The following is a 57,671-nucleotide window of genomic DNA, read 5'->3' on the forward strand; positions in this document are numbered from 1 at the left end:
GGCGTCTACGACGCCAAGCCGCAGGGCTTCGTGCCGGGTGGCATGAGCCTGCACAACTGCATGCTGCCGCACGGGCCGGATCGCGAGGCGTTCGATCACGCCAGCAATGGCGAGTTGAAGCCGGTCAAGCTCACGGGCACCATGGCCTTCATGTTCGAGACGCGCTTTCCCCAGCGCATCACGAAGCATGCGGCGGAGTCCGGCACCTTGCAGCCGGACTATGCCGATTGCTGGAACGGGCTCGAAAAGCGCTTCGATCCGAACCGGCCGTAGCCACGACCTCCGCCGTCATTCCGGGGCGCCGCGCAGCGGCGAGCCCGGAATCCATAACCACGATCGGCCGTGGGGATGCAAAGCTCGGCCACAACCACTGTGCCCCACACATCTGCCCGTTGCTATGGATTCCGGGCTCGCGCTGCGCGCGCCCCGGAATGACGAGCGGAGACATGGTCCGAACTCAGGAAGACAACTGTGCCCCACCCCAACGATCCCTCGCTCCGCTCCTTCATCCCGGTCGATCCGTCTTCCGACTTCCCGATCCAGAACCTGCCTTATGGCGTGTTCTCGGCGCAGGACTCGCCGAAGCCGCGCGTCGGCGTGGCGATCGGCGACGTCGTCCTCGACCTCGCCGTGCTCGAGGACGAAGGCCTGCTCGATCTGGCGCCGGCCTATGAGGTGTTCGCGCAATCCTCGCTGAATGCCTTCATGGCGCTCGGCCCCGTCGTGTGGTCGAAGACGCGGGCTGCGATCAGCGCCCTCTTGCGTCAGGACAATCCGCGGCTGCGCGACGACAAGCCGTTGCGTAGCCGGGCGCTGCTGCCGCGCTCCGACGTTACGCTGCATCTGCCGTTCCATGTCGCCGGCTACACGGATTTCTATTCGTCGAAGGAGCACGCCACCAATGTCGGCGTCATGTTCCGCGGCAAGGACAATGCGCTGCAGCCGAACTGGCTGCACATGCCGATCGGCTATAACGGCCGCGCGTCGACCGTGGTCGTGTCGGGCACCCGAGTGCGTCGGCCGCGCGGACAGCTGAAGCCGCCGGGCGCCGACGTGCCGAGCTTCGGTCCATGCAAGCGGCTCGATTTCGAGCTGGAGATGGGCGTCGTCATCGGCCAGTCCTCGCCGCTCGGCGAGATGCTGACCGAGGCGCAGGCGGAGGCGATGATCTTCGGCTTCGTGCTGCTCAACGACTGGAGCGCGCGCGATATCCAGCAATGGGAATATGTGCCCCTCGGCCCGTTCCAGGCCAAGGCGTTTGCGACGTCGATCAGCCCGTGGGTGGTGACGCGGGAGGCGCTGGAGCCGTTCCGCGTGTCGGGGCCAACGCAGGATCCAACGCCGCTGCCCTACCTGCAGCAGAAGGAGGCGCAGAACTACGATCTCTCCCTCGACGTGGCCTTGCGCGCCTCCGGCAGCAACGCCGCGCAGACCATCGCGCAGACCAATTTCAAGTACATGTACTGGTCGAGCGTGCAGCAGCTGATGCACCATGCCTCGTCCGGCTGTGCCATGAGTGTCGGCGATCTCCTGGGGAGCGGCACCATCTCCGGTCCGGAGAAGCACCAGCGCGGCAGCCTGCTGGAGATCAGTTGGAACGGCACCGAGCCGGTCGAGCTCGCCGGTGGCGTGAAGCGCTCGTTCTTGGAGGACGGTGACTCCCTCATCATGCACGGCTGGTGCCAGGGGCAGGGCTATCGCGTCGGCTTCGGCGAGGTCGAAGGCACGATCGTGGCGGCGGAGCAGGCGTCATTGCGAGCGTAGCGAAGCAATCCAGAGTCGTGTGCGCAGCCCTGGATTGCTTCGCTGCGCTCGCAATGACGAAGATCTAGCGGTCCTCTGGCATAACGTCCTTCACACCAGCCACGAATGCCGCAACATCCTCCGCCGCATATTTCAGATGCACGCGCGTGTCGGACGGCCGTTGCTGCGTCACGCAAGCTCCCGACCGCCACTCGCGGCTGGGCCGGATCGGCCTGGGCGCAAAGCCGCCGCCGCAGTTCGGGCAGACATTGAACAGCTTGGTCTCGACGCAGTCGGCGCAGAACGTGCATTCGTAGGAGCAGATGCGTGCCTCTGTTGCCGAGGGCGGCAGGTCCTTGTCGCAATATTCGCAATTGGGGCGGAGCTGGAGCGCCATTGGTCGTCTCGCAGGTGTGCTGGTGAGTGCAGTGTCGCAAAGCCGCGCCGCAAAGGGGAGGGCGCATTTCCCTCGATTTGCGCCGCAGACGCTCAGTCGGTCGATAGCGAAGCCAGCGGCAGCTTCGCGCTCTCCTTCAGGCGGTCGAGCACGATCGAGGAGCGGACATGCGCCACGCTCTGGTGCGGCATCAGCACGTTGTTGACGATGTCGGACAGGCTCTTGAGATCGCGCAGCACGACCTTGAGCAGATAGTCGGAATCGCCGGTCAGCGCGTAGGCCTCCTGGATGTCGTCGACGCGGTTGACCAGCGCGCGAAACTTCTGCGCGTTGTCGGGCGAATGCGTCGCCAGGGTGATCTGGATGAAGGCAATCAGCTCGAAGCCGAGCGCCTGGCTGGCGAGCTGCGCGCGGTACCCCGCGATCACGCCGTCCTGCTCCAGCCGCATCCGGCGCCGTGAGCACTGCGAGGCCGACAGGCCGGCGATATCCGCCAGCTCCTGGTTTGTGAGCCGCCCGTCGTCCTGCAGCGCGGCCAGGATACGGAGATCGAAGCTGTCGATCGAAATCATGCGCCATTTCCTCTGGTCGTGCATGGATCGTGCATATCCAGGCGAAAATGACAATGGTTTGCATGCCCTGTGCGCGGAATTCGGGAGATGATCGGCACATCAAGCTGAAGGAGCTTCCCCGATGGGTCCATTTCCGCACGATGCGCCTCCTGCCACCATCTCCGCCGACAATCCGATGGGCACGGACGGCTTCGAGTTCGTCGAATATGCGCACCCCGAAGCAAGCGAGCTGCACGCGCTGTTCAAGCTGATGGGCTTCGCCGCGGTCGCGCGCCACAAGACCAAGGCGATCACGCTGTACCGCCAGGGTGACATCAACTACCTCGTCAACGAGGAGCCGGGCAGCCACGGCCACGACTTCGTCGCCGCGCACGGGCCGTGTGCACCGTCGATGGCGTTCCGCGTGGTCGACGCCAACAAGGCTTACGACCGCGCGATCGCGCTCGGTGCCGAGCCGGCCGACCTGCCTGCATCGCAGAAGACCTTGGACGTTCCTGTCATCAAGGGCATCGGCGGCAGCCTGCTGTATCTGGTCGATCGCTACGGCGCCAAGGGCTCGGCCTATGATCTCGAATTCGAGTGGACCGGCGCGCGCGACCCGCGCCCCGCAGGCTCCGGCCTGTACTACATCGATCATCTGACCCACAATGTACACCGCGGCCGCATGGACGTCTGGGCCGGCTTCTACGAAAAACTGTTCAACTTCCGCCAGATCCGCTTCTTCGACATCGAGGGCCGCGCCTCCGGCCTGTTCTCGCGCGCGCTGACCAGCCCCGACGGCAAGATCCGGATTCCGATCAACGAGGATGCCGGCGATTCCGGGCAGATCGAGGAGTATCTCAAGAGATATCGCGGTGAAGGCATCCAGCACATTGCTTGCGGCGCCCGCGACATCTACGCCACCGTCGAGGGCCTGCGCGCATCAGGCCTGCCGTTCATGCCGTCGCCGCCCGACACCTATTTCGAGCGCATCGAGTCTCGCCTGCCCAAGCATGGCGAGGACCTCGCCCGGCTGCAGAGAAACGGCATCCTGATCGATGGCGAGGGAGTCGTCGCTGGCGGTCACACCAAGGTGTTGCTGCAGATCTTCTCGGCCAATGCGATCGGGCCGATCTTCTTCGAGTTCATCCAGCGCAAGGGCGACGACGGTTTTGGCGAAGGCAACTTCAAGGCGCTGTTCGAGTCGATCGAGGAAGACCAGATCCGCCGCGGCGTGCTGAAGGTGGAGGCGGCGGAGTAGGCGAAGGAAGCAGGCCGTCATTGCGGGAAGCGGAGCGACGAGCAATCCAGACTTCCGTCTGTCCCTGGAATGCTTGGCTTCGCCGGCAATGACGGCGTGATTGGAGGCAGTTTGCCGCCAAACTCTCAACTGTCGTCCCGGGCAAGCCCGACGGCGCGTAAGCGGCGTCGGGCACCGACTCGGGACCCATACCGCAGGGTGCGTCGATGAGGCACGGCGACAGATAATCGTCGTCTCAGCACGGCCGGTGGTTATGGGTCCCCGCGTTCGCGGGGACGACACTGAGATTGAGGCGACGGCGTAGCCAACTCGTTGACATCGGAACAGTCGAGCAGCGCTCGATCGGCGCTGCTGCAGCGATCGAGCTTTACCGCCCTGCCTGCCAAGCGCTTACCACAGCGCCGATCTCCGTCACCTCCGGCTCGCGGATATTCGACGGCGTCCGCGAGAACCTTGGCGCCGGCGCGGGCTGCGTCACGCCGTGCCGCTCGACGAACACGCCACGCGCGGCCATGTGCGCATGCTTCGGCGCCTCCGACATCGTCAGCACCGGCGCGAAGCAGATGTCGGTGCCCTCCATGATTGCGCACCATTCCTCGCGCGTCTTACGCTTGAACACCGCGACCAGCTTCTCCTTCAGCGCCGGCCAGGCGCGTGGATCCATCTGCGCATCGAAGGCGGGATCGGAGAGGTCGGCATGCTGCCGCAGCAGCGCGTAGAACTGCGGCTCGATCGAGCCGATGGAGATGAAGTTGCCACAGGCGCATTCGTAGACGCCGTAGAAGTGCGCACCGCCGTCGAGGAAGTTGCGCTCGCGCCCCTCGGTCCAGCGGCCCATCGCGGTGAGGTCGAAGAACATCGCGAGCAGCGAGGCCGCGCCGTCGCACATCGCGGTGTCCACCACCTGCCCCTTGCCGGACTTCGAGGCTTCGAGCAGTGCGGCGAGCACGCCGACGACCAGATAGAGCGCACCGCCGCCGAAATCCCCGACCAGGTTGAGCGGCGGCACCGGCCGCTCCCTGGGTCCGATCGCGGCCAGCGCGCCGGTAATCGAGATGTAGTTGATGTCGTGACCGGCCGCATGCGCCAGCGGTCCGTCCTGGCCCCAGCCGGTCATGCGGCCGTAGACGAGCTTCGGATTACGCGCGAGCACGACCTCGGGGCCGAGGCCGAGCCGCTCCATCACGCCGGGCCGGAAACCCTCGATCAGCGCGTCGGCACCGGCGAGCAGATCGAGCACCTGGGGGATGACCCCCTTGTCCTTGAGATCCAGCTCGATCACCTTGCGGCCGCGGCCGGCGACCGACTTCATGGTCTTGCGCGCACCGACGCGATCGAGCGTCACCACCTCCGCGCCCATGTCGGCCAGCAGCATACAGGCGAACGGACCCGGTCCAATGCCGGCGAACTCGACGATGCGGAAGCCCGCGAGCGGTCCGGTGGCGCGGATCTCGGTCTGTGGTGCGGTCTTGTCGAGCACGTTTGTCTTGTCCCTGCGGTGCTTCGGCGCGTGATGAGGTCGATCGGACAAAGATGGTCGCCGTGACCTTCACCCTCCGCCTCCAGGGGAGGGTGGGTGTGCTTGGCTGCTATCCGCATCAATCAAACATCATCACGCGCGATGCGTTTCCTGATCCTTTGATTGTCCCGCGTGCATCAGGCCAACGCAAGCGCGCCGTATGCCGCAAAGCAAAACGGCGCGCATCGCTGCGCGCCGCATGGAATTTGTCGTGCCGTTGCGCGGAATGATCCGCGTCGTGAGGTCAGCCCGCGGCTTGCACCGCGCGCTGCGCCATCACCTTCACCAGATTGGCACGGTAATCGGCGGAGCCGTGGATGTCGCTCAAGAGGCCTGACGCCGACACCGTGACCCCGTCGATCGCCGAGGCCGACCAGTTCGACTTCAGCGCCGCCTCGATCGCCGGCACGCGCATCACGCCGCTCTGCGAAGCGCCGGTGGCCGCAACGCGGACGTCGCCGCCCTTCGTCTTTGTGACGAACACGCCAGTGAGCGCGAAACGCGACGCCGGGTGGCGCATCTTGGCGTAGCCGGCCTTTTCCGGCACCGGGAACGACACCTCGGTAATGATCTCGCCGTCCTCCAGCGCCGTCGTGAACAGGCCCTTGAAGAAATCATCCGCCGAGATCGACCGCTTGTTCGTCTTCACGGTGGCGCCGAGCGAGATCAGCGCCGCCGGGAAATCCGCCGCCGGATCGTTGTTCGCGATCGAGCCGCCAATCGTGCCGCGGGCGCGCACCGCGGGATCGCCGAGCACCGAGGTGAGATGGGCGATCGCGGGGATCGCCTTCTTCACATCGGCATTGGTCATGATGTCGTAGTAGGTCGTCGCGGCCTTGATGACGAGCGTGTCGCCCGACAACTGCACCCCGATCAGGTCCTTGATCTTGCCGATGTCGATGACATCGGACGGAGCAGCAAGGCGCTGCTTCATCACCGGGATCAAGGTGTGACCGCCGGCAAGGAACTTGGCTTCGCTGCCCTTGGCGAACAGCGCCGCCGCCTCGTCGACCGAGGAGGCACGATGATAAGTCGTCTGATACATGGTTGCTCCTCCGTTCGATCAGGCGTTGCCGTGGATCGCGTGCCAGACGCGGTCTGGCGTCGCCGGCATTTCCAGCTTGTTGTTGCCGATCGCATCCGTGATCGCGTTGATCACGGCGGCGGATGCGCCGATCGCGCCGGCCTCACCGCAGCCCTTCACGCCGAGCGGATTGCCCGGGCACAGGGTCGTGGTGTGGCTCAGCTTGAAGGACGGCACGTCGTCGGCGCGCGGCATCGCGTAGTCCATGAACGATGCCGTCACCGGCTGGCCGTTGCTGTCATAGATTGCGTGCTCGAGCAGCGCCTGGCCAATGCCCTGGACCAGACCGCCATGGACCTGGCCCTCGACGATCATCGGGTTGATCAGCCGGCCGAAATCGTCCGCCGCGACGAAGTTGACGAACGACGTCTTGCCGGTGGCCTCGTCGACCTCGAGCTCGCAGATATAGGTGCCGGCGGGGAAGGTGAAGTTGGTCGGATCGTAGAAAGCAGTCTCCTTCAATCCGGGCTCCATGCCGTCCGGCAGGTTGTGCGCGGTGTAGGCAGCGAGCGCGACCATCGGCAGCGCGATCGACTTGTCGGTGCCGGTCACCTTGAACTCGCCGTTCTCGATGACGATGTCGCCTTCCGAGGCCTCCAGCGCATGCGCTGCGATCTTCTTGGCCTTGGCCTCGACCTTCTCCATCGCCTTGAGGATCGCGGTGAGGCCGACTGCGGCCGAGCGCGAGCCGTAGGTGCCCATGCCGAACTGCACCTTGTCGGTGTCGCCATGAACGATCGAGACTTGGCTGATCGGCACGCCCAGGCGCTCGGCGATCAGCTGGCAGAAGGTGGTCTCGTGGCCCTGGCCGTGGCTGTGTGATCCGGTGAGCACCTCGATGGTGCCGACCGGGTTGACGCGGATCTCGGCCGATTCCCACAGACCGACGCCGGCGCCAAGGCTGCCGACTGCCTTTGACGGCGCGATGCCGCAGGCCTCGATGTAGCAGGAGAAGCCGAGGCCGCGCAGCTTGCCCTGCGCCTTGGCGGCCGCCTTGCGCGCCGGGAAGCCGGCGTAGTCGATCGCCTTCATCGCCGCGTCGAGCGAGGCGTTGAAGTCGCCGGTGTCGTAGGCCATGATCACGGGGGTCTGGTGCGGGAACTGGGTGATGAAGTTCTTGCGCCGCAGCTCGGCCGGATCGACCTTGAGCTGACGCGCTGCGGTCTCCATCAGCCGCTCCAGCAGGTAGCTCGCCTCAGGGCGTCCGGCGCCACGATAGGCGTCGACCGGCGTGGTGTTGGTGTAGACGCCCATCACCTCGGCATAGATCGCCGGGATGTTGTACTGGCCCGACAGCAGGGTCGCGTACAGATAGGTCGGCACCGAGGACGAGAACAGCGACATGTAGGCGCCGAAATTGGCGTGGGTCTTGACCCGCAGCCCCAGGATCTTGTTGTCGGCATCGAGCGCCATCTCGGCCTTGGAGATGTGGTCGCGGCCGTGCGCGTCGGTCAGGAACGCCTCGGTGCGATCGCCGGTCCACTTCACCGGACGGCCGACCTTCTTGGAGGCCCACAGCGCCACCATCTCCTCGGGATAGATGAAGATCTTGGAGCCGAAGCCGCCGCCGACGTCGGGCGCGATGACGCGCAGCTTGTGTTCTGGTGCGATGTTGTAGAACGCCGACAGCACCAGGCGAGCGACGTGCGGGTTCTGCGACGTCGTATAGAGCGTGAAATGCTCCTCGGCCGCATCGTACTCGGCGATCGCCGCGCGCGGCTCCATCGCGTTCGGCGCCAGCCGGTTGTTGGTCAATTCCAGGGTGACGACGTTGGCGGCCTTGGCGAAGGCGGCGTTGACCGCCCCCTCGTCGCCAATATGCCAGTCATAGACGACGTTGCCGGGGGCCTCCGGGTGAAGCTGCGGGGCGCCGGGCTTCAGCGCGGAGGGCATGTCGGCGACCGCCGGCAGCTCCTCATATTCGACCACGACGGCCTCGGCGGCGTCGCGGGCGAGGTTCTTGCTCTCGGCGATCACGACCGCCACGGCCTGGCCGACGAATCGCACGGTCTCCGGCGCCATCGCCGGCCATGCGCCCATCCTCATCGGCGAGCCGTCCTTCGAGGTGATGGCCCAGCCGCAGATCAGGTTGCCGACCTTGTCGTCGACGATCTGCCTGCCCGTGAGCACCGCGACCACGCCGGGCATTGCCTCGGCGGCCGAGGAGTCGATGCTCTTGACCTTGGCGTGCGCGTGCGGGCTGCGGATGAAATGGGCAAAGGTCATGCCCAACAGCTTGACGTCGTCGACGTAACGGCCCTTGCCGGTGATGAAACGCTTGTCCTCCTTGCGGACGACGCTGGCGCCAATGCCTTCCATACCCATGCGAATCTCTCCCCTACCGGAGTTCTATTGTCCCGCCGCGGCCATCGCGCGCAGCGGTCGTGGTCTCGGTATTGCGGTAAACGGCGGCTCTCGCCGGCCTCATTCGGCAGCTTGCGCGACCTTCATCCGTCCGGCAGCGTCGAGCACGGCCTTGACGATGTTGTGATAGCCGGTGCAGCGGCAGATGTTGCCTTCCAGCTCCTCGCGCACCGTGCTCTCGTCGAGCTCGCCTCCGTGGCGGTGCACAATGTCGATGGCCGACATGATCATCCCCGGCGTGCAATAACCGCATTGCAGGCCGTGATTGTCGCGGAAGGCCGCCTGCATCGGGTGCAGCTCGTCACCCTTGGCGATGCCTTCGATGGTGGTGACGTTGGCGCCGGCGGCCTGGCCGGCCAGCACGGTGCAGGATTTCACGGCACGGCCGTCGATATGGACGACGCAGGCGCCGCATTGGCTGGTGTCACAGCCGACATGGGTGCCGGTGAGGTTCAGATGATCCCGCAGGAGGTGAACGAGCAGGGTGCGATCCTCGGCCTCGACCGAGACCGCCTTGCCGTTCACCGTCAGTTTGACTGTCGACACGAGTAACCTCCCGATGAATTTTTCTTATTCTGATTAGAAACAGCGCCCTCAGGACTTTGCAACTCGAATTTTCGTCTCTGATGTCATTGCGACGTCTTGCGCGCGGCCCCGGCGATTCGGTCGCATGTGGCACGCCACGCGAGGCGGCACCGGCGCGGGTGAAGCGCAGGCCGCAGGCCGAGGCCGCCCATTTACCGCCCCTTAGCCATTGTGACGTAGTTTTGATCACGCTCTGGTGCGTTGCTGCCGGGCGGTTGGTTTCTGGCCAATATAAAGAATGGCGTGTCGGGGGTGGGAATGTCTGCGCAGCTTGCGCCGCAGTCGCGGCGTGCCAATTTTCTGACCCTGCGATTTCGCGGCAAGATCTTCCTGGGCTTTGCCGTGGTGCTGGCCATCTCCGCCGTCAGCATCGGCTTCTCCTATCTGGGGTTCGAGCGGGTCGCCGCAGCGGTGGCGGCCTATCGCAGCAGCGTTGCGGAAGCCGACACCACCCGCACCATCGATCGCGAGCTGGTCTCGTACCAGGCTCTCGCCCGATACTATGCCCTGACCGGCAAAGCCGACGACGAGGCGGCGGCCACCGCTGCCCAGCAGGCGCTCCAGGCCGCGATCGACAAATCGATGGCTGCGACCGGTGCCGAGCGGCGGGCCCAGGTCGGCAAGCTGCAGGCGCAGTTTCAGGCCTTCGCCAAGACATTCTCGAGCATCGTTGCCCTGACCCGCGAGAACGCGAAGCTGGCGACCGACCAGATCGGCATCATCGGCAACAAGATCCGCTTCAAGTTCGATGATCTGGCGGACACCGCCGCGCTCGCCGGCCTGCCGTCCGTGCAGACGACGGCCAAGGACCTCACCGGCCAGTACCTGACCGTGTCCGCGCTGGTCGGGACCTACATCGCCAAGCCCGATGCCAAGACGGCGGACGGCGCCATCGCGCGCACGCGCTTCCTGGAAACCTCGCTGGTGACGATCTATGCCAATGACGAGAAGATCACCCAGCGCGTCGCCGAGCTCGGCGACCTGATCAAGCAGTACCGCGCCGCCTTCATCAAGCTGTCGGAGAACATGAAAGCGCTCGGCAAGCTCGAACAGGAGATGGGCGTCGTCGGGACCGAGATCATCGCGCTGTCGAACGAGCTGAAATCCGAGGTCGCCTCCGACCAGCAGCGCATCGAGGCCGCCGCCAACACCACCATCGCGGACATCGAGCGGCTGATCGCGATGCTGGCGATCGGCGGGCTGACGCTCGGCGCCGTGCTGGCGCTGATGCTCGGCAACGGCATTTCCAGGCCGATGATCACGATGTGCAAGGCGATGCGCGAGCTCGCCTCGGGCAATTTCGACGTCCGGCTGCCCGGCCTCGGGCGCGCCGATGAGATCGGCGAGATGGCGGCCGCCGTCGAGGAGTTCAAGGTCCAGGCGGTGGCCAAGGCCGAGCGCGACGCCGCGACGCAGGACGCCCAGAACAAGGCTGCGGGCGCCGCGCGCCGGGCCGAGCTCATCCGCTTCGCCGACGAGTTCGAGACCGCCGTCGGCTCGATCGTGTCCAACGTCTCGAGCTCGGCCGAGCACCTCGAGCAGGCGGCTTCGACCCTGACGCGCACCGCCGAGACCACGCAGTCGCTGGCGAGCCGCGTGAGCGGCACCTCCGACCAGGCCACCGGCCGCATCCACTCGGTCGCGAGCGCGACCGACGAGCTGTCGGCCTCGGTCGATGAGATCGGCCGCCAGGTCCGCGAGTCCAGCCGCATCGCGGAATCCGCCGTCGCCCAGGCCGAGGAGACCGACGGGCGCATCGGCAAGCTGTCGCGCGCGGCGCAGGAGATCGGCGACGTCGTCAAGCTGATCACCGCGATCGCCGAGCAGACCAACCTGCTGGCGCTGAACGCCACCATCGAGGCGGCACGCGCCGGCGATGCCGGCCGCGGCTTCGCGGTGGTGGCTTCCGAGGTCAAGTCGCTGGCGGAGCAGACCGCCAAGGCGACCGACGACATCTCCAACCACATCTCCGGCATGCAGGCAGCGACCCAGGAGTCGGTGACCGCGATCAAGCAGATCGGCGGCACCATCCGCCAGATCTCGACCATCGCCTCGTCGATCGCGACCGCGGTCGAGCAGCAGGGCGGCGCGACCCAGGAGATCGCCAGGAACGTGCAGAGCGTCGCGGCAGGCACGCAGGCCGCCGCAGCCGATATCACCCAGGTCAATCGCGGCGCGACCCAGACCGGCGAGGCCTCGGAGGAGGTGCTGCGCTCGGCCCAGTCGCTGTCCTCGGAAAGCGCCCGCCTGCGCGCGGAGCTCAACCGCTTCATGGCGAACATCCGCGCGGCGTGAGTTTTGCGGCGACAGGCTGGTCTTCACACCGCTCGCAGATGCGCTGGCGAGCCCGCGGCCAAACCCTCCGCTGTCATCCCGGCGAACGCCGGGATCCATACGCCGCGGCCGATATGTGGCGGGCGATATCGATCGCGTGCCCCAATCTTGCATCACGCGGTATGCCAGGTCGCGCTCGCTCCGCCCGCTTGCTCGGGACGACACCTGAAATGAGGCGCGCCTGGGCCTCACCCAGGAGACGCTGCGCCCCCGGGGGGGGTCGAGCGCCGAACCCCGCCCCACTTCCGGGAACCCGGCGCGCGGCGAGACGTTGGGTCGCAGCGGCAGGGTTTCATTGCCGCATTTGCTTCATCCTCTCGGTCGAGCATGCGGTGCGACCCGCGCCGTCGCATTGGGATTCCATGGCACCCCGACAGGCATCCTTTCCGCACCTCCGCGTCATCACGTCAGCGCCGCAATCCAGCGCGCCGCCGGGCGACACGGCTGGCCAGGATCGTATCATCGAAACCAACATCCCCGCCCGGCTCGACGACCTCCGCTGGAGCGCCTTTCACACCCGCGTCGTGCTGGCGCTCGGCATCACCTGGGTGCTCGATGGGCTCGAGGTGACGCTCGCCGGCGCCTTGTCGGGAGCACTCAAGCAGAGCCCGGCGCTGCATTTCTCCAATCTCGAGATCGGGCTTGCCAACAGCGCCTATCTCGGCGGCGCCGTGATCGGCGCCCTCGGCTTCGGCTGGCTCACCGATCGCATCGGTCGCCGGAAACTGTTCTTCATCACGCTCGCGCTGTATTTGTCGGCGACCGCCGCCACGGCGCTGTCCTGGAACGTCGCGACCTACGCGCTGTTTCGCTTCCTGACCGGCGCCGGCATCGGCGGCGAGTATACCGCGATCAATTCGACGATCCAGGAGCTGGTGCCAGCGCGCTATCGCGGCTGGACCGATCTCATGATCAACGGCAGCTTCTGGCTGGGTGCCGCGCTCGGCGCCGTCGGCGCCATCGTGCTGCTTGATCCTGATGTCGCCAGCCCGGATGTCGGCTGGCGGCTGGCCTACGGCATCGGCGCCTGTCTCGGCCTGGTCGTGCTGGTCATGCGGATGTGGATTCCGGAGAGTCCGCGCTGGCTGATGATTCACGGCCATCCCGAAGAGGCGCATCGGATCGTGGCGGAGATCGAACGCGACGTCACCGGCCACGACCGCGAGGCGCACGCAAAGGAATTGCCGAGGATGCGGCTGCGGATGCGTAGCCACACGCCGCTACGAGAGGTCGCGCATACGCTGTTCTCGGTCTATCGTCAGCGCTCGCTGGTCGGGCTGACGCTGATGATCGCCCAGGCGTTCTTCTACAACGCGATCTTCTTCACCTTCGCGCTGGTGCTGACCGACTTCTACGGCATTAAGTCCGATCATGTCGGCTGGTACATCCTGCCCTTCGCGGCCGGCAACGTGCTCGGGCCGCTGCTGCTCGGCCGTCTGTTCGACACGCTCGGCCGCCGCGCCATGATCACCTTCACCTATGGCGTCTCCGGCGTGCTGCTCGCGCTCACCGGCTATCTGTTCTCGATCGGAGTGCTGAGCGCCGCGACACAGACCGCGGCCTGGATGGTGATCTTCTTCTTCGCGTCACCGGCGGCGAGCGCCGCCTATCTCACCGTGTCGGAGAATTTTCCGCTGGAAGTGCGCGCGCTCGCGATCGCGCTGTTCTACGCCATCGGCACCGGGATCGGCGGCGTGGCGGGACCCGCGCTGTTCGGCGCGCTGCTCGACAGCGGGGCGCGCGGCGCGGTGTTCGGCGGCTATCTGTTCGGTGCCGCGCTGATGCTGATGGCGGCGCTCGTCGCCTGGCGCTATGCCATCGCGGCCGAGCGCAAATCGCTCGAGCAGGTGGCGCGCCCGCTCGCTGTCATGGAGTAGATGATGATGTCCGACAACTCCGATCTGATCGGTTCTCCTGCGGCGGAGCCCGCCGAGATCGTTCCGACGCCGGTGAGTCTCGTGCCGCATCTTCGCGAGGTGGCGATCCTGCTCGATATCGACGGCACCCTGCTCGATCTTGCGCCGACACCGCGCGAGGTGTGGGTCCCGCCGGGCCTTGCCGAGGCACTGAACGCGTTGCTGCAACGAACCTCCGGCGCGCTGGCGCTGGTCTCGGGCCGCTCGCTCAACGACATCGATCTCATCTTCGCGCCGGAGGTCTACCCCGCCGTCGGCGGTCATGGCGCGGAGATGCGGCTCGGCGGCGGCGGTGAGGCGGATGCGATCAAGGCGCCGCCGCTGGACAAGGAGCTGAAGCGCAGGCTCGCTGCGATCGCCAAGCTCAGCCCCGGCATTCTGCTCGAGGACAAGGGGTACTCGCTGGCGCTGCATTATCGCCTCGCGCCGCAGGCGGAGAAGGCGATCTACGAGGAGGTGTCGCGCATCCGCGCCGAGTTGCCGGAGGCGCCGATCGAGGTGCTGCCCGGAAAATGTGTGTGCGAGATCAAGCATGCCGGCTTCACCAAGGCGAGCGGCGTGCGCGAGCTGATGCGGCACGCGCCCTTCAAGGGACGCAAGCCGTTCTTTATCGGCGACGACGTCACCGACGAGACGGTGTTCGCGATCATGCCGGATTTCGCCGGCCTGTCGTTCTCGGTCGGCCGTCGGGCACTCGGTGTCGACGGACATTTCGACGCTCCGGACGACGTGCGCGCGTTCCTGGCGCGCCTCGCCGACGACGGAACTAATTCATCGACCTAGCGGTCTGCGCAGTGGGTCGGTATCGCCGCGTTATTAGTTCCATCCGCCATGCATTCGCATGTTGCATGCGTCGCTCTTGATTAGAAACGTTCTGACTTGATTGACGCTGTGATTACACCGCGCGAATGCCCGAATTTGGTTTCATTTGGTTGAAAGGGTGGCCTGGAACCATATTGATGAACAGCTGTTAACCGACATGACCAACAGGAGGGAGCTGTGAACCTCGTCGTGGTTTCGAATCGGGTGGCACGTGGCAAAGCCAACGAGCCAATGACCGGCGGACTTGCGGCAGCATTGCTGCCCGTTGTGGAGAAATCGGGGGCAGTATGGGTGGGATCGTCGGGACGTGTGCGCGACGGCGCGCAGACGGAGCCGATCGCGGAGATCGAGCAGATTGGTGAAGGTGCGCTTGCGCTGCTGGATCTGCCGGCTGCGCACTATGCCGGCTACTACGAAGGCTTCGCCAATTCGGCGCTGTGGCCGGCGCTGCATTCACGCAGCGATCTGATCAGCGTCTCGCATGATGATTATCGTTCCTATCGCGAGGTCAACGCCTTCGTGGCGCGCGCGCTGCTCCGGTTCCAGAAGCCGGACACCTTGTTCTGGATCCAGGACTATCACTTCCTGTCGCTCGGCGCGGAGTTGCGCTCGCTCGGTGTCAAGAGCCCGATCGGTTTCTTCCTGCACACGCCGTGGCCCGCGCGCAGCGTCATCGACAGCGTGCCGAATCACCGCGATCTCGTCACCGCGATGCTCGCCTATGATCTGATCGGCTTCCAGACCGAGGACGATCGCGAGAACTTCACCGCCTGCATCCGCGCCGATCTCGGCTTGCAGGTGCGTGATGGTGTGGTCAGGTCGCTGCACGGCCGCACACGTCTGGCGGTGTTCCCGATCGGCATCGATGCCGACAAGTTTGCGCAGCAGGCGGCGAAGGCGGTGGCGCATCCGGACGTGTCGCGGCTGCGCCGCAGCCTGAATGGCGAGAAGCTCGCCATCGGCGTCGACCGGCTCGACTACTCCAAGGGCCTCGTCAACCGCATCAGTGCGTTCGACCGGATGTGGACGATGCACCCGAGCCTGCTGCGCGCCGCGTCGCTGCTGCAGATCGCAACGCCGTCGCGCGAATCGATCGAGGCCTACGGCAATCTGCAGAGCGAGGTCGCGCGCCTCGTCAGCGAGGTCAATGGCCGCCATGGCGAGGTCGACTGGACGCCGATCCGCTACCTCAACAAGGGCTATGGTCAGGGCGTGCTGGCCGGCCTCTATCGCAGCGCCCAGGTCGGCGTCGTCACGCCGCTGCACGACGGCATGAACCTGGTGGCGAAGGAGTATGTCGCCGCGCAGAGCCCGGTCGATCCCGGCGTGCTGGTGCTGTCGAAATTCGCCGGCGCCGCCAACGAGCTCGACGCGGCGCTGATCGTCAATCCGCATGACATCGACGGCATGGCGCGGACCATCGCGATGGCGCTGTCGATGCCGCTCAACGAGCGCCGCATGCGCTATGAGATCATGATGACGAAGCTGCGCCGCCATTCGATCCAGCAATGGTTTGCCGACTTCGTCGAGACCCTGCAGGACGGTGACTCGGCCGAGGTCGAGATCGAGCCTCTGCCTGCAGCGCCAGCGGGTTTTCTGGCCGGCCGCATGCTGTCGCCCGGCGCGCGCTATCACTGAACCGGGCGTTACACCTCGCCGCCGCACGGCGGCGAGGCTCAATGGCAGTAGGAGACGCCGTCGAGCACGGCGCAGCGCAGCTTGTTTGGCGAACTCGGATTGTCCATCGGCACCATCCCGTTGCCCTGTCCGACGAACACGCCTGGTCCCACCACCACCGATGCCTTGTTGCCGACGATGACGGACGGGTGCGGCTTCAGGCTGGACTTGGTCCCGTCCGGCCACAGGATCGCATCGCCCTGCCAGATCCCCTTGCGGCCGTCGTCGCAGGTCACGTCGACGCCCTGCTTGGTGCATTGATCGGCGCGCGCCGGGCCGGCGGCAGTCAGGCTGAATGCTGCCGCCAGCAGCACGGCGAGACGGGCAGGGGTGGATGACGGCATCGCGAGGTCCCTCATGCGCAGCCGGACCGACGGGCTGCAAATCAGTGGTCGTGCCGGCCGGCCGGCCGGTTCATCGATCGGCCGGCGAGCGGCGGCGGCCCCCGGGCCGAGCCCGCAACCAGGGCGGATTGATGATTTTTATCAGCGATTGGGGGGAAATTTGCCGCCGAGGCCCCCGCCCGGCTTGCAAAACGCCGCCGACCCCGCCAAGAGAGGGCCGCCGGAGAGATGGCCGAGTGGCTTAAGGCGCACGCTTGGAAAGCGTGTGTGCGGGAAACCGTACCGTGGGTTCGAATCCCACTCTCTCCGCCACGGAAATATATCAAGCCATTGATATTGAATATTTTTTTTGGGTCTTTGCGCGGCTGGTCCCCAAAATGATCCCTACGCCTGCGCTGTCCGTATTGCTTCCGGTCAATGGTCCCAAGATTCTTCAAAGTCTGTGGTGACCATGAAGTTTGTTCATCGGGCGGATACCGGAACTCTTCCGGTCGGTCGGCAAATCAGAGTACAACTTCTGCTGCACGGGCGGCGGCGGGGGGCGACCCATGACTTGTGAGGTGGCGCTATTGAACCGGCGCGCGGTGGCGCTCGCGGCGGATAGCGCGACAACGGTCTCGTATTGGGAACAAGGCGAGCAGAAACAACGCTACTTCAAAGGTACTAACAAGCTTTTCAACCTTTCAAGTGTCCATCCGATTGCCATTATGACTTCAGATTCAGGCAACCTTCAAGGCGTGCCGTGGGAAGTCGTAGTAAAGGCGTATCGGGATTCCATTGGGCCTAAGCCACACGACTACGTCTCAGGGTATGCTCACGATCTGTTTGAATACATTCAGTCGAATGCGCACCTTTATCCGTCCGAATTTCAAGAGAAGCAGCTGCTGGAAGACGTTACTGATGTTGCCGCTCGGCTGGTAGCACTTGTGGCGCTCACTTCCGACGTGAGAACTGCAGTCGCGGCTGGCGACGACAAGGCTGCGGTAGCTGCCGCAAAAACTGCCTTTGACGGACTAAGTAAGAGGATAGCTGCTGCCGCCTTTATTGGCCATGCAACGGCGAGCACGGCAAAGGAAATCAGCGCAAAATACAAGCAGAAAATTGGCAAACAGATCAGGGAGCGCGAGTTCATCGCAAAACGCGCAAGCTTGGTACCACTAGATGCGCTCATAAGATTGGCTCCCACCGCACTTCTTAAGCGCGACTTCTCCACCCTGGAGACGACAGGACTAGCCATATCCGGATTCGGCGATAAGGAGTACTTCCCCTATTTGCGGCAGTACACGACCTACGGAATGGTCTTGGGAAAGTTACTCTTCGAGGAGGGTGACGAGACGAAAATCGATCAAGAAAACACTGCCCAGATCGTGCCGATTGCCAGATCCAGCATGATCAAGACCTTTATGTACGGAGCGCCACCGTCAATGTTGACCGACATTGAGACCGAAGCCTCCCACATGATCGAGACGATCCAGGCCAATTTGATTAGCGCTGGTATGCTCGACCCAAACGCCAACATCGATCAAATAAAAGCCGACGGGATGGAACATTTTAACGATAGTCTGGTCGACAGACTGCTTGACTCTCATAGCCGGCCGTTGCGGCGTGTAATCGGGCTGTTACCGGTCAATGAACTGGCGGAACTTGCCGAAATCTTGGTGTCGATAGAATCCTTAAAGGAAAGGGTAACCTCCACCACCGAGACCGTTGGAGGCCCCTTGACGTTGCCGTGATATCAAAGAGCGATGGCTTCATTTGGGTTAAGCGGAAACACTACTTTGAACCAAAACTGAACCCACGGTATTTCGCTAAAATCGGAGCGAACCATCATGTCAAATAGAACAAAGTCGCTCGCGGAACGTTTCGAGGAGGCCTATCGCAAGCCGGTTCCATACGAAGGGCTTATTTCCGAGTGGAGAGACATCGACGAGATAGACGTAGCGTCGGAGAAGGAAGGCGGGACGCATGAAGAAGATTTCGCGCGCCTGCTAAGTTCGGCTTCGAGAAAACGAATACTTTCTCGGTGAATAGGCGATTGCTGATACGGACGATGATTGGAAGGCGTTCCCCACAGCGGTACTCATGTCCGCGAACGTTGAGCAGCGCGGATCAATTCGGCAGTGATCGTCACCGCGGCAAAGCCGGGCGGGCGGCGTCTCCTTGACGCACAGCTACCGGCGCCGGCGGAACACCTGGCTGAAATGCAGCCGGAATGCACGCGCTGCTCCTAGGGTCGTCGCGCCCGGCAGCAACGTTGCAGCGACGACGTGCTCGTTATCCGCCCGCGACCAACGCCGCCGTCGCCGTTCCGACGTGATCACTTCCGCTTTGGCCATAGGACTAGCTCCAGGACTAGTCTTATGGCTTTAACAAACGTCTCTCCGGCGCAAGGCGCTTCCAACCGTCGGTAAGGCTCTCGACCGCCTAGCCGAAGTGGGGATTGTGCGTGAGAGACTGGCCGACAGCGTCGCCGCGTCTTTGCATATCGCAAATATCTCGACGTTCTGGATCGTGGCACCGAGCCGTTGGCTCGGTGACCAGTGCCCTCCAAAGCGGCTTCTGGCCATGTCGCGATGGTTTCGCCCGAGCACCCTCATCCGCGGTGGGGCGCAATTCCGAAACAGCGGGGCTGGCGCGGTGCCAATGCTTTAGAATCATCATTGCAACGCGCGTCGCGCGTCACCTCCGTGCAGTGCCCCCGCCCGAAATGCCCTCCGTCATCGCCGACCCATCCCTCCTGCGCGTCCTGATCGTGCTCGCCATCACCCAGCTGATCGCCTGGGGCACGCTCAGCCTGCCGGCGGTGATCGGCCGGGCGATGGCGGCGGATCTGGAGATGGAGCTGACGGCGATCTTCGCCAGCACGACGGTGCTGTACATGTCGATGGGGCTGTGCTCGCCGCTGCTGGCGCGACCGTTCGTCAAGCATGGCGGGCGGCGGGTGATGATCGCGGGCACTCTGCTGGCGGCGCCGGGCTACGCGCTGCTGTCTGCGGCGCAGGGGCCGCTCTCTTATTATGCCGCCTGGCTGCTGCTCGGCGTGGCCGGCAGCGCCACTCTCTCGACCGCCTCCTACATCGTGCTCAACGAGATCGCGGGCCTGCGCGCGCGCAGCGCCATCGGCGCGCTGATGCTGGTCACGGGCCTGTCGAGCAGCATCTTCTGGCCGGTCACCTCGGCCCTCTCCGCGCATATCGGCTGGCGCAGCACCTGTCTCGTCTATGCCGGCCTGCTGCTGCTGGTCTCGCTGCCGCTGTTCGTGTTCCTGCTGCCGCGGCGCGTCCATGATCATCTGCCGCCGTCATCGGATGCGCCGGCGTCGGCTCCCGCATCGACGCCGTCGCGCGGCACGTTCTATCTGCTGGTCGGCGCCTCCGGCCTCAACGCCTTCGTCGCGTTCGGGATGGGGGCCGTGCTGATCGAGCTCCTGAAGGCCAAGGGCCTGTCGGCGGCCGAGGCGGTCGGTTTCGGCTCGATGCTGGGGGTGATCCAGATCAGCGCCCGCGCCATCGATTTTCTCGGCGGCGGCCGCTGGGACGGCATCACCACCGCGATCGTCGCCGGCCTGGCGCTGCCGGTGGCGATGCTGCTGCTGATGCTGAGCGACGGCTCGCACGCCGCGATCGGCGGCTTCATCCTGATCTACGGCCTTGGCAGCGGCGCGCTCGCCGTGGCGCGAGCCACGATGCCGCTGGTGTTCTACGACAAGGCGGCGTTCGCCAAGGCGTCCGCCCAGATCGGACTGCCGCTCAACCTGCTGTCGGCGGTGTCGGCGCCCATCCTCGTCGAGCTCTTGACCCGCTACGGCAGCAAAGCGCCGCTGGCGCTGAGCCTGGCCTGCTCGTGCGCGGCGGTGGTCATCCTGTTGCTGCTGCGGCAGCGCCGGCCGGCGCGCGGGGCGGTCTCTCCCTGAGGCATTCGACCGAGTCGCCCGTCGGGCCGGACATGGGCTCGCCGGGAGCGCCGCGACATGCCGCATTCCCCCTGCGCCGAAACACGAAGTTCATTCGCCGTCTCAACGACATCGGCGCAATCGCGCCCGCTTGCGCAAATTTTGTTCTTTCGTTTTATCGGAATTCGTGCTTCTCTCTGATTGTCCCGCCTCATCGACGAGGGGCGCTGCGCATCGTCAGGAGCGTTGAGGTGGGATGTGATGGACGGGCAGGCGCTGACTGACGAGCGGCGCCGGCACGGACGGTCAAGTCGCATGGTCCTGGCATCCCGACGCTGATGCCTGCGCGGCGTGCCATTGGCGCGTTGTCGCAAACGGGGGCAAGAACGCCGGTCCCCGAGGAGAGTGCGAAGCAGCCGTAACACCATTGCGCAGGGAAGGCCGGGCAAACCCGGCTGAACCTGTGGTTCCTGCCCCGTGCATTCCTTTCCGCACGGGGGCCGCAGGAATCAGCCGATGCCTGGTCTTCCCTGCGCCCTCGATGAGGTGAGGGCTGAGCTGCACAAAGCTCGGGCGCCTGACGCGTCGCGACGACGAAACTCCGTGGGAACTCGACACCTGACCCAACGGAACTGGCAGGGAACCGGCCGTCCCGTTGGACGATACTTTTGATTATCGCATGTTATTCGAACGATCGCCAACCCAGCTCGGGTTGGTTGTTCTCAGGCTTGAGTTCGCGTGAGTGGACATGATCTGTCCAAAAACTAATTAGTTCGCCAGGGTTCGGACGGCACGGATAGCAAACCATTAATGTACGGTTGGTATCGTGCATACAGTCCACGCAACGAGAACCAGAAAATGCGACACCTGACTGTCTATCAGCGTCTCGCGGCGATCATCGCCGTGATGTCGATCGCACTGTTCGCCGTCTCCGCCATGCAGATCCTGATGCTGCGCGGAACCGTTCTCGAGGAGCGGCAGACCATGGTCCGCAACCTCGTCGAGTCCGCCGTCAAGGTGCTGAGCTATTATGACGCCGCGGCGACCGCCGGCAAGATGGCGCCGGAGCAGGCGCGGCAGCAGGCCTACGCCGCGATCGGCGCAATGCGCTGGGGCCCGTACAACGACTATCTCGGCGTCTACGGAACCGGATCGTCGGATGCCGGCGTGACCTATGTCCACGCCAACCCGAAATACATCAACGTCAACCGCTGGGACTTCAAGGATTCCACCGGCAAGCTCCTGATCCAGGACATCGTGCGCATGGCGCGCGCCGGCGGCGGCTTCGTCGAGTACAAGGTGCCGCGCGCGGGGGGGACGACCGAGCTGCCGAAGATGTCCTATGTCGGCGCCTATGGCAGCGGCGACAAGATGCTGGCGATCCAGGCCGGCGTGTATGTCGACGACGTCGATGCGGTCGTCTATCAGCGCGCGCTGTGGGCCGGCTTCGGCGCGCTCGCAGGTCTGCTGGTGGCCGCGGTCGTCGCCTTCTGGCTCGGACGCAGCGTCGTCGTTCCGCTCGACCGTACCTGCGCCGTGATGGACGAGCTGACCAAGGGCAATCTGGGCCTCGAGGTGCCGTTCACGGATCGCAGGAACGAGATCGGCCGCATGGCGCGCAGCCTGCAGATCTTCAAGGACCATCTCGCCGAGAGCGAGCGTCTCCGGGCCGAGCAGGAGCAGTCCAAGCAGCAGGCCGCCGAGGAGCGCCGCACGGTGCTGGTGCGGATCGCCGACGAGTTCGAGCGCTCGATCGGCGGCGTGATCCAGACCACCGCGACCGCCGCCGGCGAGCTGCAGACCTCGGCGCAATCGATGTCGAGCATCGTCGCCGGCACGACCGACCAGAGCGCGAAGGTGGCCGCGGCCGCCGAGCAGACCGCCAAGAACGTGCAGACGGTGTCGGCCTCCGCCGAGCAGCTGTCGTCATCGATCCAGGAGATCGCCAAGCAGGTCACGCAGTCGTCCTCGATCGCTCAGAACGCGGTCGGGCAGGCGACGCGGACGGAGGCGATGGTCGACCGGCTGGTCCACGCGTCGCAGAAGATCGGCGAGGTCATGGCGCTGATCCAGACCATCGCCGGCCAGACCAACCTGCTGGCGCTGAACGCCACCATCGAATCGGCGCGTGCCGGCGAGGCCGGCAAGGGCTTCGCGGTGGTCGCCAACGAGGTCAAGGCGCTGTCGGCGCAGACCGCCAAGGCAACCGAGGAGATCACCAGCCAGATCGAAGCCATCCGCGACGCCACCGGCTCCACCGTCAACGCCATCCGCGAGATCGGCGCGACCATCGGCCAGATGAACGAGATCACCGACGCGATCGCAGCCGCGGTCGAGGAGCAGGGTGCCGCGACCAAGGAAATTGCCCGCAGCGTCCAGCAGGCGGCGCAGGGCACCCAGGGGGTCATGCAGCACATCGTCGGCGTGCGCGAGGCGTCCGGCCAGGTCGGCGCCGCGGCGGCGCAGGTGCTGAGCGCGGCCTCCCAGCTTGGCAGCCAGTCGGATCAGCTCAAGACCCAGACCGGGCGATTCCTCGGCAACGTCCGAGCGGCGTGACGTCGGCGGCGGATGGTGACAGCTCACCCTCCGCCGATCGCCACGAGACGGTCGAGCAGCGCGGCCTGGGCTGGATTGATCCGGACCCTCGCCTCGGCGAGGTCGAACCAGGCGGCGCGGTCCACCTCGGGAAAACGCCTGACGTGGCCGCTACGCGGCGGCCATTCGAGCTCGAACGCGTTGCTGGTGATGCTGTCGGCATCGAGATCGATTTCGGCGGCGAATGCCTCGACCACCTTGCCGCCGCGCTGCTTGATCTCGCCGAGCGGAACGAGCGGCGCCGTCAGCGTCGTGCCGAGCTCCTCGGCGAATTCGCGCCGCGCCACCGCCTCGGCCGCCTCGCCGGCGCCGAACTCGCCCTTCGGGATCGACCAGGCGCCGAGATCCTTGTTGCGCCAGAACGGGCCGCCGGGATGCACCAGCAGCACCTCGAGTCCATCGGCGGTGCGGCGAAAGGCGAGCACGCCCGCGCTGCGCGCCGGCATGCCGCTACGCCTCGCCGGTGCGCTGGATGAGGTCACGCTCCCAGCCGAACACCGAACGGCCGTCGAGCTCTGGCGAGGCGGCGCGCTCCGTCGCGATGTAGGCATCGAGCGAGGGGCCGGTCGCGCTGCGCTCCAGCCGGCGGGCCTGGTCGTCGAGCCGCTTCAGCGCCGACAGCGCCTCGTCGCGGCCGAGCTTGGCGTTGCCGACAGCCGATTTGAGCACGCGGATGGTCTCGTCATAGACCTTGATCGGCACCGGATAGGGATGCCGGTCCTTGCCGCCATGCGCCAGCGAGAACCGCGCCGGGTCGCCGAATCGATACGGCGCGCCATGCACGACCTCGGCGACCATGGCGAGCGAGCGCACGGTGCGGGCGCCGACGCCCGGCGTCAGCAGCAGGTCGGGGAAGTCGACCGGGCCGCGCTCGGCCGCGGCCGCCAGCGTGCCGTGGAGGCGGCGGGCGAATACGTCCTTCGGCCTGACGTCGTGATGCGCCGGCATGACGAGATGCGGCAGCAGGCCCTGCGCCGGCTCCGGCGTGCTCAGCCGCGCGAACTCGGCGACGACGCGGTCGGGGCCGAGCTCGGTGAGCAGCTCGAGCTGGGCGTCGCGCGACGGCGCGGCGCGCTTGTCGGTGAGGTTGACGATCTCGCCCTGGACGGGACCGTCGATGGCGCTGTGCGGCGCGTCGACGAAGCTCGCGAGCTGTTGCGAATGCCAATGGTAGCGCCGGGCCTGGCGGGCGTCGCCATTCATGCCCTGCTGCACCACGGTCCATTTGCCGTCGGCGGTGACGAAGAAGCCGTGCAGATAGAGGTCGAAGCCGTCCTGCACCGCGGCGCTGTCGACCTTGGCGACGAGCTTGCTGGTCCGCACCAGCTCCTCGCCGTCGAGGCCGAGCCGGTCGCCGAGCAGGCGCAGCTCGTCGGGCGTCTTGCGCGAATGCTCGCCGCGGCCGCCGCAGACGTAGATGCCGAGCTCGCCGGACAGCGGCTTCAGCCCGCGCTTCAGCGCGCCGATCACGCTCGTGGTGATCCCGGAGGAATGCCAGTCCATGCCCATGACGGCGCCGAACGACTGGAACCAGAACGGATGCGACATCCGCGCCAGGAATTCGTCGCGGCCGTAATGATGCACGATCGCCTGGGTGATGATGGCGCCGAGCGAGGCCATGCGCGTGCCGAGCCAGGCCGGGACGCGTCCGGAATGGAGCGGAAGATCGGCGCTGCCGGTGCGTCGGGCCATCGGAACCTTGCAAGCGAAGTGTGCCGTGCCAATCTAACAGATAGCGCGCCATTGCGCGATCGCTGCGATGGGACGCGGGCCTTGGCGCTATCCGGTTTGCCCGAGATGGCCGATCCAGTTGCTAAACAGCGTCTGGGCGGCGCTTTCGGCGGCGAGATCGGGCCGCAGCGTCAATCCCGGGAGCTCGGCCGCCAGCGTCGGGTCGCGCCTTTCCTTGGCCCGCCACTCGAACGCGTTGAGCACCGCCTCGCTCTCGGCGCTGAAATAGGATTTCGGCAGCCGCGGGTAGTCGTCGCGCTGCCCGGCGAGAAAGCGCGCGATGTCACGCATGTATTCGCGCTGCAGGGAGAGCGCGTCATACTCGGGGTGGCCCTGGAAGAACACGAACCGGCTCGGCATCGAGCGCGCGAAAATGTCGACGCCGACTTCGTCCGAGCGGGTCAGGATGTCGTAGCCGCGCTCCGCCAGCAGCGGCTCGTTGACGGCGTTGAGGCGGGAGTGCGGCACCTGAAGCGGCAAATGGATGCCGTGCGTGAGCCAGTCGTCCTGGACCTTCACGCAGTCGAAGATGCCGGAGCATTTGCTCGCCAGCCGCTGCCGCTCGATGTCGTCGAGATGCAGCACGGCCGCGTGGGCCGCGAGACACGACCAGATGGTCGAGCGCGTGTTGGTTCTGGCCCAGTCGATCACGGAGGTGAGGTCCGACCAATAGGGTTCGTCGCGCAAGGCCGCGGCGACAGGCTCGGCGCCGGTCACGATCAGGCCGTCGATGCCGAGCCGATCGAGCGACCCGATGTCGGCGTAGGACTGGGCGACGTGGCTCCTGGCCGCCTGCGAGCGAGAGATGGAGGGCAGCGAGAAGCAGTGCAGGCGGATGCGGACGTGCCGCGGCGCGCACTGCCGCAGCAGGCGGCCGATCTGGAGATCAGTCGCCTTCAGGGCGCTGTCCGGCATGTTGTTGACGAGGCCGATCGAAAGCTCGATCGGGCGTCGGCCGCGGTCGTCGAATTCAGCGGGCGCGAGGGCAGGGCTCGCGATCCTGCGATGTCGGTCGAACAGCAGGGTCATCGGCTGATCGCTCTACTCCGCCGCATCCAGCTGACGCGTGCGAGGGCAGGCCTGGGCGAGCGCCTGGTCGAGATCCTCGATGATGTCGCTGACATGCTCGATGCCGATCGACAGCCGGATCGTCTCCGGGAGGACGCCCGCCTTGCGCTGGTCGTCCGGCGGCATCTGCCGATGCGTGGTCGATGCGGGATGGCAGGCCAGCGACTTCGCATCGCCGATATTGACCAGCCGTGTGACCAGCTTCAGGGCGTCATAGAACGCCTTGCCCGCCTCCATGCCGCCCTTGATCCCGAATGTGAACAGCGACGACGCCCGGCCGTCGAGATATTTCTGGACCAGGGGATAATAGCGGCTGTCGGCGAAACCGGCGTAGTTGACCCACGCGACGCGCGGATCGTTGCGCAGGAATTCGGCGACCTTGCGCGCATTCTCGACGTGGCGCTCCATGCGCAGCGCGACCGTTTCGATGCCCTGCAGCAGCAGGAAGGCATTGAACGGCGACAGCACCGCGCCCATGGTCCGCTGATAGACGCTGCGCGCGCGCTGGATATAGGCGCTGCGGCCGAAATGATCGGTGTAGACCATCCCGTGATAGGACGCGTCGGGCTGGGTGAAGGCGGGAAAGCGGTCGGCGTGATCCTTCCAGGGGAAGTTGCCGCTGTCGACCAGCATGCCGCCCAGCGTCGTGCCGTGACCGCCGAGAAACTTGGTCAGCGAATGCACCGCGATGTCGGCGCCGTAATCGAACGGCCGCAGCAGGATCGGTGTTGCGACGGTGTTGTCGACGATCAGCGGGACGCCGTTGCGATGCGCGACCTTCGCCAGCGCCTCGATGTCGCAGACATTGCCGGCGGGATTGCCGATCGTCTCGGCGAAGACGGCCTTGGTGTTTTCGTCGATGAGACGCTCGATGGCGTCGGACGCATCGCTTTCGGCAAAGCGTCCAGTGATGCCCTGGCGCGGCAGGATGTGACCGAGCAGCGTGTGCGTGGTGCCGTAGAGCTGTGGCACCGAGACGATGTTGCCGCCGCCATCGGCAAGATTGACGAATGCGAAGTGAAGCGCCGCCTGCCCGGTGCCGACGGCGAGCGCGCCAACGCCGCCCTCGAGCTCGGTGACGCGCTTCTCGAGCACCGCCGTGGTCGGGTTCGAGATCCGGCTGTAGCGATAGCCCTCGGCTTCGAGATTGAACAGCGCGGCGCCGTGATCGGCGCTGTCGAAGGCGTAGGCGGCGGTCTGATAGATCGGAACCGCGACGGCCTTGGTGGTCGCCTCCGGCTCATAGCCGGCGTGGATTGCAATCGTCTCGTTGCGCATCGGCGATCTCCCCGCTCGCTTCGATCAATGCGGCGAGCTGCTCGTATTCCGCGAGTGGTGTCGTTGTAGGAGCGCAGGCGTAAAGCGGGCAATAATTCGCGACAAGAACGACGAAATAACCCTAACGATATGTGGCCGAAGAGCTTCGAATTAGCGCGCAACAGGGACACGCAGGAGCGACCGGATCTGCTGCCCGACCAGATCCAGTGCGACCTTCGCCTGCGGCAGGATCGCACCGAGGGCGTGGAAATTGTGAACCATGCCGTCGTGACAGACATGCGCGACGGTGACGCCGGCCTCCGTGAGCCGTGCCGCATAGGCATTGCCCTCGTCGCGCATCGGATCGAACTCCGCGGTGTGGATCACGGCGGGGGGAAGCCCAGCCAGCGTCTCGCGGCACAAGGGCGATATCAGGGGATTGGCGACATCGGACTCGCCGGCCAGATAGTCGGCGAGGTCGGCCTGCCAAGTCGCCGTGTCGATCAGATAGCCGGTCCCGAACAACTCGCGCGACGGCCAGGGGTTGGAAAAATCAAGCACCGGGCAGATCAGGCATTGCAGCGCGATCCTGAGACCGGTGCTGCCGGCAGCCTGCTGACAAACCGCGGCGGCGAGCGTGGCGCCTGCGGAATCGCCGCCGATCACAATGCGATTGCCGTCGATGCCGAGCGCGGCCGCGTGATCGATGGCGAAGTGAACCGCAGCGATCGCATCCTCGATTGCTGCGGGGAACGTGTGCTCGGGAGCGAGACGGTAGTCGATCGAGAGCAGCCGGCAGCCGGCGGCGGCGGCAAGCGCGGCGGCGACCTTGTCGTGCGTGTCGATGCTGCCTGCCACGAGACCGCCGCCGTGAAAGTATACGAAGCCGGGCGGCATCCCGGTATCGTCCAGGCCTGCTGCAGGCGTATACAGGCGATAACGAAGCAGCCCGGAGGGACCGGAGAAATCGCCGTCCCGCGTGATGACGGCGCCGCAGTCGTTGCGCGCGAACTGCATCAGCTTCGCCAGCGACTGCCGGCGTTGCCGGGGACTCGGAGGCTCCCGGCTTTCCGTCACAACGGCCGCCACCATCGAAAGCAGGCGCTGGGCGCGAGGGTCGAGCGGCATGACAGCTCCAGTTAACCAAGGCATCGGGCATTGTGCCCATCAGCAGTGAATCGATCATGAGCGGCAGGTCGCGACCGGGAAATCCTTAAAATATTCACGCCAGAAGTGCAGATACGATCGATGCCGAACGGGAGCGCCGCCATGACCCACATTGTCAAGCCTGTCAGTTACTCGCAGACCTGGACCTTCTTCGACGGCGAATGGCGCGAGGGCAATGCGCCGATCATGGGCGTCCGGACCCACGCGACGTGGCTGGCATCGACCGTGTTCGACGGGGCGCGCGCATTCGAAGGCGTGACGCCTGATCTCGATCGCCACTGCGCGCGCGTGAATCAGTCCGCGATCAATTTCCGGCTCAAGCCCGTGGTGGACGTCGAGACCTGGATGGGGCTGGCGCGGGAGGGCGTCGCGCGCTTCGCAGCAAGAGCCGAGCTCTACATCCGCCCGATGTACTGGGCGCAGCACGGCGCCGGCGGTGGTGTCCTGTTCGATCCCGAGACCACCAATTGGTGCCTGTGCATCTATGAGGCGCCGATGCCGCAGCCGACGGGCAACGCCATCACGCTGTCGCCGTTCCGGCGGCCGACGGCCGAATGCGCGCCGGTCGATGCCAAGGCGGCGTGCCTCTATCCGAACAATTCGCGCGCGCTGATCGAGGCGGCCTCGCGCGGCTTCAACAATTGCCTGATGCTGGATCTGCTCGGCAACGTCGCCGAGTTCGGCAATGCCAACGTGTTCATGGTCAAGGATGGCGTTGTCTTCACGCCGGTGCCGAACGGAACCTTCCTCAACGGGATCACGCGACAGCGCGTGATCGAATTGCTGCGAGGCGACGGCGTCAGTGTGGTCGAGACGACGCTTCGATATGACGATTTTCTGAACGCCGACGAGATATTCTCATCGGGCAACTTCGCCAAGGTCGCGCCGGTGATCCGCATCGACGAGCGGACGATGCCGATCGGTCCGGTGTTCAGCCGTGCGCGCAGGCTGTACTGGGACTATGCGCACCAGGCCAGGGCGGCGGCATAGGTCAGGACCCGTAGATCGGAAGCTCGGTGTCGCTGAGATCGCCGAGCCGCGCCGGCTGCGGCCCCTTGATGTACTTGCGGCCGCGGCGTTCGGTGTAGACGCCGTACAGCCCGGCGACCGGTCCGTTGGCGTCGACGATGACGGACACGCGGCCCCGCAGCAGCAGGAAACGGCCGACGGCGCCGGCGCAGGCGACATAGTCTGAGATGTCGCGGCAATAGATCAGCTGCATGGCGGGCAGTGCGAACCGTCCTTGCCGGATGCGCGCCTGCTGCAGCACCAGGGGAATGCTGCTCTGCTTCGACCTGACCACGATGCTGAGACAGCCATGGCCGGCGTGGCGGATCAGCAGATCCGCTTCGTCGGATGGAATGCCGTCTACAGCGTGCGCATCTGCCGCGACCTGTTGGACTCGAGCGCCCTGGCCCGCAGCCGAGAGTACCGGAATGGAAAACAACAGGCCGCGACAATAGGCACGAAACCCCTGAGCCTCGATGATCGGCCAGGTCCGGCGCGCGGCGCTGATGTTGACGTAGGTGACCTCGGGCCGCCGCTGGGCGATCGCGGTGAGCATCGTCGCGTAGTTGCGGAACGCCGGCTCGACATACCAGCTCGAGAGATTGCACCAGATCCGGGGCTGCGCTGGTGTGCCTCGATTGCTGTAGATCAGCAGCAGGACGCCGACCGCATTGCCGCCCTGCTCGAGCAGGTAGCCGTAGCGTGGATAGCCCTCGGGCGTCGGGCGCGCGGCCTGTCGCTGCAGGCCGCTCGACCAATAGCGGCGGGGGCGCCGGGGAAAGCCGCGCGCCAAGAGATCGGCGACCGCGTCCAGATCGGAGGCTCCGATCTCGCGGCACCGGATCGGTGGCTGGAGCGCGCTCATGAGATGGTCTGCCGATCCCTCGCCGGCGGCTTGGTGGCGTCAGCCGACGGTGCTTGCCTGGCGCTCGAATTGCAGCGCTTCCCGCACGCGCGACGGCCAGCGCGTCGGATCGATGCCGTGGGTGTGGAACAGCGCGACTGCCAGGCGGTCCATGCCGAAGGCCACGCAACCGGTGTGCGCCGGCGCACCGTCGGCATCGTCGATGCCCCAGGTGGTGCCGAAATGCTCGCGATGATAGTTGAAGCTCATGCAGGCGGTGGGCTGCTCCTCCGAGCGCAACGGCACCAGCAGCTCGAATTTCAGCGCCTGCTGCTTCTGGCTGACCGCCTTCATCTGGCCGACGCGGCCGAAGAACGGGTCGCTGGCATGATCGACGCGGAACGACAGGCCGAGATCGCGCGCAATCGCCTGTGCCTTTACCATCCAGCGGTCGCGGAATGCCGAGACGTCGTCGGGCGTGCCGATACAGACATATTCGCGCATCCGGAACGACTGCAGGCGGTCGAGATGACGCGACGGCTCGCGGCGGAAGCAATCGGCCGCGACGTCGAAGCGCAGGCCGCCGACCGGCAGCGCGCCGCGGCTCGCCGCGATCGGATAGACCGGATAGCAGGCCGCGGGCGACAGCACGAGGTCGGCTGGTGACAATGAGGTGGTCCAGTCGCCGCCCTTGTCGAACCGTGCCACGGCTTCATGGATGTCCCGCTCGGTGCCGTGCAGGCCGCAGACGCAGCCGAGCAGGTTGGGGAAACTCTTCAGATAGCCCGACTTTTCGAGCTGGGCGCGGCTCATGACGGGCGGAAAGCGCATGACCTCCGTGCCGGGCTCGCGATGCCGCGTGATGAGCGTCGCGAGCCGCTCCACCACGCCTTCATACAGCGCGGTCCGCGCATAGACGCCATCCGCGCCCATGCGATGGAACAGCGCGCCGGTCAGATGATCGAGCGCGTCGGCCGGCTGGGGTGCAATCTCGGGCGACTGCGGGAGAACGGGAATCGTCATTGTGCAAATCCTGGGTCGAGGCAATGGCTGCAATCGGCGCGATCATTCATGGAGCGAAGTCGGTACCGTGCTCATCAAGTTGGCCGTGGCAATGTTTGCGAGAATACGGTCGTTGTTGATCATGATCGGCGCCGACAGAACGTCGCGCAGGTGGCGGCCGATCGAGAACTCGCCGTCGTTGCGATAGCCCGAGAGACCGCAGGCGCGCATGGCATGCATCACGGTCTCGACGGCAAGTTCAGAGGCCTGCACCTTCAATAGCGTGATGGAGGACTGGAAGTCGAGCGAACCCAGCGCCCGCTCGTCATACTCATGGGCGACGAAGGCATCCATGTTGGTGACGATCATTGCGCGCAGCCGGGCCAGCGCCATCTTCGCCGCGGTGTAATGCGCAGCTGCCGGCGGCATCTGTCCGCCGGCGCCGCGTGCGGCCTTGCGCAGGAAGCGCTGAGCGCGCTCCACGGCAGCCGCAGCGATGCCGGCCCAGGCCGACGACCAGCACAGATGTGCGAACGGCGTCATCGTCTGGCCGTGGATGCGCTCATAGGGCTCGGTGAACATGCGGTCGGAGGGACAACTCACCTCGAGCGCGAATCCTGTTGAGCAGGTGCCGCGCATGCCCAGCGTTTCCCAGCCAAGGGTGCGCGAGATCGTGTAGTCGTCCCTGGTCAGCGCCAGCAGCACCTGATCGGAGGCGGCGGCGCCGTCGGCGCGCCGGGCAATCGTGACGAGGCCATCGGCTTCCGCGCCATAGGAGATGACCGTGGCGTCGCGCTTCAGCGAGATGCGGCCATTCTCGTGGCCGACGGCCGCAGCGCTTGCGCGGATGTTGCCGCCGTTCTGTCCCTCGGTGGTGGACGAGGCCATCAGCAGCTGCTCGGATGCGATACGGCGCATCAGGGATTCCATGTAGGCGCTGCCGCGGCCGTGACGCACCAGGCAGGCGACCTTGGTCTGGTGCATGGCAAAGATCATGGCGCTGGAGGCGCAGGCGCGGCCGAGCGCATAGCAGGCATCGGCAATGTCGTGAATCGAGGCACCGAAGCCACCGAACTCGACCGGAATCTGCATCCCGAGCAGCTTGTGCTCGCGCGACGCATCGATTGCGGCCTTCGGGAAGCGGCCGTCACGGTCGACCTCGTCGGCTTCCGCGGCGGCCTGCGCGGCAACAGCGGCGGTCCGCTGCAGGAACAAGTCGCTGCGATCGAGCAGGAGGCTCTCGCCATCGTCGGGGATCGGGTTTCGAAGCGCGGTTCCCTGGAGAGTCATGACCGATCGATACTCCGGATTTTGTCTCGTTGAGAGATCGGCACGTGCGTCCTCGCAAGATCAGGACAGATGCACTGCGCCTTCTTTGGGCTGCACGCAGGGTATGGATTTGATTCAAATACGTCGACGAAATTCAGGGTAAACGCCGCGCCATCGACGGGTGGGGGTTAATTCCTGGTTGTTTTGGTCCGAGAATTCTGGACCAAGCCGTTAGCGTTAAGACGAGTTCAGACTTGGAACGGGATGCGGCGTAACTCTTTCGACGCCGAATTGCATTATCTCCCTGCGCGAGCGTCGATCAGATCCGACGTGCCCGAACAAGCCGCGAGTGAAGAGGTCCCCATGCCGAGTTTCGATGTCGATGTCAGTCACAGGATCGTGGCGCTCGTGCGCGATATCCTCGCGCAGAACGCCACGGCCGCCGACGTGACGGCGGATGCAAAGCTCGTCGACATCGGGCTGACGTCCATGGACATGGTCAACCTGATGCTGGCGCTTGAGGCGGAGTTCGATTTCACCATTCCGCAGGAGCTGATCACGCCGGAGAACTTCCAGTCTGTCGCCACGCTGGAGCGTCTGGTGAGCGGTCAGCTGGCGGCAGCCAAGGCTGCCTGATCCAGTTGCCACGCCCCACGGATCACCGCGTCGCTGTTTTCAATTCGTCGCAAAGCTGGCATTCTCGTCTCCGTTGGAGATGGGGACGTCATGACGAAGGCTGTGCTTGGCATTATCGGCGGCTCGGGCATCTATGATCTGCCGGGACTGGAAGATGCCCGCGAAGAGGTGATCGCGAGCCCCTGGGGTGAGCCGTCGGCGCCGGTACGCCGGGGGACGATCGCGGGCCTGCCGATCGTGTTCCTGCCGCGCCATGACAAGGGACACCGGCTGTCTCCCTCCGACATCAATTATCGCGCCAACATCGACGTGCTGAAGCGCGCTGGCGTCACCGACCTGGTGTCGCTGTCGGCCTGCGGCTCGTTCAAGGAAGAGCTCCCGCCGGGGACCTTCGTGCTGGTCGATCAGTTCGTCGATCGCACCTACAAGCGCGAGAGCTCGTTTTTCGGCAAGGGGTGCGTCGCCCACGTGTCGATGGCGCATCCGGTTTCGCCGCGGTTGCGCATTCATCTGGCGGCGGCGGCCGAGGCGGAAGGCATCGCGATCGCGCGCGGCGGCACCTATGTCTGCATGGAGGGGCCGCAATTCTCGACCTATGCGGAGAGCATGACCTACAAGGCGTCAGGCTATTCGGTGATCGGCATGACCAACATGCCGGAGGCGAAGCTCGCCCGCGAGGCCGAGATCTGCTACGCGACGGTCGCAATGGTGACCGACTTCGACTGCTGGCATCCGGATCATGACGCCGTTACCGTGCAGGACATCATTCGCGTGCTCACCACCAACGCCGACAAGGCCAAATCACTGGTCTCGCGGCTCGCCCGCGAGTTTCCTCGCGAGCACGAACCGTGCCCGATCGGCTCCGACCGTGCGCTCGACACAGCCTTGATCACTGCGCCGGAGGCGCGCGATCCCGAGCTTCTGAAGAAGCTCGATGCGGTTGCAGGCCGTATCTTGCGCGGCTGAGGGGGGCGAACATGAAGGTGGACGGACGGCACTATCGCAGCATCTGGCTCGACTCCGACGGCTGGTCGGTCTGCGCGATCGATCAGCGCCGATTGCCGCACGAGTTCGTGGTGGCGAAGATCACGACATGCGAGGAGGCCGCTGACGCGATCCGCGGCATGCTGGTTCGCGGTGCGCCGCTCATCGGCGCTACCGCCGCGTTCGGCATGGCGCTGGCGATGCGCGACGACCGCTCCGATCCCGGCATCGACCGCGCCTACGAGATGCTGATCGCGACGCGGCCGACGGCGATCAACCTGAAATGGGCGCTCGACACGATGAGCACCATGCTGCGCCGGCTGGCGCCGTCGGAGCGTCGCGATGCGGCCTATTCCCGCGCCGTCGACATTGCCGGCGAGGACGTCACGATCAACCAGGGCATCGCCGCGCACGGCTTCGCGCTGATCGAGGCGGCCGCGGCGCGCAAGAAGCCGGGCGAAGTCGTGAACGTGCTGACCCACTGCAATGCCGGCTGGCTTGCGACCGTTGATTGGGGCACGGCGACCGCGCCGATCTATCTCGCGCACGATCGCGACATTCCGATCCATGTCTGGGTCGACGAGACCCGGCCGCGCAATCAGGGCGCCTCGCTGACTGCCTGGGAACTCGGGCATCACGGCGTGGCGCATACCGTCATCCCGGACAACACCGGCGGCCATCTCATGCAGCATGGGATGGTCGATCTCGCCATCGTCGGCACCGACCGCGTCGCCGCCAATGGCGACGTCTGCAACAAGATCGGCACCTATCTGAAGGCGCTGGCCGCGCATGACAATGGTGTGCCGTTCTATGTCGCGCTGCCGTCGCCCACGATCGACTTTGCCGTTGCCGAGGGACGGCAGATCCCGATCGAACAGCGCAGTGCGCAGGAAGTGACCGAGATGACCGGCCGCACCGCCGACGGCCGCATCGAGACCGTGCGCATCGTGCCGCCGGGATCGCCAGTCGCGAACTACGGCTTCGACGTCACCCCGGCCCGGCTGGTGAGCGGGCTGATCACCGAGCGTGGCGTGCTGCGGGCCGACGGCGCAGCACTGGCGGCGGCTTTTCCGGAGCGGGCCAAACAGACGAACTATTGAGATCAGCGTCGTTGCGAGCGCAGCGACGCAATCAAGAATCCCACGAAGCCTCCGGATTGCTTCGGCGCAAGTTCGCCGCGCAATGACGATCAGCGCAGGCTCAATCCCGTCGCCGCTTCCAGCTCCGCGATCGCCTGCGATGCGCTGACGACCTTGATCGTGGTCATGCCCATCTCGCGCGCCGGCTTCAGGTTGATGCCGAGATCGTCGAGGTAGACGCAGTCCGCGGGGCTGACTCCGAGCGTCTCGGTCATCATCTGGTAGATCCGGGGATCGGGCTTGCGCAGCCCGATCTTGGCCGATTCGATCACGTGATCGAACAGCACCATCACTTCCGCGACGTACAACGAGCGGCCGCCCTGGCTGCCGGTTGCGTTCGCCGGGAGATTGTTGGTGATGCAGCCGGTCTTGCATTCCGCCTTGATGCGACGGAGGGCCTCGACCATGTCGGGCCGGAGATCGCCGGCGAGCAGCGGCAGCACCTCGCGCCCGCTGACCGCTGCGCCACCGAGTGCCAGCGACTCCTCGGCAAACAACCTATCAAACGTCTCGAGGTCGATTTCGGCGCGCTCGAATTTCGCCCAGGCGTTCTCGAGATGGTTGGCAGCATTGGTGTTGCGGATGATGTCGACGGGATAGCCGCGCTCCTTCTCGAACCGCGCGAATGCCTCGAACGGCGATGTCGTCATCACGCCACCGAAATCAAAGATCACCGCCTCGACCATGTCAGTCCCGTCCTCCCTCGATCCCTGGATGATCGCTAGCACGGGACGCCGCACTTGGCGACCTCGGCGGCAGCCGCTATTGCTGCCGCGATGAAGCCGTCTCATGCAATCATTGCAGCCGCCGTCCTGCTCGCGCCATCGCCAATCCTTGCCATCGTCGGCAACGCGCCGGCGCTGAATGACGGCATCGGCCGCTCCGTGGTCACGATCGTCGGCTCGCGCGGCAATTTTTGCAGCGGCGCGCTGATTGCTCCGAAGCTGGTGCTGACCGCCGGACATTGCGTGCAGCCGGGGCTCGATTACCGCATCGTGGAATACGATCGTGACCGCAAGCCGGTTCTCAAGACGGTCCGGAGGGTGGCGGTGCATCCGAGCTTCAGCGTGCAGGCCATCCTGGCGCATCGTGCCACCGCCGATGTCGCGCTGCTGGAATTGGAGGCGCCCGCGGACGCGCGCGTGCCGGTGGCGCTCGGCGTGCCGCAGCCGCCGCTTGCCGCCGGCAACGCGTTCACGGTCGCAGGGATCGGCGTCGCGATTCCCGGCGACGGCAAGAGCGGCGGCGTGGTGCGTGGGGCGGCGTTGGTTGCGACGGGCAAGCCAGGCACGCTGCAAATCCGGCTGGTCGATCCGGCGACGCAAGGCGCGCGGTCCGGACTGGGCGGATGCACCGGCGACTCCGGCGGCCCTGCGTTCGAGACGCAGCCGCAGGGTCAGGTGCTGATCGGCGTCATCTCATGGTCGACCGGACCGAATCTCGGCGCCGGCTGCGGCGGCATGACCGGCGTCACGCCGCTGACGCTATATCGCGATTGGGTCGCACAGACCGCGCGGCAATGGGGCATACCGCTCAGCGGAAATTGAGATCGTTCAGGGCTGGGTTGCGGCTCGCCGTCGCGGGTTGACCATCGTCGTGATCGGGTTCAGCCTGTCACGCGAGGAAACACCATCAAGACCAAAGCCCAGGGACTCACATGAACGTCATCGCGCCCATCCGGGAGGCCGCGTCCTCGCACGCGACCGAACATTTCGACGTGCTGATCGTCGGCGCCGGCATCTCCGGCATCGGCAGCGCCTATCAGCTGAGCAGGCAGATGCCCGACAAGCGTTTCGTGATCCTGGAGAGCCAGGACAGCTTCGGCGGCACCTGGCGGACGCACCGCTATCCCGGCATCCGCTCCGACAGCGACCTGCATACGTTCGGATACAGCTTCAAGCCATGGGTCGGCCCGCCGATCGCGACCGCGGAAGAGATCCTCAAATACATGGGCGACGTGATCGAGGAGAACGGTCTCGGCCGGCACATTCGCTACGGCCACCGCATCGTGTCGGCGAGCTGGTCGAGCGCGACCGGTCTCTGGACGGTGCAGGCGGTGAAGGGCAGGGATCAGCAGCCCGCCACCTTTACAACGAATTTCCTCTGGATGTGCCAGGGCTACTACCGCCACTCCAAGGGCTACACGCCGGAGTGGCCGGACATGGCGGAGTTCAAGGGCCGCATCGTGCATCCGCAGGTGTGGCCCGAGGATCTCGATCTCACGGGCAAGCAGGTCGTGGTCATCGGCTCCGGTGCGACCGCCGCGACCATCCTGCCATCGATCGCGGGCCAATGCGCACACGTGACCATGCTGCAGCGCTCGCCGACCTACTTCCGCATCGGCCGCAATGCGATCGAGCTGGCCGAGGAGCTGCGGAGACTGCAGGTGAAGGAGGAATGGATCCATGAGATCGTCAGGCGCAAGATCCTGTTCGAACAGGATTGGTTCACCAAGCGCTGCCTGACCGAGCCCGACCAGGTGAAGAAGGAGCTGATCGGCCAGATCAGCGCCATCCTCGGACCCGACTACACCGCCAAGCACTTCACGCCGAGCTACCGTCCGTGGCGGCAGCGCATCGCCTTCGTACCGGACGCAGACCTGTTCGAAGGCATCAAGAGCGGAAAGGCTTCGGTCGTGACCGACGAGATCGAGCGGTTCACGCAAGACGGCATCAAGCTGAAGTCCGGCGACGAGCTCAAGGCCGACATCATCGTCACCGCGACCGGCTTCGATCTTTGCGTGCTCGGCGATATCGCATTCTCGATCGACGGTAAGCCGCTCGACTTCGCCGACACCGTGACCTATCGCGGCATGATGTTCACCGGCGTGCCGAACCTAGCCTGGGTGTTCGGCTATTTCCGCGCCAGTTGGACGTTGCGCACGGACCTCGTCGCGGATTTCGTGTGCCGCCTGCTCGCGCACATGAAGGAAAAAGGCGTGAGCAAGGTCGTGCCGGCGCTGCGCCCGGAGGATCACAACATGCCGCTGCTGCCATGGATCGACCCGGAGAACTTCAACCCCGGCTACATGATGCGCAACATGCACCTGCTGCCCAAGCGCGGCGATAAGCCGGAGTGGCAGCACAGCCAGGACTATTGGAGCGAGAAGGACCAGATCCCGGCAATCGATCTGGATGATCCGGCGTTCGTGTATGGGTGAGCTTTTGACGGCCGGTGTGCCGCTCCAAAGACGGCGTCGTCCCCGCGAAAGCGGGGATCCATAGCCACCGGCAGGTGTGTTGGGCACAACGTCAACTTTCGTCCCGCCTCAAGCAGCATCACGCGGTATCGGTCCCGGGTCGGCGCCCGCCGGCGCTTCGCGCCGCAGGGCTTGCGCGGGACGGCAGTGATGGTTGGGGCACGCTGGTCGGCCCGCCTCATCCCTCCCGCCGCGTCACCCCCGTCGCGACCGCCGCGGCGGCGGTGCGGTTCTCGACGCCGAGCTTGGCGTAGATCTGCTCAAGGTGCTTGTCGACGGTGCGCGGACTCAGTCCCAGAATCTGCGCGATGTCGCGGTTGGTCTTGCCCTTGGAGAGCCATGACAGCACCTCGCCCTCGCGCGTGGTGAGACCGAACTCGCTGGAGAACTCCTTGGGCAGCTCACCGGAGGACTCCTTGGCGAGCCGCAGCAGGAACTCGTTGGGCCCGGCTCCGCCCATATAGTAGAGGCGCAGTTCGGGATGATCCGGGATCGAAGCGGCGGCCTTCGCACCGCCCTTGCCGTTCTGCGCCTGATCCAGCCACAGCCGCAGCGCCTCCGGCAGCACGACGTCGTCGGCGGTGCCAAGACTGTCCGACAGCAGCTTCTGCGCCTGCGGCGTTGCCCACATCAGCCGTCCCTCACGGTTGACGGCAAGCAGGAAGCGGCCGGAGACATCGAGTGCGGCGCGCGCGCTCTGCGTCATCCGGGCGTTCGCGAGATGCACGCGGATGCGCGCCAGCATTTCCGAGACCGCGATGGGCTTGGTGACGTAATCGACGCCGCCGGCCTCCAGTCCTTTCACGATATGCTCGGTATCGGCGAGCCCGGTCATGAAGATCACGGGGACGTTGGAGAGGCCGGCCTCGCGCTTCAGCTTGCGGCACGTTTCGAAGCCGTCCATGCCCGGCATGACCGCGTCGAGCAGGATGATGTCCGGCGTGATCTGGTCGACGATGCGCATCGCGGCCGCGCCGTCGAGCGCCACCATCACGGTCATGCCGGCGCTATCCAGCGCGTCGGTGAGCAGCCGAAGCGTTTCTGGCGAGTCGTCGACCACCAGCGCGACGTCACGCTTCCTGCTGTCAGTGCTCATAGGCATGCAAGGTCTTCAGAGTTGCCATGTACTGATCGAGATCGAAGCGGTCAACGAGCGTGCGCATATGTGCGACGAAGTCGGCATGCTCCGGATGCGCATTGCGGATCTCGTCGAGCTTGAGCTGAATGGCCCTGATGTAGCCGATCTGGCCGAGGCTCATCAACTCCTCGACATAGTTGAGCGGGGGCCTGGATCCGGTGTCCGGCCGCCAGCGTGGCGAAACCACGGGGATATCGGTCTGGTAGCTCCATTCGAGCTTCAGCAATTGACGTATCGCCTCCAGCAGCCTTGGGATGTCGATCGGCTTCATCAGGTAGCTGTCGTGAAATGGTTGCGCCAACGGCCGGCCGTGCGCTTCGAGCGCGCTCGCAGATGTCATCAGGATCCGGGCCTGATGATGACCGCTGTTGCGCAAGGTCTCGGCCACTGTCCAGCCGTCCATGCCGGGCATCGAGATGTCCAGAACGAACAGATCCGGCTGGCAATGTTGTGCAAGCGCGAGGCAGGCGGGACCGTCGGGCGCGCTCAGCAGGATGAAGCCGAGCGGCGTCAGCACCTCGCGCAGGAGGTCGCGATGCACAGGATCATCGTCGGTGATCAGAATCGTCCTGCGCGGCCCGAGATAGCCGGCCACCGGCGCCTTCACCGGTGGATGCCGTGTCGGGTTGGTGACCTCCGACAGCAGGATCTTGACCTTGAACGTGCTGCCCGCGCCGACTTTGCTCACGACCTTGATGTCGCCGCCCATGACGCCGGCGAGCAGACGGCTGATCGTCAGGCCGAGCCCCGTACCTGTCTGCGGCTGCGCAACCCCGAGCGCGCCGCGCTCGAAGGGCGCGAAGATGCGCTCCAGATCGTCAGGCTGGATGCCCGGACCGGTGTCGATCACCTCGAATTCGGCCACCGGGCTCCGATAATGCACGACGAACTGGACGCTGCCTTCCCCAGTGAATTTGATGGCATTCGACAGCAGGTTGATCAGGATCTGGCGCAGCCGCTTCTCGTCGGCATAGACGACCAGCGGCAGCACGGCAGGCCGCTTGAACACGAAGTCGACGCCCTTCGCCGCAGCTTGCAATCGGAACATGCCCACGAGCTGATCCAGGAATTCGCTGAGACGGACCTCGTCGCGCGACAGATACAGCCGCCCGGCCTCGATCTTGGAAATATCGAGAATGCCGTCGATCAGGCCGGACAGATGATCGGCGCTGCGGCGGACGACGCGGACCTGGTCCCGCGGCTTCGGCGCAAGGCTCGTGTCCTGCTCGAGCAGTTGCGCATAGCCGGAGATCGCGTTCAGCGGCGAGCGCAGCTCATGGCTGAGGCCGACGACATAGCGGCTCTTGGCGAGATTGGCCGACTCCGCCACCTCCTTGGCGCGTTGCAGCTCTGCGTCAGTGCGCTTGTGCGCCTCGATCTCCTGAATCAACAGCTGCGTCTGCCGGCGTGTCTCGGCCTCGGCGGCGCGACGGCTCTGCTGCGCCAGCACGAACAGCCAGGTCACCACGCCGATGATGATGGACAGGGCGAAGAACACCTTCCACAGCACGTCGGAGATGATGCCCTTGAAGCCCGGGAGCGCCGCCGAGGTCTCCAGATAGATCATGCCGAGCGTCAGTGCGACGAGCCCGGCCGATGTCAGAAATACACCGACATAATGACCGAGCTGCGAGTTGATCTTGGCCAGCAACGGCTCTGGCAGCATGCCGCTGAGCGCCGCTGCGACCTGCGCCTGTGCCCGCGCGTGCGGCTTGCACAGGTCGTGGCAGCGGGCGTCGAGCGAGCAGCACAGCGAGCAGATCGGACCCGCATAGGCCGGGCAAGAGGCGGTGTCCTCCGGCTCGAACTGATGCTCACAGATGCAGCATTGGATCCGCTCGATGTTCTGCCAGCTCCGCTTTGGCTTGCGTGCCAGATAGTATTTGCCGTCGGTCAGATAGGCGATCGCAGGCGCGGTGACGAGCGCGACGCCGAGCGCGACGAAGGTCGACAGCGCCTTTCCGGTCGGCCCGAACAGGCCATAGAAGGCGCTGATCGAGACGATCGTCGCGATCGTCATCGCGCCGACACCGACCGGGTTGATGTCGTAGAGATGGGCTCGCTTGAACTCCATCTGCGGCGGGCGCAGGCCCAGCGGCTTGTTGATCACGAGGTCGGCCACTAGTGCGCCGACCCAGGAGATCGCGATGTTGGAGTACAGCGCCAGCGTCTGCTCCAGCGCCTTGTAGACGCCGATCTCCATCAGCAGCAGCGCGACGACGACGTTGAACACCAGCCACACGACGCGCCCCGGATGGCTGTGCGTCAGACGCGAGAAGAAGTTCGACCAGGCGATCGAGCCGGCATAGGCGTTGGTGACGTTGATCTTGATCTGAGAGACGATCACGAAGGTGCCGGTCAACGCAAGCGCCAGGTCCGGCCGGGCCAAGACATAGCGGAACGCCTCCAGATACATGTGCGCGGGTTCGGCTGCGTGGTCGGCGGAGACTCCGTGGCTCAGCGCGAAAAAGGCGAGGAACGAGCCTGCCAGCAGCTTCAGTGCTCCGAGCACGATCCAGCCGGGGCCAGCCGACAGCAGCGCGATCCACCACGAGCGCTTCGATGTGCGGCTGTCGCGCGGCAGGAAGCGCAGGAAGTCGACCTGCTCGCCGATCTGGGCGACCAGCGAGAACACGACCGCCGCCGCGGTCCCGAACAGCGCCAGATCGAGATGGCCCATGGGATCGCCGTGCTCGCCGGGAAACTGCTGCCATTCGACAAAGGAGTGCGGGCTGGCATAGGCGATTGCGGCAAAGGGCAGGATGTGCAGCACGACCCATAGCGGTTGCGTCCATAGCTGGAAGCGACTGATCAGGGTGATGCCGTAGGTGACGAGCGGGATGATGACGACGGCGCTGATGAGATAGCCGATCGGCCGGGGAATGCCGAAGCACATCTCCAGCGCCGAAGCCAGGATGACCGCCTCGATGGCGAAGAAGATGAAGGTGAACGACGCGTAGATCAGCGAGGTGACGGTCGAGCCGATATAGCCGAAGCCGGCGCCGCGGGTCAGCAGGTCGATGTCGATGCCGCATTTGGCCGCATGATAGGCGATCGGCAGGCCGCAACAGAAGATGATGACGCTGGCGACCAGGATCGCGGCGGTCGCGTTGGTGACGCCATAGTTCAGCGTAATGGTGCCGCCGATGGCCTCGAGTGCGAGGAACGAGATCGCGCCCAGCGCGGTGTTGGCGACGCGGGCGGCCGACCAGCGCCGTGCGCTCTTGGCCGTGAAACGGAGCGCATAGTCCTCCAACGTCTGGTTGGCGACCCACTGGTTGTATTGGCGCCTGACGCGGTCGATCCGCTGCCGCCCTGCCACTCTCGAACTCCTCACCCGCGAGCGCTTGTCCGCACGCTCGTCCTGCCCCTCGCAAGACTTACGCAGAGCCTACGTCGCGCTTTTGCGGTGCAGTATACGCAATCTTGCGTATCCGTGCGTTGCACAAAGCGCGCCATCCTTCGTCTGACCCAACGCGTGTCCTCGAACCAAATAAATGGGGTGCTCATGTCAGACGAAACGAAAAAGGGCCTGAAGTCGCCGCTTCGGCGCCAATTGCTGATGGGAATGGCCGCGATCCCGGCGCTGGCCATGATGCCGCGGCCGTCCTTCGGCGCCGGCCCCGCAACCTCCGCTGTCAACACTACCGGCCTTGCAGTCACGGATAGCGAAGTCACCGTCGGTATTCTGCATTCGGTCACAGGCACCATGGCGATCTCCGAGACCGGGTCAGTGCAGGCCGAGAAGCTCGCGATCGAGCAGATCAATGCCGCGGGCGGTGTGCTCGGCCGCAAGATCAAGTACATCCAGGAAGACGGCGCGTCCGACTGGCCGACCTTCGCCGAAAAGGCGAAGAAGCTGCTGGTCAACGACAAATGCGCCGCCGTGATGGGCTGCTGGACCTCCGCCTCCCGCAAGGCGGTGCTGCCGGTGTTCGAGCAGTACAACGGCATGCTATACTACCCGACCTTCTACGAAGGCCTCGAGCAGTCCAAGAACGTCATCTACACCGGCCAGGAAGCCACCCAGCAGATCATCGCCGGCCTCGACTGGGTCAACAAGACCAAGGGCGCGAAGACCTTCTATCTGCTCGGCTCCGACTACATCTGGCCGCGCACCTCGAACAAGATCGCGCGCAAGCACATCGAGGGCCATCTGCAGGGCTGCAAGGTCGTCGGCGAGGAATACTTCCCGCTCGGCCACACCCAGTTCAATTCGGTCATCAACAAGATCAAGCTGACCAAGCCGGACGTGATCTACGCGATCATCGTCGGCGGCTCCAACGTCGCGTTCTACAAGCAGCTCAAGGCGGCCGGCATCGACATGTCGAAGCAGACGCTGCTCACCATCTCCGTGACCGAGGACGAAATCGACGGCATCGGCGGCGAGAACATCGCGGGCGCCTACGCCTGCATGAAGTACTTCCAGTCGCTCGACAATCCGAACAACAAGACCTTCGTCGCCGAATTCAAGAAGATGTGGGGCGAGAAGACCGTCATCGGCGACGTGACGCAAGCCGCTTACCTCGGTCCGTGGCTGTGGAAGCTGACGGTGGAAAAGGCCGGCAGCTTCGACATCGACAAGGTCGCCGCCGCCTCGCCTGGCATCGAGTTCAAGGGCGCGCCGGAAGGCTACGTTCGGATCCACGAGAACCACCATCTCTGGTCCAAGACCCGCGTCGGCCGCGCCAAGGCGGATGGTCAGTATGAGCTGATCTACGAGACCGCCGACTTGGTCGAGCCCGATCCGTTTCCGAAGGGCTACCAGTGAGCTGATCTGTCGCGTCTCATAGCAACAGGCGAATGAGATCGCTGATGCTGCTGCGCGGGAAGTGCGCTCCCTCCCCCCTTGTGGGGGAGGGAGCGATCTTGGCTGCGGACACACTGTGCCGGCGCCGATCCATTTTGCAGCAGGGCATCACGAGAGGACGGATCATGTTCGGTGACTATTCCATCGGCGACCTCGGGGCCATCTTCGCGATGCAGGGCTTCGCGGGCCTCATCCTGTTTTCGGTCTATGTGCTGATGGCGCTGGGGCTTGCCATCATCTTCGGCCAGATGGGCGTCATCAACATGGCGCATGGCGAGTTCATGATCCTCGGCGCCTACGTCACCTGGATGACGTCGAACGCCTTCCAGCATTTCCTGCCCTCGTTGTTTCCTGGCTACTTCTTCGTCGCGATGATCTTCGCCTTCATCGCCTCCGGATCCCTCGGCATGCTGGTCGAGTGGGCGATGATCCGCCGTCTCTACAGGCGGCCACTCGACACGCTGCTCGCCACCTGGGGTCTCAGCCTGATCCTGCAGCAGGCCTATCGTTCCGTGTTCGGCGCGCGCGAGGTCGGCGTCGAGTTGCCGGATTGGATGATGGGCTCTTGGCAGGCGACCGACGCCATCCAGATCCCAATCAACGGCATGTTCGTGATGTGCTTGACCATCCTGATCACGATCGTCGTGGCCTACGTGCTGTTCCTGTCGCGCTGGGGCAAGCAGGTGCGCGCTGTGGTGCAGAACCGCGTCATGGCGGGCGCCGTCGGCATCAACACCGAGAAAGTCGACCGCTACACCTTCGGCCTCGGCTGCGGCATCGCCGGGGTCGCCGGCTCCGCCTTCACCATGATCGGCTCGACCGGTCCGACCGCCGGACAGCTCTACATCGTCGATACGTTCCTGGTCGTCGTGTTCGGCGGCGCCGCCAGCCTGCTCGGTACCATCGCATCGGCCTTCACCATCTCCCAGGCGCAGTCGACCATGGAGTTCTTCATGTCCGGCTCGATGGCCAAGGTGCTCACGCTGTTGGCGATCGTCGCGATCCTGATGCTGCGCCCCCAGGGGCTGTTTGCCCTGAAGGTCCGCAAATAGCCGAAACGCGCAGGGAATAGGGAATCAGAAGGCACGGTCATGATCATCAACACGCGCTTCTTCAACCGCTCCGAGCTCATCGGCTTCGCTTCGCTGCTGCTGCTGCTCGTCGTCATCCTGCCGCTGGCACTCGACATCTTCCGCCTCAACCTCGTCGCGAAGTATCTGACGTATTCCTTCGTCGCGATCGGCCTGGTGCTGTGCTGGGGCTATGGCGGCATTCTCAGCCTCGGGCAGGGCGTGTTCTTCGGCCTTGGCGGCTACTGCATGGCGATGTTCCTCAAGCTGGAAGCCTCCAGCGTCGCCAACACCAAGATCCAGTCGACGCCGGGCATTCCGGACTTCATGGATTGGAATCAGCTGACGCAGCTGCCGTTCTTCTGGAAGCCGTTCCAGAGCTTCCCGTTCGCGCTCGCCGCGATCATCCTGGTGCCGGCGATCTTCGCCTTCATCATCGGCGCTGCGATGTTCAAGCGGCGGGTCGGCGGCGTGTACTTCGCAATCATCACCCAGGCGATCGCGGCGATCATGACGATCCTGATCGTGGGACAGCAGGGCTACACCGGCGGCATCAACGGCATCACCGACCTGCGCACGCTGCACGGCTGGGACATCCGCACCGACCACGCCAAGTACATCCTCTACTTCGTCGAGGTGTTCTTCCTGTTCGCAGCGATCCTCGTCGCCCAGTTCATCCGGCTGACCAAGCTCGGCCGCATCCTGGTGGCGATGCGTGAGCAGGAGGACCGGGTCCGCTTCTCCGGCTACAGCGTCGCCAATTTCAAGATCTTTGCTTTCTGCGCGGCCGCCGTGTTCGCCGCAGTCGGCGGCGCGCTGTTCACCTTGGAAGTCGGCTTCATGTCGCCGTCCTTCGTCGGCATCGTGCCGTCGATCGAGATGGTGATCTACACCGCGGTCGGCGGCCGGCTCTCGATCTTCGGCGCGGTCTACGGCTCGCTCCTCGTCAACTTTGCCAAGACCAGCCTCTCGGAGACGTTCCCGCAGCTCTGGCTGTTTGGCCTGGGAGCGCTGTTCATCGCCGTCGTCCTCGCTTTCCCAAACGGCCTCGCCGGCATCTGGGGCGACTACGTGCAGCCGCGCATCGACAAGCTACTGGCCTCCCGCACCAAGAAATCCGGCAATGGCGGCCTCGTCGCCAACGGCGCCCCCGCAGAGTGAGGACACAGCGATGCTCATCGGTCATCAGCCCAAGGAATTCCTGCTCGCGGTCGAAGCGCTCACCGTGTCGTTCGACGGCTTCAAGGCGGTCAACGATCTCTCCTTCTATGTCGAGGAGAACGAGATCCGCGTGATCATCGGCCCGAACGGCGCAGGCAAGACCACTGTGCTCGACCTGATCTGCGGAAAGACCAAGGCGACCTCGGGCTCGATCCAGTTCCGCGGCAAGGAGCTGACGAAGCTGCGCGAGAACGAGATCGTCAAGGCCGGCGTCGGCCGCAAGTTCCAGACGCCGTCGGTGTTCGAGGATCTCACCGTGTTCGAGAATCTCGAGATCTCGTTTCCGCGCGGTCGCACCGTTTTCGGCTCGCTGACTTTCCAGCGTGACGCCGCGGTCAAGGATCGCGTCGAGGAGGTCGCCGAGATGATCTTCCTCAAGGATCGTCTCAAGACCTCGGCGGCCGTGCTCAGCCACGGTCAGAAGCAGTGGCTCGAGATCGGCATGCTGCTGATCCAGAACCCGGACCTTCTGATGCTCGACGAGCCCGTCGCCGGCATGAGCGTCAGCGAGCGCGCCAAGACCGCCGAGCTGCTGAATCGCATCATCAAGGACCGCTCGGTGCTCGTCATCGAGCACGACATGAAGTTCGTCGAGGACATTGCTCACAAGGTCACCGTGCTGCACCAGGGCCAGATCCTGTCCGAGGGCACGATGGAGCGGGTCAAGAACGACCCCAAGGTCGTCGAAGTCTATCTGGGGCACTGAGCCGATGCTCGGGAAATCGCTCGATCCACACCCTCGCTGCGCCCCCCTCCCCCTTGCGGGGAGGGGTCGGGGGTGGGGGTCCACACGGGCAGTCTCGCCCGGAGCCCCCCCCTCCCCAACCCTCCCCCACAAGGGGGGAGGGAGCTTAGTGCCAATGCCGCTCGATCGGCCGTCTCACTCCCTCTTGCATAGGAAGATATCCGATGCTCGCAATCTCCGATCTCCATGTCGCCTATGGCCAGAGCGAGGTGCTGCATGGCCTGAACGTCAAGGTCGCGCCCAACGAGATCGTTGCGATCATGGGGCGCAACGGCATGGGCAAGACCACGCTGATGAAGTCGCTGATGGGCATCCTGCCGGCCAAGAGCGGTTCGATCGCGATGGACGGCGCCGAGCTCGCAAGCCTGAAGAGCTATGAGCGTGTCGCCAAGGGCCTCGCTTACGTGCCGCAGGGCCGCATGATCTTCTCGACCATGACGGTGAAGGAGAACATCGAGACCGGGCTCGTCGTGTCCGGCGGGTCCGAGGTGCCCGGCGACATCTACGAGCTGTTCCCGGTGCTGCTCGAGATGAAGGGACGCCGTGGCGGCAATCTCTCCGGCGGCCAGCAGCAGCAGCTCGCGATCGCGCGCGCGCTCGCCACCAAGCCGAAGGTGCTGCTGCTCGACGAGCCGACCGAGGGCATCCAGCCGTCGATCATCAAGGAGATGGCGCGCACCCTGAAGCGCATCCGCGACGAGAAGGGGTTGTCGATCGTCGTCTCCGAGCAGGTGCTGAGCTTTGCGCTCGACATCGCCGACCGCGTGCTGGTGATCGAGAACGGCGAGATCGTCCGCGACGATCCGCGCGACCAGGTCGATGCTGCGCAGGTCTCGAAATATCTGTCCGTCTAACCACTCCGTGCAAGCAAGTAACAAGGGGAGCTTCTGATGCCTGACACACTGATCAAGGTCGATCTGACCAAATCGGCCTACGAGAACGACAAGGTCCACAACCGCTGGCACCCGGACATTCCGATGGTGGAGTGGGTCAATCCGGGTGACGACTTCATCATCGAGACCTATGACTGGACCGGCGGCTTCATCAAGAACAACGACTCCGCCGACGACGTGCGCGACATCGATTTGTCGATCGTGCACTTCCTGTCCGGCCCGATCGGTGTCAAGGGCGCCGAGCCGGGCGACCTCCTGGTCGTCGACCTGCTCGATGTCGGTCCGCTGAAGGAGAGCCTGTGGGGCTTCAACGGCTTCTTCTCCAAGCAAAACGGCGGCGGCTTCCTGACCGACCATTTCCCGCTGGCGCAGAAGTCGATCTGGGACATCAAGGGCCTCTACACCTCGTCGCGCCACGTGCCCGGCGTGAACTTCGCTGGCCTCATCCATCCCGGCCTGATCGGCTGTCTGCCCGATCCGAAGCTGCTCGCGACCTGGAACGAGCGTGAGAATGCGCTGATCGCCACCAACCCGACCCGTGTGCCCGGTCTCGCCAACCCGCCGTTCGCGCCGACCGCGCATGCCGGCCAGGCCAAGGGCGACGTCAAGGCCAAGATCGGCGCCGAGGGCGCCCGCACCGTGCCGCCGCGCGAGCATGGCGGCAATTGCGACATCAAGGACCTGTCGCGCGGCTCGAAGATCTACTTCCCGGTCTACGTGCCCGGCGGCGGCCTCTCGATGGGCGACCTGCACTTCAGCCAGGGCGACGGTGAGATCACCTTCTGCGGCGCCATCGAGATGGCGGGCTGGCTGCACATCAAGGTCGACGTCATCAAGGATGGTGTGGCGAAGTACGGCATCAAGAACCCGATCTTCAAGCCGTCGCCGATCACGCCCAATTATCGCGACTACCTGATCTTCGAGGGCATCTCGGTCGATGAGACCGGCAAGCAGCACTATCTGGACGTCCACATCGCCTATCGCCAGGCGTGTCTCAACGCCATCGAGTACCTGAAGAAGTTCGGCTACTCCGGCGCCCAGGCCTATTCGATCCTCGGCACCGCGCCGGTGCAGGGCCACATCTCCGGCGTGGTCGACGTGCCCAACGCCTGCGCCACCTTGTGGCTGCCGACCGAGATCTTCGACTTCGACGTGATGCCGTCGTCGGCGGGTCCGATCAAGCACATCAAGGGCGACATCCAGATGCCGATCTCGCCGGACAAATAACGGTCTCCCTGCGCGATGGGTGCGGGACGGCAGCGTATTCGTCGCCCCGCATCCGCCGCGCGTGAGTTGATGACGATTGTTGCGCAGGAGACGAGACGATGCCGGTCTATGAATATCTCTGTGATGCATGCGGTCCGTTCACGGACATGCGTCCGATGGCGGAATGTGATGATCCGCAGGTCTGTCCGCAATGCCAGGACATGGCGCCGCGCGTGATCCTCACCGCGCCCGCCTTCGCCTGCATGCCGGCGGAGCGGCGCACGGCGCATGCCACCAACGAGCGCAGCCGTCACGCGCCGCAGACGGTGGCCGAGTACAAGGCCAAACACGGTGCAGGCTGCGGCTGCTGCGGGCCTAAGAAATCGCCGCGGCTGATGACCAAGACCAGGAGCGGCGCCAAGGGCTTTCCGACGGCGCGGCCCTGGATGATCAGCCACTGAACGAACGCGAGGGGCGGCGCGTCCGCCCCTCAGCGTGACGCCGGCACGCGGCGCGGACCCGGACCCGCCGGCTGGCCGCCGAACTTGACGGTCATCGCGTTGGCGCCGTCGCTGATGTCGACCAGCGTCTTGCGGCTGTCGTCGATCACCTTGGCAGATTTGCGCTTGAAGCCGTCGACCAGCTCGCGCATCGACTTGATCTGGTCGAACAGCTGGCCGGGATTGCCGTCGGCAAATCCGGGAATGGCGCCGTCGATCTTGGTCACGAGCGTGTCGAAGCCCTTGAAGATGTCCTCGGCCTTGTCGATCGCGGAATCGAACGCCGCGGTCTTGGCCTGCAGCGAGGCGGTCTCGCTCTCGAAGCTCTGTAGCGCCTCCTTGATGGCCGGCGCATTGCTGACGACGTATTTGTCGATGTTGTGCACCGTCTCGACCATCGTCTCCTGGTCCTTGAGATCGGCCGTCAGCACCGGCACGCCGTCGCGATCGAGCGGCACCGGCGGCGCCGTCGGCGCGCCGCCGACCAGCGAGATCGCGGCGATGCCGGTCAGGCCCTGGAACTCGATGCCGGCGGTGGTGTCCTTGCGGATCGGCGCGGACTTGTCGAGCGTGATCATGGCAACGATCTTGCGCGGGCTTTCCAGATTGATCGACAGGATCTGCCCGGCCTGCACGCCGTCGAAATTCACCGGCCCGCCCTTGCGCAGGCCCGCCGCCGAGCCGCCGTCGAACACGACGCGCATCATGCTGCGCTGCTCGGCAAGGCGATGCTTCTGCTTGATCAGGACGCCGCTGATCCCGGCCGCGACGGCCGCGATCGTCAGGGTTCCCACGATGAGATTGATCGCGCGCATTCCGTGCCCACTGCTGTCTCGCTCGATTTTAGCCGCTATGTCTCCCGGTTGAAAGCTCAGCGCGCAAGGCCCGGCCGGGAGGGCGCGGCGAGGCCGGCCAGCAGCACCGCCAGGATACCGGTGAGAAAAATGCCATCGAACGTCCCGGCACCGCCGATCGAGGCCACGGGCGCGCCGAGGCTGCCGATCTTGTCGAGGTTCATCAGGTCGGCGCCGACCAGCGTGCCCATCGAGCCGCCGATATAGGCCAGAGGCGCGGCATATTCGCGCGACAGCAGGAACGCCAGGATCGCGGTCACGACAACCGGCGCGAACACCGGCACGGCGATGCCGACGCCCTGCACCGGCGTCGCCATCGCGTGGATGATCACGGCGATCACCAGCACCGCGATCGCGGCGCGCAGCCAGAGCTGGTAGCGCAGCATGAGATAGGTCGACATGATCGTCGGGATCACGGCGCCGCCGACATTCACAGCGAGCAGGGTGCCGGGCCATTGATGCACCAGCGGCACGACATATTGCATGCCGAAAAAGTCGATGATCTCGCCGGAGCGCGCGACCTGCCCAGGCAGCATGGTGATCGGAATGTTGAAATAGCTGCCGACCAGCGAGCCGAACAGCAGCAGCATCGCCGTGCCCGAGCTGACGCCGAGCTTCATGTAGGCGTAGCGCAGGATGCCGAGCTGGATCAGGACGATCAGGACGCCGAACGCCAGCACCAGGATGGCGAAGAAGACCGGCGTGATTGGCAGATATTGGACCTGGGAATGCATGTCGGAAGCGCTTGGGTGTGAGCCTTGCTGAGCCCGTGGGATCATCCCACGGGAGCGGCAGGGTGACAAATGGGCATTCGTCGCCTGGTTCCCGAGAGCGGCCATGCTCGTGTTCATTTGCCCGCAGCGATCATTGTGGCGTGCAGCACATAACGCTCGGGCCCCGGTGTCAGGGCGTCGAATGGCCAGCAGGTCGACAGCACCAGTTCGGCGCTCTCGGTCCCTGGATCGATCCCCGAGGCATCGAAGCGCACCACACGGGCGGCGTCGGCGCGATAGCGGAACGTCTTGCCGTCACGCCTGACGATGTCGATCTCGTCGCCGATTTTGATGTCGCGCAGGAAGCGGAAATGCGTGTCGCGGTGCGCGGAGTACACCGCGACGCCCGGCTCGCCCGGCTCGGCGCTGCCTTCGACATGGCCGGCACCGAAGGCGAGCGCCTGGCCGCTGGAGCCGGCCAGCGCGATGGTGGAGACGCCGAGGCGCTTCACCTCGATGCGCGCCACCGGGACCGTGTCGGCCCAGGACCAGGGCTTGGCGGCATGGCCGGTCGCAACGGTCTGGCTGAACGCGCGGTCGAGCAGCACTTGCGCGAGAACGGCCTTGGCGTGGATGAAGGCGCCGTGGCCGAACAGGATGAGACCGACGAGCGCGACGGCGAGCGGGGTGACGAAGCGGGGCATTCTCTCTCCTCCCGTCATTGCGAGGAGCGAAGCGACGAAGCAATCCAGAGTCGGGTCCTGAGCCCTGGATTGCTTCGCTTCGCTCGCAATGACGTGCTCCTTAGTTGGCAACTCGTCGCCTGATCGCGACGAGCCAGATCAGTTCGAGCATCAGCACGCCCAACCCGAGCAGCATGCTCAGCTCGGCATCGGTCGCCGTCTTCGGCAGGGTGATCGTCGCGGGCGACGCTGGCACCACCGGTCGCTTCACCGCGGCGAGCTGGACGTCGCCGTCGGCCTCAGCGCGGCGCTCGTTCTGCATTGCCGGCACCCGGCCGTGCTCGCCGAACACCTTCTCGAAGTCCCAGCCGGCCGGCAGGTTGATCGGCAACTCGGCGAGCCTCAGCGGCTCGCCGTCGGGACGGCGCGGCGTCTTGTCGACGGCGACGAGGCTGGTCAGGCGCGTCACCAACTGATGCTCCAGCGCCAGCTTGAGAATGGCGCCGTCGGCTTCCTCCGGCGTCATCTGCCGCATGGTCCTGGCCACCTCGGCGTCGCCGATCTTGCGCCGCGCCCACAGCTTTGAGAGGCCCTTGCCCTCGGCGGCGCCGGACAGCGGCAACGTGATGGTCCATGGCTGGTCGCCGATGCGGCCCTTGAGCTGCAGCGATCCGGCGAGACGGTCGATCTTGGCGGCGAGCACGAGCGGCTCGTTGCGATAGACGTCCGGCAGCACGGCTGGCGTGAGATCGGCGGAGGCCTCCGAGAAGCTCGCGCTGAGCCCGGTCACGATCGGGTTCTCGAGCTTGGCGAAGAGATCGCGCATGCGCCCCTCGACCTGCTCGACCGAGCCGATATGGGTGAAGGCGCCGCGGCCAAGCTCTGAGGCGCGGGTCATCAGATAGGTGTTCGGCGCCGAGCCGATGCCGACCATGAAGATGCGCGAGCGGCCGCGCATTGCGGTAATGGTCTCGAATAGCTGCTGCTCGTTGCCGATGGCGCCATCGGTGAGGAATACCACCTGTCGCACGCGGTCGCCGTCGCTGCCATCATCGGTCAGCGCCGCGCGCATCGCCGGCACCATCTCGGTGCCGCCGCGCGCGTCCAGCGAACTCACGAAGCTGGTGGCGCTGCCGACATGCTCGGCATCGGCCGGCACCGAGGCGGGGAAGAGCACCGTCATGGTGTCGTCGAAGCGGATCACGTTGAAGCGATCGTTCGGCTGCAGCCGTCCCAGCGCATAGAGCAGGCTGGCCTTGGCCTGGCGGATCGAGGTGCCGCCCATCGAGCCGGAATTGTCGATCACGAAGATGACGTCGCGCGGCTGCGGGCGCTGCGCCGTTGCAGCCACCGCCGGCGGCGTGACGAAGGCGAGCAGATAGTCGGCGTCGCCAACCTGCTCGTGAAACAGCCCGACCGACGGCATCGTCGCAGCGGCCGGCTTCCAGGTCAGCTCGAAGTCGCGGTCGGCCGGCACCACGCCCTCGGCCAGGGTGACGACTCGCGTCTTCGCATCGGGGCTGTCGATCGTCACCTGGTGATGGTGGCTCTTGACCTCGCCGAGCGCAAAGCCGGCCTGCAGCCGCACCGCGATCCTGGTTGGATTGACCGGATCATTCTTGGCCGGATCGAGCACCTCCGGGGAGATGCGTTTGCGGTCCGGTACCGGATCGTTCGCAGCGGCGCCCCAGCCGTTGCTATCAGGGCGCAAATCGACGCTCTGCACGATCGGCGCCGGATTGTAGCGCGGCGCGACGACCAGCGGCACCCGCAGCGAGAATTCGCCGGCCGCCTGCGCCACCGGCTGCTGATATTCGATCTGCACCAGCACGGTTTCGCCGGGGCCGATATTGGCGAGCGAGTTGGTGAAGATGTTCGGCCGCTCCTGCTCGGTCAGCGCCGCGGTCTTGCCGTCGCGCTTGGCCTGCTCGTAGATCACCTTGGCCTGTTCGCGCGGCTTGATGTCGCCGACCACGACGCGGTCGCCGACGATCATCTTCAGCGTGTCCACCGCGCTGTCCGGCGGCAGCGGATAGACATAGACCGCCTCCATCCATTGCGAACTCGTGTTCTTGAACAGTTGCGTCACGCGCGCCCGCGCCGTCGGCCCCGACACGACGATATCGACGTCGATGCCGAGCCGCGGCGCCTCGGCGTAACCGGCGTCGCTCTTGAACAGCAGCGCCCCGGAGCGGGCATCGCCCGGCCTGGTCAGCGGCGCCAGCGGCCCTTCGGCGGACCAGCCAGGGGTGACGCTGAGAAACAGCGCCGTGAAGCCGACCAGCAGCACGGCGGCGGCCTGCAGCAGCAGGAATAGCAGCATGGTCACGATCCACGACCGGACCGGATGGGTGCTGCTTCTGATATCGTGGTCCATCGTCTCGCTCATCATTGGCTCCGCAACGAACAATTTCGGCATGCCGACACTGAGCGCAGCCCGCCAGCGCCGCGAGCGGAATGGTCGGTCTTGTTCGGCCGCCGCCCGCCCGCGCATGTCCGGTGGTGGTCGAGAGCGCGGCTGATCTGTCCGGGTTTGTGCTGATTTGTCCGTCTGCTAGAAGAGGTGCGCACCACGCGGCAGGGGACAGGATGTCGATACCGGACAACAGCGAGCTTTCCGACGAACAGAGCCGGCAGGTCGCGGAGACCATCCGCGAGGAGATTGCGCGGCGCCGGATGTCGCGGCAGGCGCTGGCGGAGCAGGCCAAGCTGAGCCTCTCGACCCTGGAGAAGGCCCTCGGCGGCCGCCGCCCGTTCACGCTCGCTACCATCGTCCGGCTCGAGCAGGCGCTCGGCATGTCCCTGCGCAAGCCGCCGAGTGCACCTCTCGCCGCACCTGCCGCAAGCGGCGGCATTGCGCCCGACAGCCTCGGCTCCTATTCGCGGCGGGCTGTGGAGTGGATCGAGGGCACCTACGTCACCTTGCGGCCGTCATTCGGCGACAAGGACGCCGTCTATGCGTACCGCACCGACATCGTCTGGGACGATGCGGCGTCGTCGCTGGTGTTTCGCGAGGGCGCGCGGCTCGATGCGGCGTTCACGCAGTTCGGCGAGGTCGCCGTGCCCAACCAGTCCGGCTTCGTCTACCTCGTCACCAACCGCCACGGCCAGCACCGGCTGATCACGGTGTCGCGTCCCACCATTACCGGCGAGATGTACGGCATCATCACGACCTTGCTCGCCGGCCGCGGCTCGCTGCTGACACCGATCGCCGCGCCGATCGCGCTGCTGCCGCTGCGCAATGTCGATGAGCCGAGCTTCGGCCGGCTCGGCGCGGATGACCGGCACTACCCGCTGTATCGCGAGCACCTGCGCAAGACGGTCGAGGAGCCGTTCGCGCTGTTCGTGCAGGGCGTGCCGTGACGTGTTGGGCGCAAAACTCACCACCGTCATTGCGAGGAGCGAAGCGACGAAGCAATCCAGAGTCTCGCACTCAGCCTGGATTGCTTCGCTTCACTCGCAATGACGGAGCATGTTGGGGGGGGGGCGGCATCGCCTCAACGCACCCCCGTCATCCCGGCGAACGCCGTGATCCATAACCATAGGGCGTGGGTTGAGGCAGGATAGTCATGAGCATCTCGCCCCTCATGTCTGCTGCGGCGTATAGGTCCCGGATCGGCGCCGCGGCGTGCTGGCGCACGTCACGGCTTGTCCGGGACGACGGGAGGGGAGATCGGATTCACATCTCAAACAGCGCGAACGTTGCGAGCAATTCGGGTCTCAGCAACGCTCGGAAATTGTGAAAGAGGGGCACAAAGATACAGTCTCGCGGCGGGTGACGCCCGAGCTATGCGACCGGTTCGTCCCTCCTGAAAGTGCAGAGGGCGCAGGGAATGCCGGGTGAAGGCCTCACCCATGGCCCGCCTGCGAAAAGAATGCAGGCGGCAGGTACCACAGGCAAAGCCGAGCACGCCGGCATTCCCTGCGCGATGGGTTGAACGCTTATACGCAGTCTCCCTGGTGCGCCGGCTTGTTGGCCACCATGGCGACAATGCGCTTGCGCGCATTGCGCTGGACACCAGCTTCGGGGTGTCAGGACGCTGCGACTTCACGTCCGCGAGCGATCGTTCGTCCGCGCCCTCGTGAGAAGACGCTGCGATCTCTCGCGGCCACCGCATCCCCGCCTCGCGTGTCGTGACGATCGCGCGCAACGCCCCTCTGCGGTGAGGCGGGATGTCGAGAGATGATCATGGATTCGGAAAAATAGCAATAAGTTTTTGGATGGCAGAATGTTGCGTCACGGGCAGTCTGCTCCCCTCCCCCTTGCGGGGAGGGGTCGGGGGTGGGGGTCCACGAAGACCGCTCGAAGTATTGGGGTGATGAGAAGGAATTGTTCTGGGGGGTGGTTGCGGCGCCGAAATGCGCTGTGCCCTTCACGGCCTTTGGAGTGCGGAGACCCCCACCCCCAACCCCTCCCCGCAAGGGGGAGGGGAGCCGATCGTCGGCGTAGAGAGAGGGGGGCTCAAGCGATGCGGCGCGTCGTTGGACGATTCCGAGTGAGGCGCCGCAGCGACGCTGCTATCCCCCGACGTCCGCGCTGATGATGTCGCCGAACAGGTCCCATTTGCCGCCCTTGAACTGCATCATCTTGAGCTGCTCGATCGGGGCGAAGTCGTTGGGGCCGGTGTTGACCTTGATGCCCGGGATCAGGGTATCCGGCGCGAAGTCCTTGAGGCTGGCGGCCTGCTTCATGACGTTGTCGCGGGTGAGAGTGTCGCCGCACTGTTTCAGGGTCTGCACCATGGTCTGGGCCGCGGCATAGCCATAGGCGAGGTTGGCGTCGGAGATGTTGGCGCCCGGCATGTACTTGTCGATGAAGGCCATGAACTTCTTCATGCCCTCGTCGTCCTTCCACTGGGGGTCCGACGGATCCTTGAGATAGCCGGCGGACAGCACGCCCTCGGACGCCTCGAGGCCGGCCGGCTTCATCACCGCGCCGATCGAGATCGAGACGTCGGTCATCAGATGCATCGGCTTCCATTCCAATTCGGCGATCTTCTTGATCGCCTGCGCCGCGAATTTCGGCGTCGAGATGTTGACGAACACGTCGGCGCCGGTGCCCTTGAGCTTGACGATGTGGGAGTCGATCGACGGCTCGGTGGTCTCGTAGCTCTCCTCGGCGACGATCATGGTCTTGGCCTTGTCGCCGAGCACCTCCTTGATGCCGAGGACGTAGTCCTTGCCGAAATCGTCATTGGCATAGAAGATCGCGATCTTCGCGTTCGGCTTCTCCTTGAGGATGTACTTGGCGAAGATCCGCGCCTCGACGCGGTAGCTCGGCTGGAAGCCCATGGTCCAGGGGAATTCCTTCGGGTCGTTCCATTTGCTGGCGCCGGTGGCCAGGAACAGCTGCGGCACCTTCTTGGCGTTGTGATATTTCTGCACGGCGGTCTGGGTCGGCGTGCCCAGCGCGTTGAACACCAGGAACACCTCGTCGCTCTCGATCAGCT

Annotated in this window: 48 protein-coding genes and 1 tRNA gene (2 of these 49 cut by a window edge); 26 read left to right on the forward strand and 23 right to left on the reverse strand. The window is 65.2% G+C overall.

Translation table 11 applies throughout. The annotated features are described in order from the left end of the window. A protein-coding gene (hmgA, locus tag ACQR0U_RS11825; protein ID WP_434843333.1) for a homogentisate 1,2-dioxygenase crosses the window boundary here: on the forward strand, positions 1–273 show its 3' portion. The gene continues 1,074 nt to the left of window position 1, outside the view; the window shows 273 of its 1,347 coding nt (coding positions 1,075–1,347); its start codon lies off the left edge, out of view; it ends in the stop codon at positions 271–273. 198 nt (positions 274–471) lie between these two features. Next, positions 472–1,764 (forward strand): fumarylacetoacetase, encoded by a 1,293-nt coding sequence (fahA, locus tag ACQR0U_RS11830; protein ID WP_434843332.1) that lies wholly within the window; start codon positions 472–474, stop codon positions 1,762–1,764. A 64-nt stretch (positions 1,765–1,828) separates the two neighbouring features. Here fahA and ACQR0U_RS11835 read toward each other — a convergent pair whose 3' ends face one another. Both ACQR0U_RS11835 and ACQR0U_RS11840 read right to left on the reverse strand, forming a co-directional pair. After that, a complete protein-coding gene (locus tag ACQR0U_RS11835; RefSeq protein WP_434843331.1) occupies positions 1,829–2,140 on the reverse strand; it encodes a DUF1272 domain-containing protein in 312 nt (103 codons plus the stop codon). A 92-nt stretch (positions 2,141–2,232) separates the two neighbouring features. Then, positions 2,233–2,712 (reverse strand): Lrp/AsnC family transcriptional regulator, encoded by a 480-nt coding sequence (locus ACQR0U_RS11840; RefSeq protein ID WP_315750774.1) that lies wholly within the window; start codon positions 2,710–2,712, stop codon positions 2,233–2,235. 121 nt (positions 2,713–2,833) lie between these two features. Here ACQR0U_RS11840 and hppD point away from each other — a divergent pair, with 121 nt between their 5' ends. Next, positions 2,834–3,952 (forward strand): 4-hydroxyphenylpyruvate dioxygenase, encoded by a 1,119-nt coding sequence (gene hppD / locus ACQR0U_RS11845; RefSeq protein WP_315750776.1) that lies wholly within the window; start codon positions 2,834–2,836, stop codon positions 3,950–3,952. A 367-nt stretch (positions 3,953–4,319) separates the two neighbouring features. Here the strand turns inward: hppD and ACQR0U_RS11850 are convergent, their stop codons facing one another. Beyond that, a complete protein-coding gene (locus tag ACQR0U_RS11850; RefSeq protein WP_315750778.1) occupies positions 4,320–5,432 on the reverse strand; it encodes a CaiB/BaiF CoA transferase family protein in 1,113 nt (370 codons plus the stop codon). 62 nt (positions 5,433–5,494) lie between these two features. Here ACQR0U_RS11850 and ACQR0U_RS11855 point away from each other — a divergent pair, with 62 nt between their 5' ends. Beyond that, positions 5,495–5,701 carry a hypothetical protein gene (locus tag ACQR0U_RS11855; RefSeq protein WP_315750779.1) on the forward strand — a complete coding sequence of 69 codons (207 nt, stop codon included), beginning with the start codon at positions 5,495–5,497 and terminating at the stop codon, positions 5,699–5,701. A gap of 14 nt (positions 5,702–5,715) precedes the next feature. Here ACQR0U_RS11855 and ACQR0U_RS11860 read toward each other — a convergent pair whose 3' ends face one another. The 3 genes from ACQR0U_RS11860 to ACQR0U_RS11870 all read right to left on the reverse strand — a co-directional run bounded on the left by ACQR0U_RS11860 (position 5,716) and on the right by ACQR0U_RS11870 (position 9,465). Next, the gene (locus tag ACQR0U_RS11860) at positions 5,716–6,516 is read right to left on the reverse strand and encodes an FAD binding domain-containing protein (RefSeq protein WP_315750781.1); all 801 of its coding nucleotides are present in this window, start codon (positions 6,514–6,516) and stop codon (positions 5,716–5,718) included. An 18-nt stretch (positions 6,517–6,534) separates the two neighbouring features. Beyond that, a complete protein-coding gene (locus ACQR0U_RS11865; RefSeq protein WP_315717017.1) occupies positions 6,535–8,880 on the reverse strand; it encodes a xanthine dehydrogenase family protein molybdopterin-binding subunit in 2,346 nt (781 codons plus the stop codon). A 99-nt stretch (positions 8,881–8,979) separates the two neighbouring features. Then, complete coding sequence (locus tag ACQR0U_RS11870) at positions 8,980–9,465, reverse strand: (2Fe-2S)-binding protein (protein WP_315717018.1); 486 nt, start codon at positions 9,463–9,465, stop codon at positions 8,980–8,982. A gap of 297 nt (positions 9,466–9,762) precedes the next feature. Between ACQR0U_RS11870 and ACQR0U_RS11875 the strand changes: the two genes are divergently transcribed. The 4 genes from ACQR0U_RS11875 (at position 9,763) to ACQR0U_RS11890 (ending at position 16,214) form a co-directional block, all read left to right on the forward strand. Further along, entirely contained in the window at positions 9,763–11,799 is a 2,037-nt protein-coding gene (locus tag ACQR0U_RS11875) for a methyl-accepting chemotaxis protein (RefSeq protein ID WP_316185585.1), read from the forward strand. A 401-nt stretch (positions 11,800–12,200) separates the two neighbouring features. Further along, a complete protein-coding gene (locus ACQR0U_RS11880) occupies positions 12,201–13,715 on the forward strand; it encodes an MFS transporter (protein ID WP_434843330.1) in 1,515 nt (504 codons plus the stop codon). Then, a complete protein-coding gene (gene otsB, locus ACQR0U_RS11885; protein ID WP_434843329.1) occupies positions 13,716–14,537 on the forward strand; it encodes a trehalose-phosphatase in 822 nt (273 codons plus the stop codon). A 216-nt stretch (positions 14,538–14,753) separates the two neighbouring features. Further along, on the forward strand, positions 14,754–16,214 hold the full coding sequence (locus tag ACQR0U_RS11890) for a trehalose-6-phosphate synthase (RefSeq protein ID WP_315717022.1): 1,461 nt from the start codon (positions 14,754–14,756) through the stop codon (positions 16,212–16,214). Between the two features lie 38 nt (positions 16,215–16,252). Here the strand turns inward: ACQR0U_RS11890 and ACQR0U_RS11895 are convergent, their stop codons facing one another. Beyond that, positions 16,253–16,597 carry a hypothetical protein gene (locus ACQR0U_RS11895; RefSeq protein WP_315717023.1) on the reverse strand — a complete coding sequence of 115 codons (345 nt, stop codon included), beginning with the start codon at positions 16,595–16,597 and terminating at the stop codon, positions 16,253–16,255. Positions 16,598–16,819: 222 nt separating this feature from the next. Here ACQR0U_RS11895 and ACQR0U_RS11900 point away from each other — a divergent pair. From ACQR0U_RS11900 to ACQR0U_RS11915, 4 genes are all read left to right on the forward strand, one after another. Continuing rightward, a tRNA-Ser gene (locus ACQR0U_RS11900) sits at positions 16,820–16,909 on the forward strand. A gap of 236 nt (positions 16,910–17,145) precedes the next feature. Continuing rightward, positions 17,146–18,330 (forward strand): hypothetical protein, encoded by a 1,185-nt coding sequence (locus ACQR0U_RS11905; protein ID WP_434872162.1) that lies wholly within the window; start codon positions 17,146–17,148, stop codon positions 18,328–18,330. Positions 18,331–19,304: 974 nt separating this feature from the next. Then, a complete protein-coding gene (locus tag ACQR0U_RS11910; protein WP_434843327.1) occupies positions 19,305–20,510 on the forward strand; it encodes an MFS transporter in 1,206 nt (401 codons plus the stop codon). 837 nt (positions 20,511–21,347) lie between these two features. Then, entirely contained in the window at positions 21,348–23,045 is a 1,698-nt protein-coding gene (locus ACQR0U_RS11915) for a methyl-accepting chemotaxis protein (RefSeq protein WP_315750799.1), read from the forward strand. 23 nt (positions 23,046–23,068) lie between these two features. On the opposite strand, the gene ACQR0U_RS11920 is transcribed toward ACQR0U_RS11915, so the two are convergent. From ACQR0U_RS11920 to ACQR0U_RS11940, 5 genes are all read right to left on the reverse strand, one after another. Beyond that, positions 23,069–23,530, reverse strand: coding sequence for an NUDIX domain-containing protein (locus ACQR0U_RS11920; RefSeq protein ID WP_315717029.1), 462 nt, complete (start codon positions 23,528–23,530; stop codon positions 23,069–23,071). Positions 23,531–23,534: 4 nt separating this feature from the next. Then, positions 23,535–24,776, reverse strand: coding sequence for a DUF763 domain-containing protein (locus tag ACQR0U_RS11925; protein WP_315717030.1), 1,242 nt, complete (start codon positions 24,774–24,776; stop codon positions 23,535–23,537). 87 nt (positions 24,777–24,863) lie between these two features. Further along, on the reverse strand, positions 24,864–25,844 hold the full coding sequence (metA, locus tag ACQR0U_RS11930; RefSeq protein ID WP_316195122.1) for a homoserine O-succinyltransferase MetA: 981 nt from the start codon (positions 25,842–25,844) through the stop codon (positions 24,864–24,866). Positions 25,845–25,856: 12 nt separating this feature from the next. Further along, positions 25,857–27,161 carry an O-acetylhomoserine aminocarboxypropyltransferase/cysteine synthase family protein gene (locus ACQR0U_RS11935; protein ID WP_315717032.1) on the reverse strand — a complete coding sequence of 435 codons (1,305 nt, stop codon included), beginning with the start codon at positions 27,159–27,161 and terminating at the stop codon, positions 25,857–25,859. 150 nt (positions 27,162–27,311) lie between these two features. Next, on the reverse strand, positions 27,312–28,268 hold the full coding sequence (locus ACQR0U_RS11940; RefSeq protein WP_316201961.1) for an alpha/beta hydrolase: 957 nt from the start codon (positions 28,266–28,268) through the stop codon (positions 27,312–27,314). 141 nt (positions 28,269–28,409) lie between these two features. On the opposite strand from ACQR0U_RS11940, the gene ACQR0U_RS11945 reads away from it, so the two are divergent. Beyond that, positions 28,410–29,297, forward strand: coding sequence for a branched-chain amino acid aminotransferase (locus tag ACQR0U_RS11945; protein WP_315750810.1), 888 nt, complete (start codon positions 28,410–28,412; stop codon positions 29,295–29,297). Position 29,298: 1 nt separating this feature from the next. Here ACQR0U_RS11945 and ACQR0U_RS11950 read toward each other — a convergent pair whose 3' ends face one another. From ACQR0U_RS11950 to ACQR0U_RS11960, 3 genes are read right to left on the reverse strand one after another with little or no spacing between them, the layout of a single operon-like run. Further along, positions 29,299–30,180: an acyl-CoA acyltransferase gene (locus ACQR0U_RS11950; RefSeq protein WP_315717035.1), complete on the reverse strand. Its 882-nt coding sequence runs from the start codon at positions 30,178–30,180 to the stop codon at positions 29,299–29,301. A gap of 39 nt (positions 30,181–30,219) precedes the next feature. After that, the gene (locus ACQR0U_RS11955; protein ID WP_315717036.1) at positions 30,220–31,182 is read right to left on the reverse strand and encodes an amino acid--[acyl-carrier-protein] ligase; all 963 of its coding nucleotides are present in this window, start codon (positions 31,180–31,182) and stop codon (positions 30,220–30,222) included. A gap of 42 nt (positions 31,183–31,224) precedes the next feature. Beyond that, on the reverse strand, positions 31,225–32,451 hold the full coding sequence (locus ACQR0U_RS11960; RefSeq protein WP_434843326.1) for an acyl-CoA dehydrogenase family protein: 1,227 nt from the start codon (positions 32,449–32,451) through the stop codon (positions 31,225–31,227). Between the two features lie 342 nt (positions 32,452–32,793). On the opposite strand from ACQR0U_RS11960, the gene ACQR0U_RS11965 reads away from it, so the two are divergent. The 3 genes from ACQR0U_RS11965 to mtnA all read left to right on the forward strand — a co-directional run bounded on the left by ACQR0U_RS11965 (position 32,794) and on the right by mtnA (position 35,150). Beyond that, positions 32,794–33,066 (forward strand): phosphopantetheine-binding protein, encoded by a 273-nt coding sequence (locus ACQR0U_RS11965; protein ID WP_315717167.1) that lies wholly within the window; start codon positions 32,794–32,796, stop codon positions 33,064–33,066. 90 nt (positions 33,067–33,156) lie between these two features. Beyond that, positions 33,157–34,032, forward strand: a complete 876-nt coding sequence (locus ACQR0U_RS11970; RefSeq protein WP_316185580.1) for an S-methyl-5'-thioadenosine phosphorylase — start codon at positions 33,157–33,159, stop codon at positions 34,030–34,032. A gap of 11 nt (positions 34,033–34,043) precedes the next feature. Further along, entirely contained in the window at positions 34,044–35,150 is a 1,107-nt protein-coding gene (mtnA, locus tag ACQR0U_RS11975; RefSeq protein ID WP_315717039.1) for an S-methyl-5-thioribose-1-phosphate isomerase, read from the forward strand. Positions 35,151–35,239: 89 nt separating this feature from the next. Here the strand turns inward: mtnA and ACQR0U_RS11980 are convergent, their stop codons facing one another. Beyond that, complete coding sequence (locus tag ACQR0U_RS11980) at positions 35,240–35,875, reverse strand: HAD-IA family hydrolase (protein WP_315750818.1); 636 nt, start codon at positions 35,873–35,875, stop codon at positions 35,240–35,242. A 90-nt stretch (positions 35,876–35,965) separates the two neighbouring features. Here ACQR0U_RS11980 and ACQR0U_RS11985 point away from each other — a divergent pair, with 90 nt between their 5' ends. Both ACQR0U_RS11985 and ACQR0U_RS11990 read left to right on the forward strand, forming a co-directional pair. Then, on the forward strand, positions 35,966–36,736 hold the full coding sequence (locus ACQR0U_RS11985) for a S1 family peptidase (RefSeq protein WP_434843357.1): 771 nt from the start codon (positions 35,966–35,968) through the stop codon (positions 36,734–36,736). A 110-nt stretch (positions 36,737–36,846) separates the two neighbouring features. Next, the gene (locus ACQR0U_RS11990; protein ID WP_316165670.1) at positions 36,847–38,349 is read left to right on the forward strand and encodes a flavin-containing monooxygenase; all 1,503 of its coding nucleotides are present in this window, start codon (positions 36,847–36,849) and stop codon (positions 38,347–38,349) included. Positions 38,350–38,566: 217 nt separating this feature from the next. Here the strand turns inward: ACQR0U_RS11990 and ACQR0U_RS11995 are convergent, their stop codons facing one another. Both ACQR0U_RS11995 and ACQR0U_RS12000 read right to left on the reverse strand, forming a co-directional pair. Continuing rightward, on the reverse strand, positions 38,567–39,484 hold the full coding sequence (locus ACQR0U_RS11995; protein ID WP_316170080.1) for a response regulator transcription factor: 918 nt from the start codon (positions 39,482–39,484) through the stop codon (positions 38,567–38,569). After that, positions 39,474–42,848 (reverse strand): hybrid sensor histidine kinase/response regulator, encoded by a 3,375-nt coding sequence (locus tag ACQR0U_RS12000; protein ID WP_316173273.1) that lies wholly within the window; start codon positions 42,846–42,848, stop codon positions 39,474–39,476. The genes ACQR0U_RS11995 and ACQR0U_RS12000 overlap by 11 nt, the downstream gene beginning before the upstream one ends. A gap of 186 nt (positions 42,849–43,034) precedes the next feature. Between ACQR0U_RS12000 and urtA the strand changes: the two genes are divergently transcribed. The 7 genes from urtA (at position 43,035) to ACQR0U_RS12035 (ending at position 49,932) form a co-directional block, all read left to right on the forward strand. Then, positions 43,035–44,297, forward strand: a complete 1,263-nt coding sequence (urtA, locus tag ACQR0U_RS12005; RefSeq protein ID WP_316187897.1) for an urea ABC transporter substrate-binding protein — start codon at positions 43,035–43,037, stop codon at positions 44,295–44,297. 164 nt (positions 44,298–44,461) lie between these two features. Then, complete coding sequence (gene urtB, locus ACQR0U_RS12010) at positions 44,462–45,388, forward strand: urea ABC transporter permease subunit UrtB (RefSeq protein WP_316165667.1); 927 nt, start codon at positions 44,462–44,464, stop codon at positions 45,386–45,388. A gap of 39 nt (positions 45,389–45,427) precedes the next feature. Further along, positions 45,428–46,567 carry an urea ABC transporter permease subunit UrtC gene (gene urtC, locus ACQR0U_RS12015; RefSeq protein ID WP_315751134.1) on the forward strand — a complete coding sequence of 380 codons (1,140 nt, stop codon included), beginning with the start codon at positions 45,428–45,430 and terminating at the stop codon, positions 46,565–46,567. Positions 46,568–46,577: 10 nt separating this feature from the next. After that, complete coding sequence (gene urtD, locus ACQR0U_RS12020) at positions 46,578–47,333, forward strand: urea ABC transporter ATP-binding protein UrtD (protein ID WP_315751135.1); 756 nt, start codon at positions 46,578–46,580, stop codon at positions 47,331–47,333. A gap of 203 nt (positions 47,334–47,536) precedes the next feature. Then, positions 47,537–48,226, forward strand: coding sequence for an urea ABC transporter ATP-binding subunit UrtE (urtE, locus tag ACQR0U_RS12025; protein ID WP_315751136.1), 690 nt, complete (start codon positions 47,537–47,539; stop codon positions 48,224–48,226). A 36-nt stretch (positions 48,227–48,262) separates the two neighbouring features. Further along, a complete protein-coding gene (gene fmdA / locus ACQR0U_RS12030) occupies positions 48,263–49,492 on the forward strand; it encodes a formamidase (protein WP_315827910.1) in 1,230 nt (409 codons plus the stop codon). 98 nt (positions 49,493–49,590) lie between these two features. Next, on the forward strand, positions 49,591–49,932 hold the full coding sequence (locus ACQR0U_RS12035) for an FmdB family zinc ribbon protein (protein ID WP_316169877.1): 342 nt from the start codon (positions 49,591–49,593) through the stop codon (positions 49,930–49,932). Between the two features lie 29 nt (positions 49,933–49,961). Here the strand turns inward: ACQR0U_RS12035 and ACQR0U_RS12040 are convergent, their stop codons facing one another. The 4 genes from ACQR0U_RS12040 to ACQR0U_RS12055 all read right to left on the reverse strand — a co-directional run bounded on the left by ACQR0U_RS12040 (position 49,962) and on the right by ACQR0U_RS12055 (position 54,610). Then, positions 49,962–50,786 carry an MlaD family protein gene (locus ACQR0U_RS12040; protein WP_315717051.1) on the reverse strand — a complete coding sequence of 275 codons (825 nt, stop codon included), beginning with the start codon at positions 50,784–50,786 and terminating at the stop codon, positions 49,962–49,964. A gap of 56 nt (positions 50,787–50,842) precedes the next feature. Continuing rightward, positions 50,843–51,559, reverse strand: coding sequence for a DUF1614 domain-containing protein (locus tag ACQR0U_RS12045; RefSeq protein ID WP_315717052.1), 717 nt, complete (start codon positions 51,557–51,559; stop codon positions 50,843–50,845). 113 nt (positions 51,560–51,672) lie between these two features. Beyond that, a complete protein-coding gene (locus tag ACQR0U_RS12050; RefSeq protein ID WP_315751141.1) occupies positions 51,673–52,242 on the reverse strand; it encodes a class GN sortase in 570 nt (189 codons plus the stop codon). 100 nt (positions 52,243–52,342) lie between these two features. Beyond that, positions 52,343–54,610: a marine proteobacterial sortase target protein gene (locus ACQR0U_RS12055; RefSeq protein WP_434843325.1), complete on the reverse strand. Its 2,268-nt coding sequence runs from the start codon at positions 54,608–54,610 to the stop codon at positions 52,343–52,345. Between the two features lie 200 nt (positions 54,611–54,810). Between ACQR0U_RS12055 and ACQR0U_RS12060 the strand changes: the two genes are divergently transcribed. Then, the gene (locus ACQR0U_RS12060; protein WP_315717055.1) at positions 54,811–55,584 is read left to right on the forward strand and encodes a helix-turn-helix domain-containing protein; all 774 of its coding nucleotides are present in this window, start codon (positions 54,811–54,813) and stop codon (positions 55,582–55,584) included. A 1,155-nt stretch (positions 55,585–56,739) separates the two neighbouring features. Here the strand turns inward: ACQR0U_RS12060 and ACQR0U_RS12065 are convergent. Further along, positions 56,740–57,671, reverse strand: partial view of an ABC transporter substrate-binding protein gene (locus tag ACQR0U_RS12065; RefSeq protein ID WP_315717056.1) — the 3' portion only. It continues 301 nt past the right edge of the window; only the last 932 of its 1,233 coding nucleotides appear in the window; its start codon lies beyond the right edge, outside the window; its stop codon occupies positions 56,740–56,742.

This window comes from Bradyrhizobium sp. HKCCYLRH3097, assembly GCF_051167875.1.
Classification (GTDB): Bacteria; Pseudomonadota; Alphaproteobacteria; order Rhizobiales; family Xanthobacteraceae; genus Bradyrhizobium.

Coding starts and splice junctions, on each gene's coding strand:
- ACQR0U_RS12050 (WP_315751141.1), bottom strand. CDS start 52,242: ATGCCCCGCTTCGTCACCCCGCTCGCCGTCGCGCTCGTCGGTCTCATC.
- otsB (WP_434843329.1), top strand. CDS start 13,716: ATGATGATGTCCGACAACTCCGATCTGATCGGTTCTCCTGCGGCGGAG.
- urtC (WP_315751134.1), top strand. CDS start 45,428: ATGATCATCAACACGCGCTTCTTCAACCGCTCCGAGCTCATCGGCTTC.
- ACQR0U_RS11985 (WP_434843357.1), top strand. CDS start 35,966: ATGAAGCCGTCTCATGCAATCATTGCAGCCGCCGTCCTGCTCGCGCCA.
- ACQR0U_RS11875 (WP_316185585.1), top strand. CDS start 9,763: ATGTCTGCGCAGCTTGCGCCGCAGTCGCGGCGTGCCAATTTTCTGACC.
- ACQR0U_RS11915 (WP_315750799.1), top strand. CDS start 21,348: ATGCGACACCTGACTGTCTATCAGCGTCTCGCGGCGATCATCGCCGTG.
- ACQR0U_RS11940 (WP_316201961.1), bottom strand. CDS start 28,268: ATGCCGCTCGACCCTCGCGCCCAGCGCCTGCTTTCGATGGTGGCGGCC.
- ACQR0U_RS11835 (WP_434843331.1), bottom strand. CDS start 2,140: ATGGCGCTCCAGCTCCGCCCCAATTGCGAATATTGCGACAAGGACCTG.
- ACQR0U_RS11865 (WP_315717017.1), bottom strand. CDS start 8,880: ATGGGTATGGAAGGCATTGGCGCCAGCGTCGTCCGCAAGGAGGACAAG.
- urtD (WP_315751135.1), top strand. CDS start 46,578: ATGCTCATCGGTCATCAGCCCAAGGAATTCCTGCTCGCGGTCGAAGCG.
- ACQR0U_RS12045 (WP_315717052.1), bottom strand. CDS start 51,559: ATGCATTCCCAGGTCCAATATCTGCCAATCACGCCGGTCTTCTTCGCC.
- ACQR0U_RS11935 (WP_315717032.1), bottom strand. CDS start 27,161: ATGCGCAACGAGACGATTGCAATCCACGCCGGCTATGAGCCGGAGGCG.
- ACQR0U_RS11980 (WP_315750818.1), bottom strand. CDS start 35,875: ATGGTCGAGGCGGTGATCTTTGATTTCGGTGGCGTGATGACGACATCG.
- ACQR0U_RS12040 (WP_315717051.1), bottom strand. CDS start 50,786: ATGCGCGCGATCAATCTCATCGTGGGAACCCTGACGATCGCGGCCGTC.
- ACQR0U_RS11920 (WP_315717029.1), bottom strand. CDS start 23,530: ATGCCGGCGCGCAGCGCGGGCGTGCTCGCCTTTCGCCGCACCGCCGAT.
- ACQR0U_RS11950 (WP_315717035.1), bottom strand. CDS start 30,180: ATGAGCGCGCTCCAGCCACCGATCCGGTGCCGCGAGATCGGAGCCTCC.
- ACQR0U_RS11895 (WP_315717023.1), bottom strand. CDS start 16,597: ATGCCGTCATCCACCCCTGCCCGTCTCGCCGTGCTGCTGGCGGCAGCA.
- ACQR0U_RS12060 (WP_315717055.1), top strand. CDS start 54,811: ATGTCGATACCGGACAACAGCGAGCTTTCCGACGAACAGAGCCGGCAG.
- ACQR0U_RS12055 (WP_434843325.1), bottom strand. CDS start 54,610: ATGAGCGAGACGATGGACCACGATATCAGAAGCAGCACCCATCCGGTC.
- ACQR0U_RS11880 (WP_434843330.1), top strand. CDS start 12,201: ATGGCACCCCGACAGGCATCCTTTCCGCACCTCCGCGTCATCACGTCA.
- ACQR0U_RS11840 (WP_315750774.1), bottom strand. CDS start 2,712: ATGATTTCGATCGACAGCTTCGATCTCCGTATCCTGGCCGCGCTGCAG.
- ACQR0U_RS11955 (WP_315717036.1), bottom strand. CDS start 31,182: ATGACGATTCCCGTTCTCCCGCAGTCGCCCGAGATTGCACCCCAGCCG.
- urtE (WP_315751136.1), top strand. CDS start 47,537: ATGCTCGCAATCTCCGATCTCCATGTCGCCTATGGCCAGAGCGAGGTG.
- urtB (WP_316165667.1), top strand. CDS start 44,462: ATGTTCGGTGACTATTCCATCGGCGACCTCGGGGCCATCTTCGCGATG.
- ACQR0U_RS11910 (WP_434843327.1), top strand. CDS start 19,305: ATGCCCTCCGTCATCGCCGACCCATCCCTCCTGCGCGTCCTGATCGTG.
- ACQR0U_RS12035 (WP_316169877.1), top strand. CDS start 49,591: ATGCCGGTCTATGAATATCTCTGTGATGCATGCGGTCCGTTCACGGAC.
- ACQR0U_RS11990 (WP_316165670.1), top strand. CDS start 36,847: ATGAACGTCATCGCGCCCATCCGGGAGGCCGCGTCCTCGCACGCGACC.
- urtA (WP_316187897.1), top strand. CDS start 43,035: ATGTCAGACGAAACGAAAAAGGGCCTGAAGTCGCCGCTTCGGCGCCAA.
- ACQR0U_RS11960 (WP_434843326.1), bottom strand. CDS start 32,451: ATGACTCTCCAGGGAACCGCGCTTCGAAACCCGATCCCCGACGATGGC.
- ACQR0U_RS11965 (WP_315717167.1), top strand. CDS start 32,794: ATGCCGAGTTTCGATGTCGATGTCAGTCACAGGATCGTGGCGCTCGTG.
- ACQR0U_RS11905 (WP_434872162.1), top strand. CDS start 17,146: ATGACTTGTGAGGTGGCGCTATTGAACCGGCGCGCGGTGGCGCTCGCG.
- metA (WP_316195122.1), bottom strand. CDS start 25,844: ATGACCCTGCTGTTCGACCGACATCGCAGGATCGCGAGCCCTGCCCTC.
- mtnA (WP_315717039.1), top strand. CDS start 34,044: ATGAAGGTGGACGGACGGCACTATCGCAGCATCTGGCTCGACTCCGAC.
- ACQR0U_RS11970 (WP_316185580.1), top strand. CDS start 33,157: ATGACGAAGGCTGTGCTTGGCATTATCGGCGGCTCGGGCATCTATGAT.
- ACQR0U_RS11945 (WP_315750810.1), top strand. CDS start 28,410: ATGACCCACATTGTCAAGCCTGTCAGTTACTCGCAGACCTGGACCTTC.
- ACQR0U_RS11925 (WP_315717030.1), bottom strand. CDS start 24,776: ATGGCCCGACGCACCGGCAGCGCCGATCTTCCGCTCCATTCCGGACGC.
- hppD (WP_315750776.1), top strand. CDS start 2,834: ATGGGTCCATTTCCGCACGATGCGCCTCCTGCCACCATCTCCGCCGAC.
- fmdA (WP_315827910.1), top strand. CDS start 48,263: ATGCCTGACACACTGATCAAGGTCGATCTGACCAAATCGGCCTACGAG.
- ACQR0U_RS11995 (WP_316170080.1), bottom strand. CDS start 39,484: ATGAGCACTGACAGCAGGAAGCGTGACGTCGCGCTGGTGGTCGACGAC.
- ACQR0U_RS11860 (WP_315750781.1), bottom strand. CDS start 6,516: ATGTATCAGACGACTTATCATCGTGCCTCCTCGGTCGACGAGGCGGCG.